Below are 57,671 nucleotides of genomic sequence, written 5' to 3' on the forward strand. Positions count from 1 at the left end.
TTGATGAGTTTTAGCGACTACATCGTGGCCCATTGCGAGGCCGATTAAAAGTGGATGGGTCCATTCCATTATCCATGTTTTAGAAGGTCACTGGTGCAACAATGCCAATCTAACTAACCCTTGAGTTGTTAGTTCAGCTAAACAGCTTTTGCCCCTCGTGATACCTAAAAATCACAATGTTCAGATAGACAATTAAAAGTTATCGGTTAAGTGATTTACTTCCCACTTACATTATCACAAATATCTTTATTTAATTTAGACACCAGAGCCCAATACTTGTTTAATCCAACATTAGCAAGTTGCTCAACTTTTAACTGACAATTTGTTTTGATGGGCTGCTTCTCTGCAGGTATTGAGTAATAGGGGAATCTTGGTCTATCTATTCTTAATGATTTATCAGCGTTTATGGTGATTGTTTTACCAATAAGATTTCCAACACTACTATTTTCGGCCTCAACAATATTCATTTGAAGAGCACTTTCTGCATTTGAGTAATGCCCTAAATATAACCATCCTGCATTTTCATCAATATTTACTTCAGACTCAGGTAGTTTATAACCAAGCACACTTGGCTTTAATACAATATCTTCATCGGAATAGAGTAGTATCTGTATTTTTTGTAAGCCGTCTAAAGCTTGAGCTAATGACTCAGGAGACAGTTCTTTACTCACTCCCGGAAAAATTAACTCTGTTACTTTCCCATTGATTCCAATTCTATTAAAACTGATAGTTCCTCGAGATTCAGACGCTTTTAATTGAAATGCTAAAGCTGGTAAGTTTGTTAAATCTAAACCGGTTGAGACATTGTATATTTTTGCAACAATATTAACCCCTATACCGATTTTATATATTGAATTATCTTTTATATTGAGGTCTTGCTGTGCATCTAGTTTTTCTGGCTCTACAATCCAAGTATGCTTCGACCACTGCATTGATATTTCATAATTTCGCCCTTCATTTTTGCTTGATACAATTGGAGCTTGAACATCTGCACTTGCATTTAAATCTCTATAAAACATCTCCGTATCACTGTCAGTTAAAATGCTTAAATAGCATTTTGTGGACTGCACGTAATCCACCCCTCCAACACTCTGTTTTCCAGCCACAACCTTACTACAGAGATTTATGTCATCAATAAGCTTTTTCGCACCTTCAGCACCTTGCCATGCTGTTGTAACATGCATTGGAGTATCATTTTCAGAGTACCAAGACTTCTGATTATCTTGCTTTGTCGGTTTTACCGAATAAGTTGAACCACACGCTGAACAAATTAAAATTAGGGTAAATATAACTATCTTGTTCATATCTCATCCTTGAATAAACAATTTATTAACAAGAAAAGATACTAGCCTATAAATGGTGGTTTGTATATTTAGATCAAAAGACGATCAAAACTTTAAATAGGAAATCAAGCCACCCATTTTAAATCGTGTAGTTTAGGATCCTCTACTAGACTCTGTAAAAGTGTTGATGTGGAGGAGTGACTATGCCGCGGCCTAGTAGAACTCAGATTAGTGTTGAAGACACTCCCTATTACCATTGCTGTAGCCGTGTCGTTCGACGTGCTTTTTGTGTGGCGATGATGATTACTCAGGTAAAAACTATGACCATCGCCGCGCTTGGGTAGAGTCGCTACTGTTTGAACTCGAAGCCGTTTTTGCAATAGATGTGACGGCCTTTGCGGTGATGTCCAATCATCTACATGTGGTTTTACGTATTGATATAGAGACAGCAAACCGCTGGAGCGACAGGGAGGTGCTTGAGCAATGGCATAAGCTATTTAAAGGCGATGAATTAACACAAAAATTCGCCAAAGGTGAGTTAGTTGAAACGCATGAGGTTCACAGATTAAAGCATTCAATCGCCATTTATCGCAGCCGTTTATGTGATATCAGTTGCCAGTGTTTTCAAAAGAGTGCGCTGCCTCAACGAACCCATCGCAAGGCAAGCAAATCAAGAAGATAACTGCACAGGCCGATTTTGGGAAGGTCGTTTTAAGTCACAGGTTCTACTTGATGAAGCCGCAGTGTTAGCCTGTATGGCCTATGTTGATTACTCTTTATTGGCAAAAGTCCATTCGAGCCAAGGTGGCCGATACGCCAGAACAATCCGACCATACCGGTATCCAGCTGCGGATTCGTGCTGCATTAAAAGGTGAACAGCCTAAAAGTCTACTGCCTTTCATCGGCAATGAACGTGATAACCAACCCAATGGCATTGCCTTTTCCTTAACCGATTACCTCGAATTGGTTGATGATACCGGTCGAATCATCCGCAATGATAAACGTGGAAGCATCAGTAAAAATAGCGCCAAGTTACTGACAATATTAAATATATCCCAAGACAATTGGCTTAAATTGACCACAGAGTTTGGCAAGTTATTTCATGGCCCAGTAGGTACGCTGCAAGAGCTGACCGATTACTGCGAACACTTAGAAAAGCGACGACGGCACTTTGCGGCAAACTGCCAGCACTTTCACAGCAATTAACTGTAATCCTGCTTAACCAAACCAATCACTGCCCATTTGTTTTATTGGGTGAGTTAGCATGTCTTAAATACACCAATTTTTAATGAGTTAGCTCATTTTTATGCCTCAGCTTTAGCCCTATAACTTTTGATGACTCTAGTTTAAGCAATTTTAGCTCGTACAAATTGTAGACAAACCCAAAGTGCATTATGTTGATCTAAAATGGGTGGCTAGATTTTATTATACACATAATATCCAGAAAGGATGGAGAGAAGACCCTGTGAATACAATGAAACAGATTTTTGGGGTACCGGTGATTAAATTATGAAAACTTTTTTCTTTGACGACTTTCTAATTGGTGGGTGGGCGTACGCAAGACGTCATGGTACGTCAGACGATCGTGCTTGTAGTCTTGCTGTCGCTCAAGTTGAGCTATTTATCTTATTTCCTCTCATGCCTTGGTTAGTTCTGTTACTAAAATATTTAAAGTTCGAAAGTTCCAATATTATGTACGTGATAATTGGTTCTGCAATCATGTTGGGCATTATTTTTGAATTATATGTCAGTAAGAAAGGTCTGTTTAGAGATATAGATTTCCACAGTGAAGAAGTAAGCAAAAAGATCAAAAAGTGTACATATTTTTTTGTTTTTCTATTTTTCTATATGCCACTATCAACCTACATTACGTGGCCCATTATGAGGCAGCTCTAATTTCTATTAGCACCATTTTATTGGGGCTTTTTCTTGCCTGAAACTGGGCAATTCAACCAGCAGACTGGGCAGCCGTTGCCGGTAGAAGTGGTCACGGTCTGCCAGCAGGGCGGGCAGTTTAGTGCAGCGCCACCAAATTAATTGGTGCAGCAATAGATCGCTTCTGCTGTCTATGAGTGATCTCTTCTACTGTTTTGAGCTTCTCAGTCTGCTGCGGGTTTTGACCAAATGAGCTTTTGGAGATCATTCGCTTAAGTTCATGCAAAGAAAATGGATAGCTTGTTTATCGGTTTTAATACTAACTTTCAATAATTGCCTTACAAATATTAATCCGAAACCAATGAATTAGAGTCAAAAATCTAGCAAGGTTTTGTCCCAAAACGAGTCACATATCTACTTTAAAACAAACAGGCTACACCGATGTTAAACAGGTGGGCCATGGTGATTTGCGAGACGACCGTCCGCCCCATGGCCGCTTTTTGGCATCCATGCCATCGCGGCATTTGTGAATCCTTTCACATCAGATGGGGCGGTCGAGCATCCAAGGATGGACTAGCTGCGTGTCGGTGAGCGAATGCTATGGCAAGCCTATCGCACTGATTAAATAAGTAATTTATTTAAAATCACTTTCAATTGAGCATAGTTGAGTCAATGAGCCTAATAAATAGCAAACTGTACTCCTCTCTCACATAAAGCGGAAACCACTGTTCCACCCCGCAATCTTTATAACGTGACCCAATCACCAGCCCGATTGTCTATCGCGATAGGGTTTATCGGGATCTTTTAACTGCCGCACCGCGGCAATAGTGCGATTTTTACCCAGTAACAGCTTAATCTGGCTTAAGGATTCACGGCTTAACAGGCTACGTAGCGAGGCGGTCCAACTCGAGTTAGTGCTCTGCTTGATCGCCGCTGCCGCATCGGGGGAGGTCTTACAGAGCTGTGCGGCTAATTGTTTGGCAGCCACCATAGGCTGTTCACTTAATTGAGTCACGAGTCCAAGGGATAAGGCCTCTTCACCGCCCATCACTTTAGCCGTCAGGGTCAACAACATGGCCTGATCCTTGGGCATAATTTGCCTCAGTGTCACCAATCCCGCCATATCGGGTACCAGCCCCCACTTGGCCTCCATGATTGATAACTGACTGTCACGGTTGGCAATACGTATATCTGCGCCGAGGGCGATTTGCATTCCGCCACCAAAACAGCAACCATCGAGCACAGCAATGACAGGCACAGGTAAACGCTGCCAGCCGAGGGAGACACGCTGTGCAAGATTGGCATTGCCTGGTAACCACTTAAAAAGCAGTTTTACCGCTTGCATCGGCGCCGACATCACACTTTTAACATCCAGCCCAGAGCTAAAATTGCCGCCAGCACCCGAAAGAATAACCGCACGAATTCGGCGATTTTTTTTAATGTTTTTAATTGCCCTATCCAACTGACTAAACATTAAATAATTAATTGCATTCATCTTCTCTGGACGATTAAGCAGCACATAGGCAATGCCATCGTCAATTGTCACTTGCACACATTGGTCACTCATGAAATATTCCATTACTGGTCAGTCCAGATTAAATGTTAACACATTTGGCATAATTCACTAAAAGATATAACATAGGCGCAATTTTTGACTTTGGTCAAAATATTGTCATTACAACCAAATATTGCTGGACAACTATGTTAGGCTGTAACGATTAAGTTTGAGAACGTTAATAGCTCTTTCAGCAAGATAGGCCATTCGAGTTCAAATATTGGTGAAACAACGTGAGTTCCATAACACCAAACCCAGATAGTATCTGCAAGGAATTTAGCACATCAAAATCTGCAGCTTACACGTAGAAGATATAAATTAGACTTGCCCGAAGCTCACAATTCGTCAGTCAAACTTAAAAAATTAGTGTTATCTTCAATGAATGGGCAAATTAAGGATCACCAGTCAGCATGACAATATCTGTACTCATCTGTGACGATTCCGCCATGGCGCGCAAGCAAATGGCCCGCACCCTGCCCAAAGAGTGGGATGTCGAAATTACCTACGCTACCAATGGTGCCGAAGGATTAGATGCCATTCGCGCGGGTAAAGGTGAAGTGGTGTTTCTCGATCTTAATATGCCCGTGATGGACGGTTATGAAGTGCTGCAAACTGTGCAACAAAACGACCTGCCCGCACTGATAATAGTGGTTTCAGGCGATATTCAAATCAAGGCCCATGAACGCGTCAAAGCATTAGGTGCCTTAGATTTTATCCAAAAGCCCGTCAGTGCCGACGCCATCAGCAATATTTTGCAGGAATACGGCATCCTCACCCTAGCGCAAAAAGATCTGGCCGATGAAGTGCCGATGATCAAAGTCGATATGCGCGATGCCTGCCAGGAAATAGCCAACGTTGCCATGGGGCGAGCAGCCGATTTATTGGCAAAGTTACTCGATGTCTTTGTCCTGCTTCCCATTCCTAATGTGAATGTGCTTGAGGTCAGTGAGTTGACTATGGCGCTCAAAGCCACAGAGGAAAGCTCGACGGTTTCCGCACTTTGCCAAGGTTTTATTGGTGCAGGGATCGCGGGTGAAGCCTTGCTGCTATTCCATGACTCTAGCTTTCAAGATATGGCCAAACTCATGGGGCTCGCCAATCCTGAAGATAAAAACACCGAGATAGAAGTGCTTATCGATACAGGCAATGTATTGATTGGCGCTTTCCTCAATGGAATATCCGAACAGCTCGATATGAAATTCAGCCAAGCCCATCCCGTGGTACTTGGCCGTCATTGCACTGTCAACGATCTTATCCATGATAACTCAGAGAAGTGGAACCGAACTTTGGCGATGGAGATCAACTATCGGATTGAAAATCATAATATTCAATGTGATCTATTATTGCTTTTTACCGAGGATTCCATCCCCACTCTGAGCTATAAGCTCGGCTATTTACTCAATTAACCCGTTGGATTTTACTTTATGTCAAATGACCAAAGCGCAATGAACGAACTACATTGGCTTATCGATATGGTGCAAACCATAGAGGTGGGATTAGTCGTGTTAGATCGTCATTACAATATCCAACTGTGGAACGGTTTTATGGAAAACCATAGCGGTGTTTCCCCGAATTCGATCAAAGGCCAAAATCTGTTTACTCGCTTCCCCGAGCTGCCCGCCTCTTGGTTAAAGCAGAAAATGGAGTCGGTTTTTATGCTTAAAAATCGGGCCTTTATCAGTTGGGAACAAAGGCCCTATGTGTTCCAATTCAAAAACTACCGCCCTATCACTGGTCGCGCCGATTTCATGTATCAAAACGTGACTCTGCTACCGCTAGCCTCCCTAACTGGGCAAATAACCCATATCAGCGTCATTGTGTATGACGTTACCGATATTGCGGTCAACAAGTTGCAGCTTAAGGCGGCTAACGAACAACTTGAGCATCTCAGCCAAACCGATGGCTTAACCCAGCTACATAATCGACGTCACTGGCAACAATGCTTAGAGCATGAATTTGATTTGTATGCCCGTTATTCGGGAGTGGCTAGTTTAGTGATGATAGACATAGACCACTTTAAAAATATCAATGATACCTATGGTCATCTCGCCGGGGATAAAGTGATTCAACATATCGCCCATCTTCTCAGCCAGTCCCTACGGGAAACCGATTGTGTCGGCCGTTATGGTGGTGAAGAATTTGCTGTGGTCATGCCCAAAACGACTGGAGTAGATGCCCTTCACTTTACCGAGCGTTTGCGGGAAAAAATTGCCGACTCAACCATAGTTTACGATGGGCTCAACATCAAAGTAACGGTCAGCTTAGGCGTTTGTGAGATAGGTAAACATATCAGCAGTAGTTCAGGCTGGATTTCCTGCTCGGATAGGGCTTTATATGAAGCTAAGCAAAAAGGGCGAAATTGTAGCGTGTTACACAGTGCACAGAGTGAGTAATTTATACCCCTAAAAAGATAAAACCCACTGATGTGGGTTTTATTTTTACAGACAAGGGCAAATTAATGCGGGAATCCGTCATCCTCGTCGTCTTCATCCTCATCTTCGTCGTCCATGTCATCACCAACGAAGTAGGTTCCCCAACCGTCATAATCCACTTTTTGTTTTGCGGCCAGTTGCAGTAATTGCTCTGCGGCTTTATCCAATAGTGCAACATCCAGTTTATGGTGAGCAATCGCATCGAAACAGAAGATCACTGAGCCATCTTCGAGCTCCATTTCCTCTGCATCATTGACTTCGAAGCCGAGTTTAAACGCATCCACCGCCGCTTTTTCGAGACGGTCAAAATTGGTAGATGAAAAATGATGCTCAATAATGTATTCCGCATCTGGCTCTGAGCCATCATCAAGCAGGGCTTGCACTATGTCACGATTCTCGGCAAGTTGGGCTTTTAACTGACTTTCAATAGACATGGATTTGTCTCCGTTAAGGTAAATCTGGCTCAAATTGAGGGTATTATACGTCATCATCCGTAAGAGTTTTACCCATTAATGTTGCCGCTTCTCGATTTATCTCAGCGAACTTTGTCGACATGCTGGCATAGATTTGCGCCGAAAATGCCTTAACATCGGCCTTATCTAATCCAGCCGTAGGTACTGGCGCCATCATCTCAATGATAACGACCCCATTATCCCAACGGTTTAAATTAATATGGCTCTGACAGGATGCCAGCACAGGGACCACGGGGACCCCAGCCGCAAGCGCAGTATGGAAGGCGCCCGCTTTAAAGGGTAATAATCCTCGCCCACGTGAACGCGTGCCTTCGGGGAAAATCCACACAGATAAACTGTTTTGCTTAATTTTTTCGACCGTCTTAGCCATAGTTTCGAAGGCGCTATGGCGATTTTTACGATCGATTAAAATATTGCCCGACAACCAATAAATTTGGCCAAACAATGGCATCCACGCCAAACTCTTCTTACCTAAACTGACGGTTCCCTTAGGTACAGCCTTAGTATGGGTAAAAAGATCGAAGTTATTTTGATGATTTGCTAGGAAAATATAAGGTCCATCCTGTATGTCTTTATGGCGACGTACTATGACTTTAATCCCTAGGATCGGGGAGACTGATGAGAAGATCTTGGCGAACATATGTACATTGTCACGGTGACGAGGCCTCAACAAGCAAACTAAGCCACCAAAAATAAAGGCAAGCAACAATGACACCGCCAACAACATAGATCTGACGATTAACAGCACGGCATACTCCGACGATATAAGTGGCGACAGTATAGCCACCATGGCCTAGGGACTCAATATATTGTTTACATCTGTAAGCTGACTGACTAACACAACCAACTAAATGTTCAAACACAACAAATAAAAAGCCCACCGATATGCTAAACCTCCAGCTTATCGATGGGCTTTTATTTCCGTTTAGACGTGCTGTTTAGGCAAGACGTTAGTCTCCACAGCCAGGGGGGATACTCGGCTTAACACCAAGCGGAAAACTAAGGCGCTCACGGCCAACGTTGCGACAATCGCCGCTCCGCTTGGCAGGTCTAACGTCGCCGACAGGATTAGCCCTAAAACATAACCAAGCAAACCGACGAGGTAAGCGTACAATAACCGACCTTTACCGCGATACTTGTTCAGTGCTAAAGCAGGCAATATCAAGGTACTGAACACCAGATAAACACCCACTAATTCAACCGACAGGGTGATAACCAACGCAAATAGCAGATAGAACCCTGCCCCCGCCAAAATTTGGGGACGCAGAAATATCGCTAATAGCACGGCCGAATACACTAGTGTAGACAACACCAACTGTGACCAACTCACCCAGAGGATCTGGCCCGACATCAATTGCTTTAACAACTCGGCTCCGTGTGGGTCATTTGCCAATAGCAACATAGCTGCCACCGCCGACAACACATAAAAGCAGCCGATCATTGCCTCTAACTCACCCGCCATTCGCTTAGATAACCAAGCGATAAACCCCGCCCCCCCAAGGGCAAACAGGGCTGGCATCCACACATGGGAAAATGGCATCTCCTCTAATCTGTGGTCCATATGGGCGACGATGGCGCCTAGGGCGGCAACCTGCGCTATGGCCAAATCGATAAAGATAATGCCACGCTTAAGCACTTGCCTACCTAATACAATATGTGTCGACAACACTAAGATCCCCGCCGCCAGTGCAGGCAAGAGAATCGACATCAGCTCCAGATCAAACATAGGCCTTATTTCACTCCATTTAAGAGGGAAATGACGCTGTCGTATAGGCTAAAGAGATCTTGGCTGCTGTCATTACCCCCTACGGACATAGGCAAGATCACCACAGGTAAGTTCGCTTTTTCACCGAGCCATTTGGCACCGCGCTCATCCTGATAGGAGGCGACGATAACCGCCAAAATATCGCCCTGTTCGGCGCGGCTCAACAAACTCGCCAAATGCCCACTGGTGGGAGCAAGTCCTGGTTTAGGTTCTAAATCTGCTACTTGTTCAATACCAATCCAATTGAATAGATATTTAAAACTAGAATGATAGGCGATCACTTTTTTGCCCTGTAACCCTTTGGCTTGCTCCTCCCAACGGGGAATTGCCGCTTGCCAACGGGCGCTAAAGTCAGCTAATGACTTTTGATAATCGGCCGCGCCCGCAGGGTCAAGCTGAACCATCTTAGCCGTTAAGGCTGTTGCGACATTGAGTAGTCGGGTCGGATCGAAATGAAGATGCGGATTGCCCTTAGCATGCACATCACCCATGCTGCGATCGACACTGGCTAATTTGTCTAGGGTTTCGATTTGATCGGCGGCAAAAAATAAGCCCTGCTCGGTCGAGCGCACGTTAGCATTCGCCGACTTCATCTGCAGCATAGGCAGCCAACCTATCTCTAGGTCGGCGCCAGCGCAGACCACTAGGTCCGCCTGACGCATTTTGGCAATCAAGCTTGGTCGCGCCTGCACTTGATGCGGGTCCTGCAATGCCGTTGTTGCCGAATAGATGTTCGCGCTAGGAGCAAGCTCCTTAGCCAACGCCGCATATTCAGGTTCACAGGCAAATACATTGAGTTCGGCATGGGCCAAACCAGTGTAAGTGACAGATAAGGCCACTGCGGCCAATTTAGCTAAATTAGAATTGATGCGCACCGTGGGCCCCCAGAGACATAATGTATTGGATAGTAAAGATGTTATCGTCTTCAATACCGTCAAAATTCGTACCTTTTTGATGAGTATACTGGAAACGAACCGTCGAGAAATGACTAGAATGCCACGCCAGAGTAGCCTCTGATTCCTTCAACTTTTGCCCATGGAAATGATCATCATGGAGCTCCTGGGTATCGACCTCACCGTAACGCACCCCCGCAGACCAACTCGGGGTAAATTGATACACACTGCTCAAATACCAACCTTGGTGGTAATCTTTACTCGGCGCATCCTCGGGATGTAATTCAGCGGGAGTAAAATCGTTAACGCGGAAATATTCACCGCTCAAGGTTAAATTTTGATACTTGTAGTTACCATTGGGTGCCCACTTGTAAACAAAATCGGCACCATAGGTATTCTTACCCGTATAAGATGCTGCGTGGCTATGGCCTTCCTCCGTGACTTCCTCTCCCAGATCTTCACCCTCTTCATGGGCCGTTACTTGGCCATTTTCGTTACGTAGGTAACTTAGGCCCGCCTGCCATGAACTGTTATCGCCGATATCGCCACCGATTTTTGAATATAAGGTATAGACTCCAACCTTCTCAAATTCACGCTCGCCATGTTCATCGGCCGCACGCAAACTGTCGCCCTTAAAGGCTTCGACACCCATAGTCCAATACAAGTCTGTCGGAGCTACGTAGTTGAAACGCACCCCATCATCAAAGTAATGGCCCCCTAGAAACGCACGGTAAACGATGGGACGATCGGTAAAGGAATCGGTATGTAAATGTTGGTTATTGAGGTAACCAATATCCGATAGGAAACGGCCGCCACGGATCGAAAAACCCGCCGGCATCGCCATAGTTTGAATAAAGGCTTCCTCAAGATTCAGCTCGGTCTCACCGTCATGGCTCTCAAGCACGGCTGTCACTTTGCCATAGAACATATCGTCAATGTTGGCGCTCATCGCCAGTTCTGTTTCACCTAAACCAAAACCATCGGTGGTCTCGGCCAAGGGACGCTCGCCCGTTTGATAATAGCCATTTAAAACGGCACTGATCGCAGGATTAGTCAGGCTCGAATCTTCCGCTAAGAGTGTCGGCGAAACTAAAGCGCACGCCAAAGCCACCAAAGAAATTCGGGTATTTAACACAGTCATGATATCTCCAAAATACAACTAGCACTCGATGGCTGATATAAAGTCATCAAGAAATACAATAAGTTAAAATGTTTTAGTTGATTTAGAGACTAAAAGGAGGCGCACGACTGCGGTAAACACTAACGTGCTTTGAAATGAAGGGGAGTAAATCAAATTCGACCACATCGAAATGCTGCACAGCTAAATTGAGCGTCAGCGGTTGGGTCAATAAAATCTTGTTGAGCTGGTGCTGATGGAAGCACAGGGTACAGTGGGTTTTCGCCCCATCGTCAAGATGGGTCACACTATGGGCGGAGGCGGCAAAAGACAGCAATACCAATACGGCAGCAAGCCATATTGAAATTGTGCGTCTTATGTGACGTTGAAGTCTCACCTAGTCGTCCCCATAGTAAAAAAGTGACACAAGTTTATGTCAGGCCCATGGTAAGTTGCAATAAGGTAATGGTTCTGCAATAAGTTACAAGATATTTACCTTTAAATGCAGTTATAGATAAAACAGATGAAAAACAAGGCGTAGACTAGCAAAATACGGTATTTAAGATTAGCTTAAGTCAGGATAACTATAGTGTATTGAGTCTTTATGCAGGCGAAAACCCACAAGGTTCGCTTGGCATTATTCCTCCGTCCATCTATCAAAAGGCAACCCAAATGCTAGCATTTTTTCGTGACAACTTAGGGCTAATCTTAGGCATAGTGATTTTCGGCGCATTGATTTTGGGCGGAATTTATTACGTTGAACATTCATTAGAGAGCCAAGAGCAAGTCGTTCAATAACGACACGATGGCCTTTCCCCAGAGCCCATTTCTTTGGGCTCTCGATGCCATATTGTGATTAACGGTATTTTTGCCGCTGCTCACTATCATCGGGCTTTTCCGGTGCTTCTATCGTAATCACTTGATCCATAAAATGACTTACAAACAACAGCATTAAAGAAAAAATCATCACAGGAATTAAAAAGTGCCTGACCGATGCATCAAAGTAACAGTAAAGCCCAGTGAAGAGGCTCAAATAAAATCCGAGTAATTTAAGTTTGGCAAGCGTTGGACTACGCCCAAGCCAGGCAGCACAATGGGGACATTGAACTTGCGCATGGAAACCCTTTCCCCGCTGATGGCTGATTTCACTCACTTTAATATACTGGTTGCAATGGGAGCACAACATAACACTAGGATTCCTAAATAAGGGGCCCTAAGTCTACCAGATCCAGCCCAACCCTAGTGTTCAAATTGATCTCAAAAATAAAAAGACCATAAACTAGCTCAATATATCGACCTGCGCACAGCGATAACCCTTTCAGGGGATAAATTTTACAGCTAGCGGGTGAACTCCTATGATATAGCTACCGTTTTTTATTAAAGATAAAACCTATGCGCCGCTCAATTAGTTTGCTACTCGCACTCAGTGTTTCCCTATCTAGCATGAGTACCTACGCCTTAGCCGCGGACTCCCCCTCCGCTGCCACCGAGTCAATAACAACATCCAGCGCCATACAGGCCGAATTAAACGCCCTGCAATGGGCGATCAATACCGATGTTAATCACCTTAAACAAGCCAAAGGTGAACTCAAAGCCATTGCTGAATACCGAATTAAAAACAAGGTATTGCTCATAAGAAATAAGATTCAATCCCTGCTCGATGCATCGCCATTAGACACAGCATTTCTATTGCCACTTATCCAAGATCAATTGCAATACATTCAAAGGATAGATGCTTATCTTGACCACAACATTGAAAGCCTGTCCCAACAATTAGGTTCAAGCAACGACGATCCCATTTTGCTCGAGATCTCTATGCGCGAGCTGGAAAAAGATGAGTACTACAAACAACAACTCGAAACACTCAACTGGTTAACTCAAGTAGGCCAGGACGTTGCTACCGAAAAAACAGCGCTAATCCAGACTTTGCAGCGCCGAGCAGACACCTTTGAGAGTCTGGTGACTTACACCCAACAACAACTGCAAGCGGCGATAAATGCTGCGACAAACGCGGGCAAAGATGTGACTTCGGTTCAGACTAGCCGGATACAATCCCTAAAGGACCGCCTAGCGAAAAACAGTCAGAGCTTAAATATTGAAATTGATTTACTCGACACCCTAGGACAGGATACCGCCGTCCTCAAAAAGACGTTATTCAGTATTTCAGGGGATATTACTCAAGATGTTTTAAGCTTTGACGTTGCCTCAAGCTTAGTAGAACAATGGCTCGACACCGCAAAAGTGCAATCGATTGACCATGGTCCCACCCTGATATTTAAGTTATTTGTGTTCTGCTTAATTCTGTTCATTGCCAGCCTTGCAGGAAAACTCGCCAAAAAAATAGTGAAGAATACTGTCAATAATTCCAAGTTAAATTTCAGTAAGTTACTGCAAGATTTCTTTACCTCACTCTCTGGCAAAGCGGTATTCACTATCGGTGTACTTATCGCGCTGTCACAACTTGGGATCGAACTAGGCCCCTTATTAGCAGGCTTTGGTATCGCCGGTGTGATTATTGGTTTCGCCCTGCAAGATACGCTATCGAATTTCGCCTCGGGCATGATGATACTGATCTATCGCCCCTACGATGTGGGGGATTTAATCAACGCGGCTGGGGTCACAGGGCGTGTTAGCCATATGAGTTTGGTATCAACAACCATTAAGACATTGGATAACCAACGGTTGATCATTCCCAATAACAAGATTTGGGGCGATACCATCAACAACATCACAGTTGAGCATCAACGCCGAGTGGACATGACCTTTGGGATCGGCTACAGCGATAATATAGCGCATGCCGAAGCCATTCTAAAATCCATAGTAGAAGCCCATCCTAAGGTTCAAGCTATGCCAGCCCCAATGATTAAATTGCATCAGTTGGGTGAATCCTCGGTCGACTTTATTGTTCGTCCCTGGGCGAAACCTGAGGATTACTGGGACGTGTATTGGGATATTACCCGTGAAGTCAAACTGCGCTTCGATGCCGAGGGCATTAGCATTCCGTTCCCACAGCGCGATATACATATCCATCAAGCGGTAAAATAGTATTAGGGCAGGATAGCGCCGCTATCCTGCCCTACCTTTAAGCTTAACGGCAATGTCAGTAAAGGCATTAACCTAATCCAATGATCTCACCGTCTTCATCGATATCGATCTGTAAATAACCCGGCTTGATCCCAAGCCCAGGCATAGTCATCACATTGCCCACCAGTGCCGTAATAAATCCCGCCCCCGCATTCAAGCTTAAGGCTCGAATGGGCACGACAAAACCCTTAGGCACCCCCTTTTGCATAGGATCATGGCTTATCGACAGTGGTGTTTTGGCAATGCAGACAGGTAAATGCCCATAACCGAGTGCATTCAGTTGCTGCACCTGTTGCTTAGCCTCAATGGAGAGACTGACGCCCAATGCGCCATAGCCGACCTCGGCTAAGGTGGATAACTTAGCCTCTAATGAGGCTTGCTCTGAATACAACGGCTTGAACTGACTTTCAGTTTCAGCGGCTCGGACCACAGTTTGCGCTAGGGCAATCGCGCCGGCCTCGCCCTTGGCAAAGGCATCGCTTATCTCACAACCAAAGGCTAGGGTACGGCTGACGGCCTCAGTCAACCACTGCAGCTCGGCATCGGTATCGGTAGCAAAACGGTTAATGGCAACCACCACCGGGACACCATATCGAGCCACATTGTTGATATGCCAGTTTAAATTAGCAAACCCCGCCTCGAGACGAATTTGATCGGGCGCATTGATATCCGCATCAGACTCCAAACCGCTGTTGGCTTTCAGAGCCTTTAGGGTGGTGACTAACACTGCCGCACTCGGCACCTGCCCCGATTGGCGAACTTTGATATTGCAGAACTTCTCAAAGCCCATATCGGAACCGAACCCACCTTCGGTGACCACAAAATCGGCCAGTTTTAAGGCGATATCATCGGCAATAATCGATGAATTACCGTGGGCAATATTGGCAAATGGTCCCGCATGGATAAGGCATGGCGCCCCATTGAGGGTCTGCATTAAGGTGGGTTTAATGGCATCGGCCATAATCGCCGCCATAGCACCTGCAACACCTAAATCATCGGCGCTGATCACCTCCCCCTGCCGATTGAGCGCCAATACTAAACGCCCGATACGAGCACGCATATCCACTAAGTCTCGACTGAGGGCCAGAATGGCCATCAACTCGGAGGCGGCGCTAATGTCAAAGCGCGATAGATATTCGGGCCCATTGTTTTCCCCCAATCCAACCTGGATTTGTCGCAGACAACGATCGTTATGGTCAATAACCCTGTGCCAGCGGATCTCATTGGGATCTATATCCAAAAATGCCAGCCCAGACTGTGCCTCAAACTCGGTTTTGCCTAAGCGTGATTCGTGAAAAAGCCGCGCGCCAATGGCCGCAGCACCTAAATTGTGGGCACTACCTACGGCATGAATGTCCCCGGTGAGGTGCAAATTCAGCTCCTGCATAGGCACCACTTGTGCATAACCACCACCGGCTGCACCGCCTTTTACCCCAAATACCGGCCCCATACTCGGCTGGCGAATACAGGCGCATGCCCTTTTGCCTATGGCCTTGAGAGATTGAGTTAGACCAATACTGGTCACAGTTTTACCTTCACCATAGGGTGTGGGAGTGACGGCCGTGACGATAATCAGTTTACCCGTACGCTGACCGGCTAATCGCCGCTGTACACATAAATCGACCTTAGCTTTTGTGTTGCCAAATAAGGTCATTTCTTCGGGTAATAACCCAAACTCGATACCCAGTTCTGCGATGTTTTTTAAACTTGCACGGCCTGAAATAGCCATATCGGTCAGCATGGGTGATTTCTCCCTCGAAGGTATTATGGGTTAGTATGAATGTTCAATATCAACATAAGCTGATTGAATACCACAGATATTAGATGATGATAAAGCAATCGAAAGGGTTAATGAGCGATTCCTTAATCTGCATCAAACAAATCGGCTTGCAGCATTTACACTGCAAAAAACACCTTCCCAAAAGAGGAACAACATGTACGAGTCCCATTTAACTTTTTCTGAATTTGTTGCTGGATTTTGGCGAATGGCAAGCTGGGAGATGACGCCGATACAACGCCTTAAGCTGATTGAGCAATACCTAGATTTGGGCGTAACGACTATGGACCACGCCGATATTTATGGCCAATACCAGTGTGAGACCTTATTTGGCGAAGCCTTAGCCCTTAAGCCTGCACTACGAGAGCAAATGCAAATCGTCAGTAAATGCGGTATCAAACCCGCCTTTGATTGTCGACCGACGCGTTACGTCAACCACTATGACACCTCTCACGCGCATATTATTGCCAGCGTTGAACAATCCTTAACGCAACTGAATACCGATTATCTCGATCTGCTACTGATCCATAGACCCGATCCATTGATGGATGCGGATGTGGTCGCAGAGGCCTTTTCAAACTTAAAACAGGCTGGCAAAGTGCGTCACTTTGGGGTGTCTAACTTTACTGTGTCACAATTTTCATTGTTGCAATCGAGGCTAGACGCTCCTTTAGTGACCAATCAAGTGGAAATATCACCGTTGGAAATGAGCCACTTGCTCGATGGCACCTTAGATCTGTGCCAAGAGCGACGTATCAGACCTATGGCTTGGTCATGTCTGGGCGGGGGAGACATTTTTAAGAATACCAATCCACAGGCCGTGCGCTTGCATCAAACATTAGCCGTCATTGCCGACGAAGTGAATGCCCAAGACATTAGCCAAGTGATCTATGCTTGGGTGCGTATGTTGCCAAGTAAGCCTGTGCCCATCATAGGCAGTGGTAATATTGAACGGATTAAGAGCGCCGTCGCATCAAGCCATATTAAACTCGATCGCCAGCAGTGGTTTAGCATCTGGCAGGCTTCCACGGGTCACAGCGTACCTTAATAGGGTTTCCATGGGATTGGATTAAAGCGGCGGGGGAACAATTACGTCGTTCGAGGCGCCGTGATTGTTATCCCCAATAATCCTCAAGTGTCAGATCCAGCAGAAATTTAAAACTGTACATCACCACTTAAATGAGGGCGGCGGCCTTTACTGTCTCGCAGTTCAAATACCCAGCGTTCGGCGTTCTTTTCATAGGCAAATCCCACTTCAGCCGGCATTAAAAGTGGTAACTTAAAAGCCACATCCACAACAAATGGACGCTCACCAATCTCGGGCATTAATTCAGCCAAGCAGCGGGCCTTAGACCACATGCCATGGGCCAGCACGCGATCGAAACCAAAGCGCTTAGAGAGCACTGGGTGTAGATGGATCAGGTTATAGTCACCGGAGGCTTTGGCATATCGACGGCCAAGATCTTCACTGAGTTCCCAGCACTGCGGTGCATCCCAAGCCATTTCTAGAGCCTTAGGAGGGCGCACTCTGCGACCCGCGGTTTCGATACGATATAAATAGGTCGAGAGCGATTCCCACACTAACTCTTCTCCCACAAACACCTTAGAAACAAACTCAAATTCCAAACCTGAGTCTGTCTCACGGCTCGTTGTGAGTGCGCATTCTAAGGAAAACTTCTCGTCCACGGTCGTAGGTCGATACACTTGGATGCGGTTTTTAAGGTGGATCATGCCCAGTAAGGGAAAGGTAATGCCATCATGGGTAAAAATGACCGCATGTAGACGAAAGGCCATGATATAAAGATAAGTCGGCGGCAGGACCTTACCATTAAACTGAAAGCCGCAAACTTGGGCATATTGACTGACACTCGCTTCAGACACTGTCACATTAGGCGCAGTGACTTTAATATGGGGCAGAGGCTGTTGGTCCCAACCTGGTTTGCGTCCAAAGAAGATCTTGCGATAAAGAGAAAACAGCGATGGCATCGCGTTCAATTCAACACAATATGCATTATTCAAGTCTGAGTACCTTTTAATTAACTATCCCTCGACGCAGATAGCCAGAAATACCCCGTGCAGATGACTAATATCCGATAAATCAAACTGATCACGAGTATAAAACAGGCAAAACTGCGTCTTAAAAAGGGCTGATGCTGACTCATCGAATGGGTAGCTAAAGAGTCAGGTTTGTCGAAAACGGCAAGATTATACCCCAGAGCACTCAGTTCTGTGTATCCCTAAGTTAAGCTGGATTATTTACTAACAATAAAATCAGTTAGTTATAATTTTATGATGCAAAGATACTGAAATTACTTTTGGGATACCCCCTACAAATGTGCGAAAATTTTACGCCTGTGCCACACTATCGCCCCACACTCTTTAACTTAGTTCACACGTGCAAGATAAGAATTTTGATAAGCTCGCGCAAAAATTCGCGAAAAATATATACGGTACTCCGAAGGGGGAAATCCGTGCCGCCGTATTATGGCGCGATCTCACCCCCGCCTTAGCCCAATTGGGTGATAGAAAGCTGCGTATTTTAGATGCGGGTGGCGGCTTTGGTTACTTTAGCCAAAAGCTGGCACGCCTTGGCCATGAAGTCGTACTGTGTGATATCTCTGCAGAAATGCTTGCGCAGGCACAAGAGCAAATCTCAGCCTCAAACCTTCCCTTGAATATCACCCTAGTCCATGCCCCGATCCAAGATTTATCCGTGGAACAACATGGGATATTCGACCTTATCCTCTGTCATGCCGTTGTCGAATGGCTTGCCGATGCTAAAACCACAATGGAAGGTCTATTGGCAATGCTCAAGCCCAATGGTTTGTTCTCATTGATGTTTTACAATAAGGAAGCCATGCGTTTTCACGCCTTAGTCTCGGGGAATTTTGATTATGTGGCCGCCGATCTCAAAGTGAAGAAAAAAGTACGCCTGACCCCCACTCATCCCCTTTATATCCATGAAGTCAAACAATGGTTTAGCGAATGGGATATGACGCTAGTGACTCAATCTGGGGTGCGAGTGATCCACGACTATTTGAAAAAGAACCAGGCGGCGGATTTTGACTATCGAAAGCTACTCACGATGGAACTCCAATACTCCCAGTCCGAGCCCTATATTTCACTAGGCCGCTACGTACACTTTTTAGGGCAAGGCCCAGCAACAAAAGCGCCTATGGCTAATCCTCTACCTCAAATGGAGCCAGACACACCCCCACTGACCTAGGTACAATCAAGGTGTATTAATTTACTAAGTTGCCTGTGGGTCTAACTTACTGGCACACCTCACGCCAACAGGCGGTGACTTTCACTCCCGCCTGCTTGAGTCGCTGTACCACACTCTTATCGCCCACCACATGGCCCGCGCCAATCACCACAAATAAGGGTGCGGGTGATTCATCGGCATTCATAAGCTTGATAATCCCCTCGGCCATAGTCCGGTTGCGCAGCCAGAGGATCTTCTCCAACATTTGAGTCTCCCCTTCGCCCCCCATCTGTTCCTGCATCAGCGTATCGAGGGCGGCCTCATCCCCCGTGCGCCAAGCCGTAATGAGTGACAATAATTCGGCGTCGGGAACACTAATGGCTTCACGCAACATGGCCCATTGGCTCTGGCTATCGAATGAGGCCAATAATTGAAACTGCGACTCCGCCGTTTCCAACTCAAACACAGCTCGTCTTGCCCTACGCCCAAGTAGTTGCATATCCACGCCATAATCTGTGCTATAGCCTAAGCCATTATAACGAAGAAGATTAAGTTGAGACGCCTGCAACCATGGAGCAAATGGTTGAATAGACTGACATAAGTCCGCTTTAGCCTCACAGTAAGGCACCATGGCGGTGACCGTTTGCTGATCACGGCTCTGCCAATCTAACTCCCGTGCTTTATCTGCCATGCCATATTTTTGTAGTAGGGCGCGACTATCGACTTTATTCATATCGACTTCGACCACTAACGCCTTAGAACGGTCGAACGCCGCTTCAATTTGGCTCGGCAAAGGATAAAAATCGGCACTGCCAATATGGATTGAACCCAGTAAGTAGGCATTCTTACCCTGCCACTCTAGCTGGTAAAATGGCGGTTTATCATTCTGAGCAGCCCAACCTGTGGCGCTACCAAACACTGCGGCACAACAGATTAAGACTATTAGTCGCCATTGACTTGTTGCCATATCCTTTGCCCCTTATAATTCCTGCAAATTTTGCAATGAGACGCTGTTATGCCACACACTAAGGTTATAGAGCAACTGAAAGAAAACCTTCAAACCGCCTATCGCCAAGCCATAGATGCAGACGCTAAGTTAGATGAATTGAAGAAAGCGGGCCATGGAAAATTCACTAGCATATTCACAGTCGAACAAGGCTTTATCGTTTCAAGCAATCGCTTTTTGCCCTATGTGCAAGAACTCGTTGATGATTTAACGAAACTACAAGATCAGGCAAGCCTAGATCCCGTTGCGCTTGAAACCTATGTGCGCCAACTCGCAACCTTACTAAAAACCCTGCAAGCCTTTAAGAAGCAAAGCTGATCTGCCTCAATGCTGAAGTGAATAATATTTCAGCGTTTATTCCCCTTAATGGCACCGCGTTTCCCCCTTTCGGCCAACAATAAATTGTCATCATTTTGTCATTTCTAAGTCATAGACTCCGCAAACATCGATGAAGGGGCTGAAGTAATGACAAGTTTAGATCTGGCAAAAGAGCTTGATAAAATAATTTCTAAAGGGGCGATAAACCCACTTTTTCAGCCTATTTTCAACATATTAGAACATAAAATTCATGGTTTTGAAGCCTTAAGCCGTGGCCCAGAACACAGCCCTCTCTATTCGCCCGTCCCCCTCTTCCAGACTGCAGAACACCAAGGAAAATTGAGCGAACTCGAAACCCTGTGTAGGCGCATCTCATTAGAGCAATTTAAACTGCGGCAATTTCAGGGCAGGCTGTTTATCAATATCTCACCTAAGGCATTATTAGATCCCGCACACCCAAAGGGGATGACACTACAGTTATTACAACAACTCGGGATCTCCCCCTCCCAGGTGGTCATTGAGCTGTCGGAGCAATATCCTGCGGATGATATAGACCTGCTAAAATCCTGTTTAAATCACTATCGTAGCCAAGGATTTATGACAGCGATAGACGACTTAGGTGCTGGTTATTCGGGTCTAAGGCTCTGGTCAGAATTGGCCCCGGACTATGTCAAAATTGATCGCCACTTTATTCACCAAATTGATTCAACCCCAGTGAAACAAGAGTTTGTGCGCTCGATTGTCGAACTCTGCCAAAGCCTAACCTGTAAAGTGATTGCCGAAGGTATTGAAACCCAAGAAGAACTCGCAGTACTCAAACAACTCGGTATCGTTTATTGTCAGGGTTACTTACTCGGCCGACCAGAAGCACAACCCTGCCGAGTGATGAAAGCGACCTTAGTCCCCAATAATACCCAGGTTCAGCCAAGGTATAGCGAATCGGCAGAGAGCCTTTGCACAAATGCCATCACAGTGGCGCCCACACTTAAACTCAAATTTTTAAGCGATACCTTTAGCTCGCAACCCGCACTGCAGGCGGTTGTGGTAGTCGATAATCAGTTGCCGCTGGGAATTATCAGCCGCGCGACCTTACTCGAACTCTTCAGTACGCCCTATGGTCGTGCCTTGCATGAGAATCATGCCGTTAGTGAAGTGATGGATCCACAGGTTATCCAAATTGAAGCCAACGAACCACTCTCCACTGTGAGCCAATTGCTGACCTCAGAGACCGCCAATACGGTCGCGCAACAGTTCATCATACTTCGTCGAGGTAAACTGCTCGGAATAGGTCACACCAAGGATTTACTGCAACGGATTACAGAGCACAGAATTAAGATGGCCCGCCATGCGAATCCTCTGACAGACTTGCCGGGCAATGTCCCCATTCAAGAGGAATTAAAACGCCTTAAAATCCAAAAGAAACACTTTTATCTGGCCTATTTTGATTTGTGTAACTTTAAGCCCTATAACGATATTTATGGTTTCTGTCGCGGCGATGAAGTGATCTGTGAAGTTGCTAATTTATTACTGAAATATAAAAGTGATAACTGTTTTATTGGCCATGTCGGCGGCGATGACTTTGTGATTATCAGCACCTGTGAACATATGATCAGCCGTTGCCAACGAATTCTAGCGGACTTTGAAACCCATAAACATTTGTTCTACAGCGCCGAGCATTGGCAAGCACAGGAGATGCTCGCCGATGATAGACAAGGCGAAGCCTGTTACCATCACTTGATCAGTCTGTGTGTGGGCATATTGCCACCAGCACTGACTTTTAATACCAATGAACACAGCCTGTCGACCTTAAGTGCTAAGGCAAAAAAACAGGCAAAATCCGCAAATAACGGATTTTACCTGTTAGAAAATCACCTTGTTATCGAAACCCATGCGCTCAGTGCTTAAGTCCTGAGCCCTGATTGAACGATTAAAGCTGTGGGGCAATCGTCTTCTTTAACCAATCAGTCAACATTTTGGTTTCGTAAATAAAAGGTTTATCGGTTAAAGGTTTAATCCCATCCATAAAACCCATATCCAACAGTTTTTCATCACCCGCCATAATCACTTTATCGTTATCTAAAACTTGATAAGAAAAAGTCAGACGCGGTGGATAAATGTCTTTAATAATGCGTAAATCATTGGCGGTCGCACCAAAGGTTGGACGCATATCACCCGCCAGATCAACATCGGTAATGGTCATTTCAAGCTTTTGATTTGGCTTTAAAATCTTCGCGGCTTCTTTATTGATATTTTCTGTTAACGTCTCAAATAAGCGCTTCTCATAACGGGATTGGATTTCCCCCGATGATTCAATATCGCGAAAATCTTTAGGACTTTGCCAAACAATTTTAACCACGCCATCTTCGGTGACGGGATTCACTGGCGCTTCATCGGCCGCCCAAGCCGCACTGCAACTTAATACGCCTGCGAGTAAAAGGAATTGAACTTTCATACTTGCCTCCTAGGCCTAACCATTTCTACGATATACCGTACAAAATCTAACCTGAACTAAAGCTTAATGCAAAACTGAAATAAGTACAGCTAAACTAAGGTAAGCTTCTGTATAAAAAGGTAAATATCCACAACAATTTCAACCCAAACGAATCATTTTGTATCAATGAGCTATAAAGTAAGCACTGAGTTATTAATTTGTGATCATTTAGCGCGCATCTCGATTGAAAACGCGTTATTCTTCGCCCAATGTTTTACGACTACGAAAAAAAAATGAAATTCCCCGTTGTACCTGTGTTCGTTTTAATCCTATTAACTTGTTTTGTTAGTGCGATTTGGTTCATTTCCCCCAATGATAAAAAAAATCAGCCAGAAACTTGGTCTGCTTTTATTTATACCCATGGCTATGACTCTGGAAAATATAAGAAAACAGACAATTTTAGTCACTATGAATCCTGCAGAGACTTTGCCCGAGAACAATCCTCTTTCTACGATGATGTACCGTGGGAATGTGGCTTAAGCTGTGCATTTGATACTCGTAAGCAAGGTTTCCAATGCAAAGAAATGAAAAATGAGCACTAACTAACCGTTCAGCATAGGTTCAATATTTATACAATAAGCTAAGCCCCTCACAGCGCAACTCGTTTTCTTTACCGTCTAAGGATGCACGATTTAGAACTGACGTGTTAAACGTAATTCTTAATTTGGAGCCTACCTATGAACCTAAAAACAGCTAACTTATCAAATTTTTACTCACGTAAAATCGCTTTATTGGCCCTGCTAACAATCGGAACTAGCATAAGTATTTCAAGCCATGCGGCGCCATTGACCGAGAGTCAACAACAGGCGGTTAACACTCATTTTAGCAAATTGGATCAGGCGCAACATGCGGCAGAAAACCAAATAGCTGAGCAACTTAAGCAAGATTTTACTCAGCAATTAACCGCACAAGAACATGAGTTTATGAATGATATCTGCCCTAAATACGGCATGACATTCGATGTGACAACCAATGCCTGCTTACGCTCATAAGCGATTGCAAGATTAAAAGGGGAAACGTGCGCTAAGCCCTGGATATTGTTGCTTTAATTCCTTGGGTTTAGTGCTAAATTTCTTGCCAATAGGTGTCGCCTTGCCCGATGGCATAAAGGGCAACTCTTCACCCGTTCTATCTTCGTATAATTGCCCAGCAATCAAATCATACTCGTCCACAAATGGATAGGCATAACCGTCCTTTTCTGGCCATGCAGACAATTGCGCTAGGCTATCTGGATGGGTGATAACCGCTTCATAAGTTGCTTTGCCAAGGGAGATGAGAAAACATCTAAACTCCGCAAATGCATACTCAGAGTCACAACCGGTAATGATATAAGCCGCGCCCCAAACCGACCATAGATAACTGCGGCGCATCTGTTGGCCAAAGATTTTGTCGAAGGCCTTCAATTCATCATTACTCAATTCAGTCAGCTGTTGCTTTAGTGACTGCACGAGAGACTCCTGTGATTGCGTCGCTTCTGTACGTGTCACTAAGCCCCAAAATTCAACTTCTGTCATAACGTAAACCTATTCATTGTGCCTAAGCAAAGGCAATATTCTACACGATATTCAGGTTATGCTGGACTCAGATCAGGGCTTTTCCTACACTTGCTCATCGCCCACATAACCCAATTAGAATCATATCTATGCCTAAACGTCTTATCCTATTGGTCGTACTCTATTGCCTCATCAGCATCGCCGCATTATGGCGCGCTATAGCAACTCAATCCTTTGATTTATTTACCTTAGGAGTACTGCCTGTACTGGCGGGGATCATTATGCGTGCACCTTGGTCTAGCCTAGTGCTGAAAATTTATCTTGGTATGCAAACCCTAGGCTTTTCGGCGCTTGGAATCACAGCCATTATCGCTTATCGCATTACACCGGAGGACGTTAACGTCGTCTTTGCTGGCCATAACATTCCTATGCTACCCCTTATCATCGGTATTATGAGCCTTTTATTAGTACAATATTGGATCGCGTTTTCGAAGGTGACTTATCACTATTTAATTGGGAAAACACAGCCATAGCCGATTTGTTGCTAAGCTGTTACTTATAGCGTAGCTTAACGACCCCATAAAATACCCACAGCCAATACTGACAGAGATTATGAGCCATTTATCGCCCAGTGAACTTTCCATCCTACTAGTGGAACCTTCAGAAACCCAACGCAGGATCATTATCCAGCGTTTGCAACAAGAAGGGATTGTCAGCATCCAAACAGCGGCAAATCTTGCAGATTCAAAAGAGGTTATTACACGGCATAAACCTGATCTGATCGTCAGTGCCATGCACTTTGACGATGGCACTGCAACCGAGTTGCTCAGTTATTTACGTAATAATAGCGACTGCCGAGACATTCAATTTATGTTGGTTTCCAGTGAATGCCGCCGTGAGCAATTAGAAATATTTCGCCAATCGGGTGTGGTCGCCATATTACCTAAACCCTTTAATGCCGAGCACTTAGGTAAAGCCCTCAATGCTACCATCGACTTATTGAGCCATGATGAACTCGATCTGAGTCATTTTGATGTGCACGATGTGCGGGTATTAGTGGTCGATGATAGCCGAATGGCCAGAAACGTCATTAAACGTACCATAGGCAATTTGGGAATAAAATTGATCACCGAAGCCGAAGATGGCGCCCAAGCGATTGAGTTAATGCGACATCATATGTTCGATCTGGTGATCACCGATTACAACATGCCGAGTGTCGATGGGCTCGCTTTAACACAATTTATTCGTAATGAGAGCCAGCAATCCCACATCCCAATTCTTATGGTTTCCTCCGAAGCCAATGATACCCACTTGAGCAATGTGTCACAGGCCGGCGTAAACGCGCTGTGCGATAAGCCATTTGAACCTAAACTGGTCAAACAACTCCTTTACCAGTTATTGGAAGAATAAAACCTAAGTCACGAACCGCACAAATATTCCTCAATTCTGTCACTTTGATTGGGGAAGCTTGCAGCAAAAGACTTTCCAACGGTTAAACCTTATGGCATGTTAGGCACGCTTACTTAATAAATCTATGGAAAGAAGAGACAACAAAGATGAATAAAACTGAACTTATCGCCAAGATTGCTGAAAATGCCGATCTAACAAAAGTTGAAGCAGCACGCGCATTAAAATCTTTCGAAGCGGCTATTACCGAATCAATGAAAAACGGTGACAAAATTTCCATCGTCGGATTTGGCTCTTTTGAAACCACGACTCGTGCAGCACGTACGGGACGTAACCCACAAACAGGTAAAGAGATCCAAATTGCCGAGGCAACTGTGCCTAAATTTAAAGCCGGTAAGACTCTGCGTGATAGCGTAAACTAAGTCACTGCTAAACCGAATTTTGATAAAACGCCTCCAGTGTGGGGCGTTTTTTTTGCTTAATGCTAAACCAAAAAAGGCTGTTTTTTTGCACAACAACGGTGCGTCACTGCTCTATTTTCTAGCAACTACAAACAAATTGTTAACATTGGTAATTATAACTAACTGTTTTTTAAAAGATTGAAATAATGGCATGTGATTAGCAATTCCCTCTTCAGAAAAAACCAAGATGCACCAATGTCACCACCCCAAATGGGGACATGTGTGAATCGATAAATAAGTCAATCGAGGGGATGAACATGAAAAAATCACTGTACAGCGTTTTGGCATTATCGACGGGATTGTTACTGACATCCAATGCCTTTGCGGCCGTGTCGGGCAATATTGGTGGTACTTCAAACTACCTATGGCGTGGCGTTACCCAAACTAACGATGCCGTAGCAATCCAAGGTGGTATCGACTATAGCCACGATTCTGGATTCTATGCGGGCACGTGGGCATCGAATGTGGACTTTGGTGATGATACCAGTTATGAGCTTGATCTCTATGCGGGTTATGGTGGCAGCATTACCGAGGATATCAGTTATGACCTAGGTTACCTCTACTATGCTTATCCCGACGCCGAAGGCAGTATCGACTTTGGTGAACTCCATGGTGCAATCACTTGGAAATGGCTTGAAGTTAGCTACTCCCAAGTCGTCAATGCTGGGGATGACGTCGCCGCAGACCCTTTAGATAATAAAGACCTAAGCTACCTTGCCGCAACCGTCTCCGTCCCTCTCACAGAGAAACTCAACTTATCTGTGCACTATGGTTACTCAAGTGGTGACGTGGTGCAATCTTGGTTTGGCGAAGATAACTACGCCGACTATAACGTCACACTCAGCGCCGATACCAGCATGGGCACAGTCTCTTTTATGGTGTCAGATACAGATTTAACCCAAGATGATGCCAAAATTGCTTTAGGTTATTCCTACAGCTTTGACCTCTAATAGCCCTCTGCAGTACCCGTAAAAACGCCACTCTATGTGGCGATTTTTCTTTAAATTCAGGACTATTTCTTTAAGCTCAAGACTAGGCAATAATCGGGCGATTCGATTTGCGCGCCGCAACCATTTTCTCAATATATTCAACGATAGGCTCAGTGACTGAAATCCCCGTCGTTTGTTCAATTCCCTCAATGCCAGGCGCAGAATTCACCTCAAGGATCAATGGACCACGATGGGAGCGCAATATATCCACTCCAGCCACAACAAGCCCCATCGCCTTAACGGCAGCGACCGCCATTTTACGTTCTTCTGGGGTAATTTTGATTTTTTCACCACAGCCACCCAAATGCAGGTTAGAGCGAAAAATCCCCCTCTGGGCCTTGGCGCTTCATTGAGGCGACGACTTTATCGCCCACCACAAAACAACGGATATCGCTGCCATTGGATTCTTTAATATATTCTTGGACTAAAATATTGGCCTTGAGCCCTAAAAAGGCCTCGATAACACTCTCGGCAGCCGTTTTCGTCTCGGCTAATACCACGCCAATACCTTGTGTCCCCTCAAGCAGCTTAATCACTAAAGGGGCACCGCCGACCATATTGATAAGATCCGGAATATCGTTAGGCTTATTGGCAAATCCCGTGATAGGCATACCAATCCCTTTACGCGACAATAGTTGCAGTGCACGCAATTTATCCCGCGAGCGAGCGATGGAAATGGAATCATTTGCCACAAATACGCCCATCATTTCAAATTGACGCACAACCGCACAGCCGTAAAAAGTCACACTCGCATGGATCCGCGGAATGATCGCATCAAACCCCACCAACTCCTCACCCTCATAATGAATACTGGGTTTAATGGAATTGATATTCATATAACAGTTTAAGGTATTGATCACGACCGCTTCATGGCCACGCGCCTCACAGGCGGCAACGAGACGTTGTGTCGAATACAACTGGGGAAACTGAGATAAGATACCTATTTTCATTACGAACTGACCAAATTAAGCACTGTGAATGGGAATTCTGAGGTAAAAAAGCACACCAGAGAAGGGAGGGCAGATATTTGTCTATTGCTCAGTGTAAAGCAAGAAAAAACTCCTCACCAGATGAAATCCACTGTCTGTAATGAGCGTAAGATAATGTTCACAATTGTGCGAGTAAAGGGGTAATGTATTTTGTTTCAAAGTCACTCGCCGCTAAAGGACGAGAGAACAGATATCCCTGTAGTACATTGCAGTTTCGCGTGGTACAAAACTCGGCCTGCTCAAGGGTTTCGACCCCTTCAGCCACAGATATCACATTGAAACCGTAAGCAAAGTTTAATAGGGCTGCAAGCAATCGAGCATCTTTCACATCCTTATCGTAGGAGGCCACAAAGCTTTTATCGATCTTCAGCACACTGATGGGAAATAGTTTTATGTGTTCTAATGAGGAAAAGCCAGTTCCAAAATCATCGAGTGCAAAACGTACCCCTAAAGCGGCGATTTGATCTAGTACTTTTGCATGTTCGTGGGGTTCTTCAATTAAGCAATTTTCGGTAATTTCCAACTCAAGCGCCGTTGCAGGTAAATGGGTCAACTCCAATGCATTAACAATTTTCTGATATAAATCGATATGGCCTATTTGTGCTGCCGATAGATTCACGGCAATCGTGAACTGATACCCTAGTGGCTGTAGCCGAGTTAACCATTCCTGCGCCTGTCTACAAGCCTCAGTCAATACCCAGTCTCCAATGTCCTCCATTAAGCCGATCTCTTCGGCAATAGGCAGAAACTGCTCAGGCGAAATCAAACCATCGACAGGATGCAACCAGCGGATGAGCGCTTCCATCCCCACCATCTGATGGGTTTGGGAGTCCACCTGGACTTGATAATAGACTTTAAATTCATTCTGTCTGAGGGCGCTCCTAAGACTGGATTCAATATGATTACGATAGCGAACCTCCCTATCTAAGGCTTCGGAATAAAACTGGATCTGATTGCGCCCCATTTTCTTCGCTCGGTACATGGCAATATCGGCACATTTCATCAACTCAGAGCTATTCGATGCGGCCTCGTTATAAAAAGCGACCCCAATGCTGGCGCCGATCAATACATCGTTATCCCCAAGACAAAACACTTCTTCAAATGCCTTAAGTAAACGGTTGGCAACTATCATGGGAAAATATTTGTAGTCATTGTCTGTCACTAAAACAACAAACTCATCCCCACCTAACCGGGCAATAACGTCCCCATCGCGTAATACGGTGCTTAAGCGTGAAGCGACTTGCACCAATAGAATGTCACCTGTCTGGTGGCCTAACGTGTCATTTATAGCTTTAAAATCATCAAGATCGAGTAAAATTACCGCAAGAAAATCGTTGCTTCTCTTCGCCCTGGCAATGGCTCGATTAAGGCAAAGTTCAAAGCCATAACGGTTAACCAGTTTAGTGAGAGAATCATGCTCGGCGAGCTCTTTAAGCTTTTGATGACTATTTCTTAGGGCCAAGGCCATGGAGGATCTTTGCTTGGCATAACGAATCGCACGGCTCAGAATGCGTGAATTAACTTCATCTTTAAGCAAAAAATCCTGAGCACCTAACTCAATGCAACGTTGGGCAAGTTTTTCATCTTCGTAGCGACTCAGCATCACCACTACGGTTTGCTCTTGAGTCATAGAATTGAGTTTAATTAACACTTCTAAGCCATTGGCGTCTGGCAATAAATAATCCAATAATATGCCATCGAAATGGCGCTCGAGGGCGAGATTCAACCCATCGAAAGCACAATTAGCCTCGATGACATTAAACGCCAACTTTGATTGTTTCAGCGCTCGGATGATTGCCGTTCTATCCACTTCATCATCATCAATCAGCAGTAAGTCCATATACACACCTTATACGGTTGGAAGCTCGACAATACGCCAATAGCCTTCCAACATATTAAAAATGTTATTAAAACCGTCTTTAATATCCGTTTTCACCATATATCCAGCGACATGATGACGATAGGCTATCATCCTATCTTCGTCGGTGCTTGAGGTGGTGAGCATAAAAACCACAGATGAAGATAAGGTAGGATCAGAGCGAATATGTTCGAGAAACTCAAAGCCATTCATCCTAGGCATATTCAGATCGAGCAGTATAAGATAGGGTCCTTTAATCGTTTCTGGATCCGTGAGAATATTCAACGCCTCCAATCCATCTCGAGCCCGTATCAGGGGGTTCAATAGACGCAGTTGCCTCATCGCCCTTTGTACCGCCATATAATCCACATCATCATCATCGACGAGTAAAATCATCACCTGATTGTAACTATCGCAGCTGCTCATAAAACCTCCTTGTCAACAATTCGCATAGGCCAACTAAACTGGAAGCAGCAACCCCGCCCTTCAGATTTTAGCAGGACCTGCCCCCCGAGACTCTCTACGGTTTTTTTCACTAGGGATAGGCCTAAACCGCTGCCTTCCACTTCATCTCGAGGTCTAAGTGTTTGAAACATTTCAAACACTTTCCCATGATAAGCATTAGAAATACCTGGGCCATCGTCAATCACGCTAAACCAATACTGCTCATCCTTCTGCTCACATAGCACTCTTATGACACCCTGCTCCTTATCGTGGTGTTTAATGGCATTACTCATCAGATTCCTTACGACTAATTCCAACAAGGTTTTGACCGTTTTAAATTGAGGAAAACCGCCTTCGAGTACTAATTCAAATCCCTGTGGCGGCGCAACTAATGCAAACATATCTTCCATCAGTTGCTGAGTATTCACCTCAACCATCTCGGTATCTACCCGACCAATACGGGAAAACATTAACAAACCGTCGAGTAATAACACCATTCGATGAATGCGGCTCTGGATCAAACCTAAATACTTTTGAACATTTTCATTGGTATTATCTGCAAGATCTTCCGATAACCAACTCGTCAATTGTTCTATTCCCCTAAGGGGAGATTTCAAATCGTGGGACGCAATGTAAGCGAAGCGGTCTAACTCTTGATTGATACGTTCCAGCTCCTTTGTATGCTCAGCCCGCTGAATTTCAATACGTTTACGCTCGGACACATTATTAATCGTCGCCAGAATAGAAACCCCATTACTGAAATGGATGGGGGTTAGCCCCACTTCGATGGCCAAACGCGTACCATCTTTACAGCAACCAAACAGGTCGTCCCGCATCGACATATTTTTGGCAATAGGTTGCACGAGATAATTACTCATATGCTGTTGATGGGCGCCCCGTAAAGCTTCAGGCAATAACATATTGATGGATCGCCCAAGCAATTCGTCCCTCGCATAGCCAAAGAGGCGTTCGGCATGGGTGTTGACTAAGGTAATAAAACCAGACTTATCCACCATAAACAATGCGCTGGGAGAGGCTTCAATCACCAGACGGAAGCGCTTTTCGTTTGCGATCAACTCTGCGGTAAGCATCGATTCTTGATAGCGATTACGCGCCATCACAACGACCGAATAAAACAAGGCCAACACAAAACCACTGCCAATCACCTGCAACCAAATGCTTTGCACCTGCTCTGAACTCGAAATAAAACGTGACTGGGAAGAAATATCCAAACGCCAAGCCTGGCCTTCTATCATCTCCGTTTGTGATTTATAAAAAATGTCCTGGGTCGATGGCAGCTTTTTACTGCTGGAGAACATCAAATTGGCACTATTGGCACTGTCACCATCATAAATGGCGAGTTTCAAACCAGAAAAACGATTGCCCATGATCCCCTGCATTAAGTCATTCATTCGAAATGCCGCATAGATTAAGCCAATGGCTTGCTGTTTTCGCTCAGCCTCCGTCGTTGCTAAGCCTCGATACAGAGGCAAATACATTAAGAATCCCGCCTGAGCATCGTCGGCGGTTTCCTGCACTAAGGTGACTTTTCCCGAAATCGTTGGCATACCCGAAGCTATCGCGCTCAAGATCGCGGCGCGGCGAATGGGCTCGGAACACATATCGTAACCAAAGGCGCGTTGATTACGCCAATCGAAGGGTTCTAAATAGTTAATAGCACAGTAGAGTTCCCGCTCTCCTTCTGGATATATCTTATATTCATTAAACCCTTCAGCTTGGATTTGCTTAACATGCTCCTCTACATTCACAGATGTTAGCAATTCAGCATACCCAATCCCTTGAATACCTGGGTAATACTCGCCTAAGCGGGCGTTAGTAATATAAATTTGCCATTCTTGGCGTGTTACACCATTTGTGGAAAGAAAAAGCCCAATGCCCCCCCGTAGCACTTGTTCATAGGCAACCATCCGATGGTTTACGGCTTCAGTCAGCTCTTGCACACTGTTGTTGAAACGCTCTTCACCACGGTCCCTAAAATATTCCTCGAGGGCATACCAGGAAATTCCCATGAAGAAAAACATGGCAAGCACCATCAGCCAGCTTGAGCTGAGTACACGAAAATACTTTTTCTTAGGGGAATCGAAAGATTCAGGAAAACCATCCTTGTGCATATACGCCCATTCCCTAGCTAAGGAGAATAATAATTACCTCTTCAAGTGTTGTTCTAACCTTTGCTAAATTCAAGTTTTCCTACTGTTTAAGTAGGAATTAATACAGGAACAAAATGACAGAGTTATGCGCTTAATCACAAAATAAGACTAAACTAAATTAAGCGCACATGCTCCATTATTGCTCCGTCGCTATCTGGCCCGCAGGTCTTCACAACGGGAAGAAAATTTTACGCTGATTCACAAAATTTTTTGCTTTTCTAGCACACTCTTTTTAGATAGAAAGTCGGTAGGAACAACAAGAGGAATTCGTTATGGCTCATATTACTGAAGTCGTGCCCAACGATACTGAACTTGAGGCAATGACCACACCGAGAAACAGCAAAGCCGCTGAGGCAATGCAACATAGACGTGAAGTCAAAAAACGTTTAGAAGACTACCTCGAACGGGCGGAGTTAAAGCGTGCATTAGGAGATGACGATTTTTTCTAGCCGATTCTATCTCGCTATTTAGTGGGCAAGATTATGGTGATGCTGCGTTAAATCGCCGAGTATTCGCCTAGAACTCAAAAAGTTCGTGTCCACTCAGGCCTAATATCTCACCCAGCCCTCAGTGCTGGGTGTGACTTTGCTTAACCCTCTTAATGCCCATCTTTAAAGCCGCATCATCCTTGTTATTTTTTACCACTTTTATAGGCTTGAGTTTTAATCAGCAACCATTCGGCCTTAGCGCCTAAGTAAACGTAAGCACCTAATCCTACGAGTAAACCGACTACGGCTAACATCATCCAGATAGCGGGTTCAATATATTGTTTCTCACCGAGTGACGCCTTGAACATAGTCAATAAGGCTTCAATAGAAATGGCAATGAGGATGGTAGAAACAAACCGCGTAATGGTTCGCCGCGTTGAGCTGTGGCGAAAGATATCCTTATGCATTAGGACTTCTTCTTCGAGAATCGTTTTCCCGAGATCGAAAATCGCTAAAGCCAGCGTCATAAAAATAATGATCCCAAAGGGTTGCAGCGGATCTTGACCAATTCGCTCGACAGTAAAGAGTCCGTAAATATCCCGCAATGCGGTCCAGAGCAATACCGTGACCAATACAAATAATCCAGTGACTATCACGCCATAAACCGCTTTAAACGCAGGAGTCACTCGCCGCCGCGCACTGTCCCCCATCATAAATTCAATCAAGCGGGTCAAGTCCACATCGACTACTAAATAGCCCAGTTTTTGCTCCTGTTGATAAATTGCCAAGGATGCTGAGAGGCATAAGTTGCCACTAGCATTAGATAAATAGGGACGTGTAATGTTCACACCATCGGACTCATCACGATTGATAAAATAGGGTCGTTGGCTGCGATCGCGATTGCCACCTAACGGAATTAACTCGATCTGATGATCTACCACCGCAATATTCTGGCTTATCTGCAAGCCTTGGCTATCGAGTAAATACATTAGTTCGACAAAGGGATAGCTCTTCGCTATTCCTTTCATCGCTTTGACATCGACCTTAGGTTGTTTAAATAACTCGGCGTCGGCAATCCCAGTAAGAATCGATTCCATCAGTTCATGCACTGTTGCTTCGTATTCGTGATACCGCTCGATCACACTCAAATAACTCATCGCTGCCATGTTTAGCTCCAATCAGCCTATTTCTAAGTCTTGAACAAAGCAGCTTTGATGCCATATCAATAAAATATTGATAAACAAATAGTTACTAATTTATAGCCCATAAGCACAGCGCTAAAATAGTCACAAGTGCACCAAAATGATTCACAAAACCGATAACAGTCAATTTATGTAATCGGTATATTTTCTCAGCTAGCCTGTGAATCAATATGAATAAATAAGGTTTAAGGCTATGATTAGCCACATCTCTCTCGCTGAAATTACCTGCAGGATATACGGGAATGTCTGAGTCGTTAGCCCAATATCAACAAGATCTACGTCGTTTTTCCGATGAATTAATTCGCATCCAAACGCCAATAAAAATCTTAGATGCCATCAAATGGCCGCGGGAAATGGAGGAACGCTTTCTTTCTAATAAGGGCACAGTACTGCCGGCTATTAAGCAAGATTTCTATCAAAACATTGCCTTGCCTTTCGATCCCGTAAAAACTCAAGCAGAGCTCGCCTCCCTTAAACAAGACATTAACCGTGGCTTAGGTAAGAGAGACAAACTCGGCAAGATATTAATCGCTAACGTCGATCAATATCGCCTCGTTGTAGATATGTTGAGGCATAGGGGTACCCCGACATTTGGCAAACTTAGCCAAGAATTATACGGAAGTGCTAACCACAAATTGCATGGAGATCGCCATACCCTGCGTCAATTGGGCGATAAACTCAGTTATATTTTCTCGTTGCCCGCTGCACGGCATATGAATAAACACCATCCGAAAATTATTACCGCTCCAGAAGCGGTGCACGTGCTTAGCCAACGTTTAGAGAAATACTTCCATAGCGATGATATGCGCGTGCGCCTCAGTGACGGTATTGTCTCGGATGCCGCAGTGGGAGGAGATACGGTAAAACTCAATAGTAAAGCCATGTTTAGCGAGTCGGATCTTAATGTATATGAGGTTCATGAAGGTTGGGTTCATGTCGGCACAACCCTCAATGGCCGAGCACAACCCCATGCCACTTGGCTCAGTGTCGGCTCACCCCGCGTAGCCGCGACTCAAGAGGGGTTAGCTGTTTTACTGGAAATGCTGACCCTAAGCTCAAATCCTGGCCGAGCCCGTCGCATCAGCGATCGCGTTGCCGCCGTCGATATGGCAGAAAATGGTGCGGATTTTATCGACGTTTTTAACTATTTCAGAGGATTAAATTTAAGTGCAAAGGATAGTTACCGTGTGACTCAGCGGGTCTTCCGAGGTGGCATGGTTGAAGGAGGCAGTTTTTTCACGAAAGATATCTCCTACGTGCGTGGCTATGTGGAAAACATAAACTTCATTCGTAGTGCGATCACATCGGGCCTACCTGAGCTCATCCCTATGTTATTTTTAGGGAAATTAGCGATAGAAGACATCCCTGTACTATATCAAGCCTGCCAAGAAGGCATTATTACCACGCCTAAATATTTACCACCCATGTTCGATAACTTTAGCGGACTATATGCATGGTTTGGCTTCGCTTCTGGCTTGGCGGGAATAGACTTAAAAGGGGTGCAACGTCACTTTACTCGCTTATTTAAAGACGTGCCTAATGTCGCCCCCGCCTTCGAATTACTTGATGATACTGAGTTTGATAATAACTCGGACTAATACTCTGCCCTTAATTGCACAATAAGAAAGCTCACAGCATTGTGAGCTTTAAATAAAGTTACATATCAATAGCGAAACCTTCACCATTACATTCAAAATATTGGTTACAGCCAGGATAACTGACCCTACCACATGTGTAATATATGATGGCGTTTCCTCCTAACTTTTGAACTTGGAGTTTCAAGTCCTTTTTCAAATCATCGACACTTACATGCTCTACAGGATCGACATCAGTACGACAATAGGTGCTAGAAACCTCACCTAACCCTATGTATTTATACCTAGATAGTTCTGCTAGGGTGTAAACCTCAACTGTGCTAGCTACGGCATTATTTAATGCAACTGAACCGATATTTGTCCGCAGTGTTGCCCCACTACACGCTGTCAGCAATAAGCACAACATCACTGTATATCCATTTTTATTAATCATATGCTCCCTTTCATTGATGGTTTTTATCCTACACTCACTCCGACTTTAATAAAGCAGTTTCCTATTTAGTCAAAGACCCCAAATGGGGAAGAGGAAGTCTATCCCTAAGATAAGTCTCGACTTAAAATACAAGAAATACCCAACAAGTTAAACACTGGCTGAGTTTAACGGACAGAAAGAACTAGAGTGTTGATTTCTCTTTGAAAGTAACATGCTCCGCATTCTAGGTGAAGAGCATGTTACGGCTAGACTTAAGTGGGTTTCCATACCAATTTCGGCAATGCATTTAAATCCAGTCGATCACCTAGGGTGGCGATCGCTATGGCCTTGGGTTGGGTTTTAGGATCTTGCTTGAGCACTTCGACTAAGCCATGTTGCGCCTCGGGTTCACCATGGACCAAAATCAGCGGAGGTTGGTTTTCAAAATGTCGATACCAATTTAACAACTCGGCTTGATCCGCATGGGCAGAAAGCCCACCAACAGTGTGCAACTTAGCGGCGGCTTTTATGCTATTGCCATGGATAGTCAGCTCTTCGGCTCCATCGACTAAGGCGCGCCCAGGGGTACCAAGGGCTTGATAACCACAGATAATCACATCACATTCCGGACGCCATAGATTATGTTCAAAGTGACTGCGAATGCGTCCACCGTTACACATCCCGCTTCCTGCAATAATAATCAACCCCTTATGAACGTCATTCAGCGCGATAGATTCTTCAGTCGTTTGAATAAACTCAACATTTGATAGTAATGGATGTTGTCCCGGATGCTGGCGGGTGAAACGCTTAAAATCCTCATCCATCAAGGGATAATTGTTAACGTAAACCCGGGTCGCCTCAATGGCCATAGGGCTGTCTAAGCAGATCCTCCAGCGGGAAAGCTCCCACTCTTTGGCGTATAAGTGAAACAGATATAACAACTCCTGCGCCCGCCCAACGGAGAATGCTGGTAGTAAAATATTCCCATGACTTTCGCTAACCGCCTTAGCAAAAATCTCCTTTAACTCAACGAGAGTGTCCGCCCAGCTACGGTGAAAACGATTGCCATAGGTGCTTTCCATTAACACTAAATCCGCCGTATCCACTAAGGTCGGATTATGCAAGATAGGCATGCCCGCACGCCCCAAATCACCACTGAAGACAATTTTCTTCTGTGCCTCCCCCTCCCCTAACCAAAGTTCGACTAAGGCCGACCCTAAAATATGCCCCGCATCCGATAGACAAATATCCACATGGGGAATGACCTGAGTCACTTGGCCATACTCCAGAGGCACAAACTGCTTAATGACTTGCTCGGCATCTTCGACGGTAAATAAGGGTTCTAGGGGGTCAAGATCATGCTTTGCACGCTTTTTATTGACTCTTTCGGTGTCTCTGGTCTGTAGCATGGCCGCATCTTTCAGCATGATAGCGCAGAGCTCAGTCGTGGCCTTATGAGTATAAATAGGGCCATCAAAACCCGATTTGACTAACAGGGGCAAGCGCCCAGAATGGTCTATATGAGCATGGCTGAGTACCACAGCGGAAATAGACTCGGGATCGAAGGCGAAGGGATCATGATTACGCAGTTCATCCGCCTTACCACCTTGGATCAATCCACAATCGAGCAATAAGTGTTCATGATCGACCGAGAGCAAATGGCACGACCCCGTCACTTCCTCTGTCGCCCCTAAAAACTGCAGTGTCATCCGCATGGTATCCCTCCAATATGTTCATCTCATATATATTGGTTATTTTTAACTTAGCCCACTAGGTCTACAAATAACCGTCTTGCCTAAAGTGCGTTACATTTCCGCTGAATCCTGCATCTTCAGGTTGTTTGGGTATAAATATAGACTATGCCCTTATTCCTCAAAGAAAAAGAATTAATTAATCCAGCGCAAACAATGCCAATTTTAGTGCTAACACTTAACCATCAATACCCTAGTAAAGGGTATAACTTCCCTTGACGCACGGTTTTATCGGCATTAGCCACTGTGCCATCATGCAGCCATTGCTCAACCAAGGTTTGCAGGGGCTGCTTGGCTTCATCGGCCGTCATTCCAACACTGATACTTGGACTGTAAAGCAACTTAAGCAAAATAAAATCGAGTCCTGTCAGCAAATCCTGTGGAGTTTTATCGTTAAAGATGGAGGGAAATACTTTCTCGGAATCATTGGGTAAACCTAACACTTGGGTTATTTCTTCCACCACACAGGCCACTAACTTGCCGTGCATTTTGGCTTGATCGACGGGAATAATGATCCAAGCACGTGCAATTTCGTGCTGTGCATTAAGGGCAAATGTCCCGATACACACTGAACCATGGAGATTTTGAGTTGCACTCTGCCCCATTAAGCGTTCAACTTCGCTCGCCCACTGGGATTGACGGGTAAAAACTAAATGTATATTTGCTTCAGGTAAGGTATTCGTCTGTTGAATATCGTGACCCGTAATGTCGGCTAATTGCGCTAAGTGCATCTGCACTAATTGGGTGTGCAGCGCACTATCGCCCACTTGATGCTCGATAAATACTCGTATCGGCACACGCCACTTACGCACACCATGTTTGGCATTGTCATACTCGTTGTTAAGGGCTACTTCACCAAATGCTTGAATAATATAGGCGGCATTTTTCCAATCCCTTTCGGCTTTTAGTGACTGGCTCGGCCCAGGGGACATCTGCGCAGCCAATAGAGGTAAGGCCATAAGCACTAAACTTACTAACCCAACATACATTAATATATTCAGCCACTTAAGCATTGGTCTTGATCCTATTATCCATTGAGGTGGTTTAATCATCATCCCAGTGAACCCGATAACAGCCACCGAGATCCATAGACAAGCCCCTCTTTTAGATAAAACTCAATATTGACCTTGAATGGGCTCTTACTCGAGCAATTTCACAATTAATCCCGCAGCCACTCTTCAATATCACCGCGGCTCGGCACAGAGCCGCTATGCACTAACTCACCATCGATGACCACGGCTGGGGTCTTCATCACTTTAAATTTTAATAGGGTTTGAGGATCTGTGTCCTTTTTCACAATCGCATCCACGCCCATTTCTTCTGATATGTCCGCAATCATCTCAGCGGTTTTACTACATTTAGCGCAACCACTACCTAATACTTTGACTTGTTTCATGTTATTTCCTTAGGGATAGAACAATAAGGGATACTTACCATAGACTTAACTGCTCGCTATGACCGAAAAATCGGCACAGCGACACAATTTAAGATAGTCCCCCTATGATGCGCCCTAAAGCAGTATTTACTTAGCTAAATCGACTTAAATTGACCTAGCCATATACGACTAAAGTCCATGCTATACGGCTAAAGCCCGCGCTGCCATTCTTGTCTTAGGGGAATGCTGCGCGGCGCATTGATGGCGAGTGCAATCTGTGCCAGTAATTTCGCCTTGTCCTTTCCTAATACGCCCTTGAGCACTAAGTAATTGGAGGCATGGTCGGATCTAAATATCGTCTGCTCTAATTCCAAATGATCCAATAAAGTATGCATTTCTTGGAATAAACCCAGCTGATCCGGTAACTGAAACTGACCATCAAACACGGCATCCATCCGCTCTGTGCCTAAGGGTAAAGTCACCACTAAGGTGGAGAGATAATCCGGCTGGGCGGCATTCATCAATTTGGCCGAGTTGATGGCATGTTGCTGCGATAGCGCCACGCCACCTAAGCCATTGAGGATCATCACAGAAGACTTCATCCCCGCTGCGCGAATTTTTTGTAATGCCGCCAGCGATGATTCGAAGGTTTCGCCCTTTTGAATTTTGGTGAGCACTTCGTCATCACCACTTTCACAGCCAACATAGAGTAAAGACAACCCGAGTTCACGCAGACGTGCGAGCTGTTCTGGAGTTTTATTATTCAGATTGCGCGGCAAACAATAACTGCTGATGCGCGTCACCTGCGGCAAATGAGTATGGATTAACTCACAAATCGCTTCGAGGCGGGCAAAGGGTAAGCTCATCGCATCGCCATCGGCCAAAAATACCCGCGAGACTGGGGCGCCAGACTGCGCAACGGCCAGAATATCCTGCTCAACCTTGTCGAGTTTTTGTGCCCGAAAGGCTTTTTGCGGCTGGGTATACATGTCGCAAAAGCTACATTGGTTCCAACTGCAGCCATTAGTCACTTGCAGTATCAATGACTTCCATTCGGATGGTGGTCTAAATACTGGCTCAATATAGTTAATCAGCACTGCAAGCTCCTAATGATTTTATCTTTTGGTTAAACAATCACTTGGTGATAGGTTTCCACATGGAACGACTCAACCAACTCCGGCATCACTTGGTGGAAATAATGTTGAATCGCGTCTTTAGCGCAGTGCTCATCGAAGGCGGCGATATCGACAAACTTCTCTACAAACGTCACCCGGCGTGGTTCATCACGGCTGACATTTAGCTCATAACGGATGCAGCCCGCTTCACGACGCGTGTCAGGGATAAGGCTCGCGAGCGCAGCGATCAACGCTTCGGTTTTGCCCTCTTTAGCCAGAAAACTCGCCACACAGGCAATTTGTTGTTGATTGATTTTATAGTCCGTAACTGTAGTCATTTAATTTCCTTAATATGGTGTGAATTCAAACACTAACTACCTGTTCATTCAGGTTGGTAGCGCATATCTAAATGGGGAATACCATCTTCTAAATACATCTCAGAGCAAGCTTTAAACCCAAGCTTTTGATAGAAGGCTTTAAGGTAATCTTGGGCGCCAATTTGGATCCCCGCAGTGGGCCACGTCGTTAAGGCCGACTCAATAGCGCGCTGCATTAACGGTGTGGCAATACCCTGGCCTCGTCCCGCAGGAGCCACTACCACCCGGCCAATACTCGCCTCTGGATAACTCAATCCCGGCGGTAAAACTCGGGCATAGGCGAGGAGTTCTCCCTCGGCGGATAGGGCGATCAAATGTTGGGTCTCTGGGTGCCTATCCTTATCGTCGAGCTCAGGATAAGCACAGGCCTGCTCGACAACAAACACATCGACTCTTAGCTTCAATATGTCGTATAGGGTATTAGCATTTAATTGATTAAATGTAAGATTTTGCCACTGCAAACGATTATCCCTCTGCAAATCATCGAAAAGAGTCTTGAGTCTACCACAGCATAAAGACCATAAAAAAGCGCCTTAATCCGCGAGGACTAAGGCGCAAAACAATAGCTTTTGGGAAATCTAGAGCGACAACAGGGTAACGAAAAACGTTGTTATTCGACCATGGTATCGTGGGACACAGTCCCCGTCGGTTTACGGATCAGCAGCACGGCAACGACAGCGATTAATAACAGCGCACCCATAATGTAGAACACATCGTTATAGGCTTGAATATAGGCTTGCTGGCCCATAGTTTTGCCCAGCAGGGCTTTGGCCTGCATGGCCGCTGTATAGGGATCTGAACCTCCCGCCTGCAACATACTTGCGCTCTGGGTTAAATAATCCTGCGCTTGGGTGCTCACTGCGGGTAAAGATTCCTTAATATGGGCCAAATGTCCCCGTGCCAGCGTGTCTGATAGTGTTGCCACCAGCGCAATACCAAAGGCACCGCCTAAGTTACGCATTACGTTCAGCACCGTCGATGCCGGGGCGTTTTCATGGGGTTTTAAATGCGCTGTCGCCAACATACCAATCGGCACTAAGATAAATGGCTGACCTAGGGCACGCACCACTTGGGAGGCTATCATCTGCTGCCCCGCATAATCAGCCGTCATCTGGCTGTTCATATAGTAGCTAATGGCGAACATTAAGAAGCCAAAGGCGGCGAGGTAGCGACCATCGAAACGCTCCATTAATTTTGGCACTAAGGGCAAGACTAATAACTGCGGAAATCCCATCCACATAATCACGCCACCAATTTCTAAGGGGGTGTAATCATGGACTTGCGATAGATAAAGTGGGATCAAATAGATAGCACCAAAGAGTGCCATCCCCAGTAAAAAGTACGCCACGGTTGAGAGCACAAAATCCCGCTTACCGAGCAAGCGCAGATTCACTAGCGGCTCTTTACGCCTTAGTTGGATCCAGACAAACAACACTAAATTGACTGCGGCAATGATGGCCAGATTACGAATGAGTTCCGAGCCAAACCAGTCCTTGCGGTTACCTTCTTCGAGCACCACTTCAAGGCAACCCATGCCTAGCGCCATAGTAATAATGCCCGCCAGATCCATATTTTTCAATTTGTCCCAAACAACGGGGCGCTTCTCAAGGCCATAGGCCAACATAAACATTACCAACAGCCCCGGCGGCACGTTGATATAAAACAGATAATGCCAGCTAAATTGCTCAGTCAACCAACCGCCTAAGGTCGGGCCGATTGAAGGTGCAAAGGTCGCCGTCACGCCAAATAACGCCATGCCGACGGCACGTTTGTTATCGGGTAAAAACTCAAGAATAAGCCTAAAGGCCAGCGGGATCAGCGCGCCACCAAAGAAGCCCTGTAGCGCCCGAAAGGCGATCATGGCCTCTAAGTTCCACGCCATAGAGCAAAGTACAGAAGCAAAGATAAAGGCAGCCGTGGTCCAGAGCAGATAACGCCTGACCGACAATCCCGTACTGAGCCAGCCAGAGAGCGGGATCGCGATCATCTCAGCCACCAGATACGCGGTTGAAATCCAGCTGCCTTCTTCGAGCGTTGCCCCAAGGCTACCTTGAATCTCCTTCATCGATGCGTTGGTGATTTGAATATCGAGGATCGCCATAAAGGCGCCGATCAAGCCACCAAATACCGCAATCCATGAGCGGCGACTGCCACGCTCATAATCGCTAGGCTTTTTAGGGACACCGATACCCTGCGCCTCCATATCGGCAGACGCAGTGATTGAGCCAGTTGCGCTCATACTAACGACCCATATTTGCAGCGATTGTCGATGTTAAAGGACCCGACGCCGTATCCACCTTCACTACTGCACTTAAGCCCGGTACGACTCGCGCTTCTTCTTGGGATAAATCTAAGCGAATACGCACGGGAATACGTTGGACGATTTTAGTGAAGTTACCCGTGGCATTTTCCGCTGGCAGTAGACTAAATTTGGCTCCGGACGCCGGTGACAGACTATCGATAACACCATTAAAGGTTTTGTCGGGAAACGCATCGAGACTGACCTGCACCGATTGTCCAGATTGCATATGTTGGATCTGGGTCTCTTTAAAGTTCGCCGTGATCCACACAGCCCCATCCGGAACCAAACTGTAAAGCGCTTGGCCAGGTTGCACATATTGCCCCACCATAGCGCCGCGTTTACCTATCACCCCAGAAAAAGGTGCGGTCACACGGGTATCATTGAGTTGAATTTTCGCCAATTCTAAGGTCGCATCGGCCTGCTCTACCACAGAATCCGCCTGATCTAATTGGGCATTAAAAACCGCTAACTCACGCTCCTTCGCGACTAATAACGCTTGGGCTTCATCCAGACGCGCCGCAGCCGAGTCGGATCCCGCCTGCAGTTGGTCCACATCGTCCTGGGAACTGTAATTACTGACCTTCAGTTTTTTAGCGCGGCTTAATTGTTGCTCGGCACGAATGTTATCGGCCTGCGCCGCCACTACACCAGCACTCGCCTGAGCGATCAATGCACGCTGCAGTTCCACCTTAGCGGCCAAAGTCTGCAGATCCGCCTTCGCGCTCGCAAGTGATGCTTCGGCTTGGCTCACTTTGGCGCTAAATTGATTATCTTCGAGCTGAGCCAATAACTCGCCCTTTTGCACATGCTGGTTATCGGTCACATCGCTTAACACCACATAACCGGGCACTTTAACGCTGATATGGGAAATATCGGCCTCAACATAAGCGTTATCCGTGGTTTCGATAAAACGTACCTGTGTCCACCAGTAATAACCGCCAGCCGCAACGGCGGCGAGTAATAATGGTGCGGCGATAATCAGTTTACTTTTGGACATGAATGACTCCTTGATTAGTGATATCTAGTGTACTACTGTCTCACTAAGTTTATTAGTCAGTAAAAAATCAACCCACTGTTTCACAGGTGTAACAATGATGGATCTCAATCGCGTGCAAATTTTCGCTCAAGTGGTCGAGCAAGGCAGCTTTACTGGTGCCGCCAAGGCCCTTGGGCTCACTAAGGCGACCGTTAGTCGAAAGATTGCCGAGTTAGAAGCCGATACTGGGGCTCAACTGCTGTTTCGCACCACCAGAGCACTAAAACTCACCGAGGCAGGGTCCAGCTATTACAACCGGATTAATAAGATCTTAAGCGATCTGCAGAGTGCCGAAAATCAACTCAGTGCCCACCAGCAATTGATTAAAGGCAATCTAAAAATCGTTTGCCCGATTGAACTAGGCCAATTGTTTCTAGGGCCAATTTTGGCTGAATTTTTAACACGTTACCCAGAAATAACCTTAGACGCAGAGCTGACCAACCGTAAGGTCGACGTGATAGAGGAAGGCGTCGACATACTATTTCAAATAGCCGATTCGGGTGACACGCGCCTACAAAGCTATGCCCTCGTTAACGCCCATAAATCCCTAATGGCAAGCCCAGCTTATTTAGCCGAGTACGGCACCCCAAAAGTACCGCAGGATTTAGCCAAACATAAAGCCATCCGTTTACAATCGGCGCATATCGAAGGGGCGTGGCGGTTATTCGATGGCAAGACATGGATTGTCGCCGAGCCTGTAGCTCAATTAACGGTAAACAATGTCACCCTCGCCAGAGAAGCGGCAATAGCAGGGCTAGGCATTACCGCAGTGCCATCCATCATTGCCCAAAAAGCTCTCGAAAAAGGGTATTTAATCCCACTGCTTGACGATTACCCTATGATCCAAACTAAGGTGGTACTCAGCTATCCACAGCGGGCCTATTTGCCGCGAAAATACCGCGTCTTTATCGAGTTTATCTATGCTGCACTATTTAAACGTTGGGGAGCGCAGGTATTGGAAGTCCCCGAATTTATCGGCAAAGGCAGCCAAGGTGAGTAAAAAAACGTCACTCTGCCGTAACAATTGTCACTATGCCAGCCTTTAATTACATACGAAGGAATAAATCCTTAATGTCATAATTGCCTTAATCTATAAGCCTCTATAAGCTTGGCAAGGTAACAGGCAGCAAAAGACCTTAGGTTTTCCTGATACAGTTAGCATAATAAAATTTAACATTTAATCTTAATTTTGGAGGAAACCTAATGAGCTTACTTAAAGAGTTCAAGGCTTTTGCATCCCGTGGCAATGTGATCGATATGGCAGTGGGTATTATCATTGGTGCCGCGTTTGGTAAAATTGTGTCGTCCTTTGTGGCCGATATCATTATGCCACCCATAGGCATTATTTTAGGTGGCGTGAATTTTAGCGATCTGAGCGTTGTGCTGCTTGCCGCCCAAGGCGATGCGCCTGCGGTTGTGATTGCCTATGGTAAGTTTATTCAAACCATTATCGATTTTACCATTATCGCCTTCGCCATTTTCATGGGCTTAAAAGCGATCAACAGCCTAAAACGTAAACAGGAAGAAGCGCCTAAGGCACCGGCGGCACCGACAAAAGATCAAGAATTACTGTCAGAAATCCGCGATCTGCTAAAAAGCCAGCAAGAAAAGTAATCTCACTTTATTCCATAAAAAACCCATCGAGTCGATGGGTTTTGTTTTTTATCAAAGCGAGAACTCAGTTATTCGGCGACTCCACCAAAATTCATCATTAAGCTTATTCAAACAGCGCCGGTTGCCTATCGTTTCGATATAACCAGCGATATAAGGTCGGTAACACTAGCAAGGTCAGCGCCGTCGAGCTAAACAGCCCACCGATAATCACCACTGCCAGCGGCTTTTGGATCTCACTGCCAACCCCCGATGAAATTAGGATCGGGATCAAGCCTAAGGCCGAGGTCAATGCCGTCATCAACACAGGGCGTAAACGCCCAACCGCGCCCTCATAAACACAATCATAGAGTGCTTCGCCACTTTGCCTGCGCTGATTAGTCGAATCCACCAGCACCACGCCGTTGAGTACCGCCACCCCAAAGAGGGTGATAAAACCGATGGAGCTAGGCACGGACAAATAAGTGCCGCTGACATACAGGGCCACTATGCCGCCAATTAAGGCTAAGGGCACATTCGCCATGATCAGCAAGACTTGCTTGAATGAACCAAAGGAGAAGTACAACAGCAAGGCAATCAAGGCGATAGAAATCGGCACTACTAGCATCAGCTTTTGCTGCGCCCGCTGCTGGTTCTCATACTGGCCACCCACTATTACAGTATATCCCGCGGGTAAATCGGCCTGTGGCACTAGGTCGTAGATATCCTTCACCACAGATCCCATATCGCGGCCTGCCACGTTAGCCTGCACCACCACTCGGCGCTGCACATCGTCACGGCGAATATTCGGCGGCGCCATTTCCACTTCGACGCTGGCGACCTCCCCTAAGCGCACAGTGGCGCCATTGGTGCCGCTGAGTAGCAAGTCCTTAATCGCATCAGGGCTTTGTCTAAACTCGGTGGCGAGGCGCACATTAATGTCGTATCTGGCGTTGCCATCGATCACTTGGCCAGCGCTGGCGCCACCAATACCTTGGCTGACGAGGCTCATCACCTCATCGACACTAATGCCGTAGCGCGCCAATAGCTCACGCTTTGGCCGCACAACTAATTGCGCCTCGCCGCTCACTTGCTCAAGCGACACATCCACGGCGCCGGGGATTTTCGCAACGAGATCGGTAAGTGCTTGGCCTTTCTGTGACAATACCGCTAAATCGGGGCCGAAGATTTTGATCGCCAGTTGGGCTTTTACCCCCGAGAGCAATTCATCGACCCGAGTCGCAATCGGCTGCGAGAAGGTCAGCAAGAGTCCGGGGAACACACTGAGTTTTTCCTCCATCAGGCGCTGCAGCTCTAAGCGCGAGCTTGCCGATTGCCATTCAGATATTGGCTTAAGTCCAATATAAACCTCGATATTACTCACAGGCTCAGGATCGCCACCAAGCTCAGGCGCACCAATGCGGCTCAGGGCATATTCCACCTCGGGAAATTCCAGCAAGATGGCCTCAAGCTTGGGCGCGACCACCAAAGACGTTCCCAAACTCGCCGTTGGTGCCAGCGTGACCCTGAGGTTAATCGTGCCTTCCTCAAGCTCGGGCACAAATTCGGTGCCCAGCCTTGGCAGCAACAATAGGCTTAAAGCAAACATAAATAAGGCGCTGAGCATCACCACCTTAGGCCTAGCAAGGGTTGCCGTCAGTAGCTTGCGATAAGCGGCATCCAGCGGCGCTAAGACCACGCTTTGTTTGAGCACCACACCGCGCTTAAACAGATACACAGCAAGGGCTGGCACGGCAATCAAGGCCACCAGCAGCGCCGACATCATCGCCAAAATGATACTGACCGCCATAGGTTGGAACAGCTTGCCTTCCACGCCTTCGAGGGCAAACAGCGGTGCAAATACCACTATGATAATCGCCGTCGCAAAGAAGATTGGGCTGCACACCTCTTTGGCCGCGAGCATGATGCGGATAGCCATATTCGATTCAACGCCGTTTTTACCACCGTCCTCATCACTGTGGAAGGGATCGATCTCGCCATCGGCTCTATCCCTCGCCTCGGGTAAATGGCGACGATCGGGCTGAGTTAAGTGTTTGAAAATATTCTCCACCATCACCACAGATCCATCGACTAACATGCCAATCGCCACGGCTAGACCGCCCAGCGACATCAGATTTGCCGACAACCCATAGTAGGACATCACCATGAGTGCGAGCCCAATAGACACTGGGATAGACAGGAGCACCAACAAGGTCGCGTGGATATTGACGAGGAACAATGCCAGGATAGCCACGATAAATACAAAGGCCATCAGCAGCGCATCCCGCACTGTGGTCACGGCTTTTTCAACCAAATCCGCTTGGTCGTAAAACACCTCAAAGGACACACCCTCGGGCAAGGCCTGCTCAATAAGGTTTACCCGCGCGCCGATATCGTCGATCGTGGCCTTAGTGTTAGCGCCCATGCGTTTAAGCACGACGCCAGCGACCACTTCGCCGAGGTTTTGCACTTTGCCCGCCTCATCGCGGCGGGTCATAGTGACAGCTCCAACACGGATTTCGCTGCCAAAATCGACGGTAGCAATGTCGCTAACCCTGACGGGGGTGCCTTTATCCTCAGTAAGCGGGATCTGCGCGATCGCCGCTAAGCCAGCGTCCCCCGAGGGCAACATACCATAGCCACGCACCACAAGTTGCTCTTGGCCTTGGTCCATAAACCAACCGCCAGCGTTGCGGTTATTGCTCTCTAATGCCTCGGTAACTTGCGCCATCGACAAGCCATAGGCGCGCAATTTATTCGGGTCGACCTGTACCTGGTATTGGCGCACGTCTCCGCCAAAGGACAGCACGTCTGTCACCCCACCTACGGGCATCAAGATAAGCTTCACAAGATAATCATTCAAACTGCGCAGCTCGGCGGCATCGATACCTGAGCTAGGCTCGGCGCGCAGAATATACTGATAAATCTGCCCTAATCCCGAGGTATTAGGGCCTATTTCTGGCACACCGACGCCGCTTGGGATCATCTCCCGCGCCGCCTGTAACTGCTCAAACACTTGCTGGCGGGCGAAGTAAATATCTGTCCCTTCGGCAAACACCACAGTCACAATCGACAAACCCGTTCGTGATAAGGAGCGCACCTCGGTCACCGCTGGCAGGGCGTACATGGCCGACTCCACCGGATAACTGATAAGCTTTTCTACCTCTTCGGCGGCTAAACCTTCGGCCGCAGTATTGATGGTCACTTGCACGTTGGTGACATCGGGAAAGGCATCGAGATTCAATTTAGGCAGCATGGCCACGCAGCCCACAATCACGGCGAGTAGAGCCAATACCACTAATAGCCGATTTTTAATCGCGGCTTCGATTATTTTTTGCAACATAGCAAATCTCCAAAACGAGGGCTCGTATTAGTGGGCATGAATATCAAAGCCCGCTTTCGCCTGCTCGGATGCCAAGAAAAATGCGCCAGAAACCACGACCTTAAGCTGCGCCTGCTTAGCCTTTTCAAGCTCAGGCCCACGCACTAAACTCAGGCCGCGTTGACGCTGCACCACTTCAACTTCGATGGCTTCGAAGCCATCCTCATCTTGAATAAAGATCTGCCAATCGCCGTCACCACCACGGGTCAGCGCCGCATCGGGCAGCACTATGCCACCGCCAGTCTTATCGACAGAGTTGACACTAGCGTTGGCGAAGTACAGTTCAACGAATTGCCCCGCATGCAGTACGTGCCCGGGATTGGGCAGACTCACCAGCACTTGTTCGGTGCGGGTCACGCTATCGAGTTCATGGGAACGACCGATTATCTTACCCGCCAAGGTTTTATCCCCCACTTGCACTAAGGCCGGACCACCGACAGTGATATGCGCGGTTTGGGTTGGTGTTAACTGTGCTTCGACCCATAAATAAGACTCATCGGTCAGCTGCATTAAGGGGGTCCCCGCGGTGAGCACTTGTCCGAGCATGGCGATATCCTGCTGTACTCGGCCATCTATCGGCGCAAGGAGTTGATAACTGCCTATGGTTTCTGGCGTCGATTCCAGTGCGCGAATTTGCGCGCCCGTCATCCTAATCGCCTCTAAAATCGCCCGTTTAAGCTCGGCATCTACCTGCGCCTGCATACGGCGGCTGACGCTGACGGCATCTTTACTCATACGTTTCACTCGGCTCCATTCGGCGGCGGCATTGATATAATCCGCCTGTGCCTGCGCAACAGCAGCACCGCCCAAGGTAAGTAAAGGCTCACCTTTTTTAACTTCTTGCCCCGGCACTACATGGCGTGCGAGCACCCGCACATCGAGCTGCGGTGCCAGAGTCGCAGTTCTATCGCGATCCACGACTAAGGTCGCCGTCGCCCTGATATCCAGATTTAAGTTGGCGATATTCAAACTGTCGCCCATGAGTGACTGCAAACTAATCCCCGCTAAAGCTTGCTGTGCCTCGGTGAACCTTAATGCCTGTTCACTATGCTCATCCGCTTGTTCTGCTGGGGCTGTGGCACCGCGTGCGGCTGGGCTCTCAGGAGCATGCTCGCCACTCGCCCATACTGGTTGGGTAAATATCAGCAAAACCAGTATCGATAATGCAAAGGCGAGTCTTGAACGCGTGAGCTGCCCCGCGGTTGGCGCTGCGACTGTCGTAGGCAAAAGGGTATTAACTTGGTGGGTATTTGAATTCATTAGTATTACCTCATTCATTGGCAGTACCTGCGGCGGCATTCGGCGTTATCGAAGGCGCAGAATGATCCTGTTTGTGCATTCCGGGGGATGAAATGATCTGCTCGATAAAGGGCATAAGTTGGCCGCTTTCCCCCATCCAAGTTAACCAAGTCTGATAAATAGCGGTTTCAAGGTTTAAGCCGACTAAATAACTGGCGGCTAACTGACGCCGACTCTGTAAGTACTCGCTGGTACTCACATCACCCGCCTGCCATTGTTGGCTTAGGGATTTAGCGGCCTTAGCACCTGAGGTTTGCACTAATTCACGCCAATCTTGATAACGGGCGAGTAAGCGCGGCAGGGCATGCTCGATTTGTTTCTGCTTGGTGGTTAGCACTCGCTCACGGGCCAGGAACAGTTGTTCTGCGATGGCGGTATCTTTCTCGGCGATCGCCTGTAACTCGCTGTAATTATTGCGAACCTGTAGTGGGACTGACACACCTATGCCCAGTTTATTGTCTGTCCCCTCTTTCTCGGCGGCGATGCTGATGGTGGGATCCGCCGCCGTATCGGCCTTGACCTGCATAGCATTGGCCCTCGCTAACAGCACTTGCTGGTAGGCAATCGTCAGCGCGGGTAATCTTGGCTCAGTCCCCGAGGCCTTGCTGAACTGTGTGAATGTTCCATCAATACTCTCGATAAACTCACTAAACGCAAACTGATCATTGCCAAGTAATTCAACCACTTTACCATCGGCCACTAGTGCTGCCTGTTCGGCCAAGGCATAATCCGCCGAATTACTGGCGAGTTCGAGCTGCATCAGTTGCAGCTCCACATCGGACAAGTCCCCCGCTGCCAATCGCTGCTCGGCAATATTGAGCTGTGCCCTAGTAAACCTCAGCTGCTGTGCGGCAAAGGTTAGCGCCTTGCTTGCCTGTGCCTGTTCTGCGAGTGCTAACAATCGCTCGGCAAACATTTGACCACGCTCTAACCCTATGTCAGCGAACAAAATTTGAGCTTCGAGCTGGGCACGACGGGTCGCCACGCCCCGCTTGTCGCCCCAATCTAAGGTTTGACTCAGGCCTAAACTGTAGGTATCAGTGTCGGCATTTTGATAGTTAAGCCCAAGTTCAGGGTTATAGACGGCGCGATCCGCCGCCTTAATCGCAAGCTCGGCCTGCTGCTGGCGGACTAGCTGAGCCTGCACTTCAGGTAACTGGTTAAATTTATTCACTAACTCCGGCAGCCATTTGCCAAAGGACACGCTGACTAAATCGGCGTCCTTGGAGAGTAAATCCGTTGAGCCAGCCTCGATAACTTTTGTTTCAACCTCGATAATCTTGGCTTCAAGGAGGGGTTCAGCGGCTAAGGCGGCTGAAAGCGGCAAAGCGGAGAGGAGTACACCGCCGCTTAACAGACCGAATATGGTGCGGGCGATAATCGTTTTCTTCATCGCAAATCCTAACAATATCGAATAGGGATCGACCACCGTCCCCCATTGGAGGGATGCAGATTGGCGCCGATCGGATCACCCCCTTAAAAAAATTCACGGCTCAAACCCATAGCATTTCGCATGCTAGTCATAGGGGATAAGTCGCATCTTTTTTGGGGATAAACTTAGAGACTTTAAACTGAATGGCTTACCACGCGGCGCGGTGTAATAGACTGGCCGTGGATAAGCAGGATTGCAGAATTAAGCAATGGGAGGACGATATTTAGGGAGATTATCAGGGGAGAAATAGGTTAAATCGTGAGCCATATAAACGCTTTCAATCATAGGCACAGACTGGCTAACCACTTGGGTTAACAGCGCCACATGGCCGCCATGGCATTGGCAGTCGAGGCACAGGTCAAAATCTTGGATTTCTGTGGTTTTCACTAAGTGCGAGTGAAATCCATTAGTCTGGCTGGCTTGTTGCTCCTCAACGGGAGTCAAGATCTGTGCTAAATACTCGGTAAAGCCGGTACCGCCAAATCCCAGCGTTTGCTCATTTGGGCAAACACAATCGAGGCATTGGGCCAGAGTGGTCACTTGAGCACTAAATTGCAGATGGGGGTGATTCTCAGATTCCTCTACGCTATTACCCGCATGTAACTGATGCGCACCCAGATTAGCGCCCGCAAATTGCAGCACTATGATGGCTATCAGGAACGTCGCCATTCTGATAAAGAAAGGCTTAACGGTAGAAATCAAATATCACCTATATGCAAATAATGGATAACGGAACTTCTGACCCGCATTTTTAGCATAAGTTCACAGCCCGCAAGCAAAAACCGCCAAGCTGTGATCTATGACCACTAACCTTACTTAAATACACAATGCTTAGCGTAATCGGCGGCTTCGTTTGCAGTCCAGTCGCCAGAAGGCTTTTCTTTCATCTGCTTACACCAAGCGTCGCTACCCACTTCGGGGGCGCAAGCACTCAGTCCTGCGGTAAAAGCGAGTACGAGGGCTATTGCACTTACTTTGGTAACAGTGGTTTTAGCAGTAAAAGATTTCAACAATGACATAATTAATTCCTTATAAAAATTAAACCCATCTTGGGTATTAGATGGCCGAACGCTTAGTGATCCACGCAATCGCTTTGGCTTTTTGTTCGAGGGGAAACCATGCCACTTCGCCTTGCATAAAGGGGCCGAGTAAGCGCACCGCATTACCCACCCAATCCGGGCCTCCGACAAATACAAGAGCTTCAAAATTAGGCAATTGAACTTCACCACTGCCTGTGAGTGATTCAAACTCCCAACCTTCGAGTAACACGTCCGCCTCAATATACAGGCAAACTTGGCCCCAATCCTTACGGTAACTCTTAATCGCTGGTTGCAGGCGAGTCCGATAATCGGTTGAGGATAATCGGCCGCTGGCGAAAAGACTGATCACACCCTTAGCAATATCGGGGATTTGGCATAACATAGAGGCACTCCGAATCGAGAACACTAAACTTTTGCTGGCAAGGCCCTAACCTACGCCGTGGCAAAGAATGCGCCCGATGATAACAAATCTATTGAAAAGCCATAAGTCATTATTGATAGCTTCTCAATCTATGCTGAAAAATGCCTAAGTGTGCCATGATAAAAATTTCAAACCGTGTGGAGCTTCAGGAAAATGAAATCGAGTGGCAATTTATCCGCTCGAGTGGCGCGGGCGGCCAACATATCAATAAAGTGTCTACCGCGGCGCAGCTTATTTTCGATATAAGAAGTTCCTCACTCCCCGAGTTTTATCAGGAACGCTTGCTCAACAAGGCCGATCACCGCATCACTAAAAGCGGCAAAATCATCATTAAGTGCCAAGCGAGTCGCAGCCAAGATGCTAACCGTCAGAGCGCGCTGGAACAGTTTATTGAATTAGTCGCCAGTGTGGGTGAAGTGCAGAAAAAACGCATTCCTACCCGCGCCACTAAGGGTAGCCAAACGCGGCGACTCGACGCCAAAAAACAGCGGGGGGCGACTAAAGCCATGCGCCAACAGAAGAGCCATGACTAGCCGAGTTACAGTAAGAGAAACCCTTGGTTAGGGTTTACACAGGCTGACCATAGTGTAGGATTTCAACGGCATAATAGGTTCGTGGCTAATGCAAAATCAATTTGAACAGGTTAAGTTAGTGGCCTATCTACAACACTAAAAAATGCATCCCAGTTTAAATCCCAAAGCATTTGGTAAAGGAAAGCGTAATGAGTCACAAAATTTTGCTCCTCAATGGCCCAAATCTCAACCTGTTAGGCCGACGCGAGCCTAGTGTTTACGGTCATCAAACCTTAGCCGATATAGTGGCCGTGCTCAACGAGCAGGCACAAGCGGCGGGAGTGACACTGACACACCTGCAATCGAATGCCGAATTTGAGCTGATCAACGCGATCCACGCCACCGATGCCCAAATGATCATTATCAATCCGGCGGCTTTTACCCATACCAGCGTTGCCCTACGTGATGCACTGCTTGGGGTCGATATCCCCTTCTTTGAAGTGCATTTATCCAATGTGCACGCCCGTGAGCCCTTTCGCCATCATTCCTATTTATCCGATAAAGCCATTGGAGTGATTTGCGGCTTTGGTGCACAGGGCTATGAATTTGCGCTTGCGGCGGCAATAAGACGTCTTAAGCAAACCGCTTAGATTTTACCACGTTATCGTGTTTTTCGAGGGCTAGGATAGATGGCAATGGATCTTCGTAAAATTAAAAAACTCATTGAATTAGTGAATGAATCAGGTATTGCGGAACTCGCCATTAGCGAAGGAAGTGACACTATCCGCATCACCCGCTATAGCCCTATGCCGCAGGAGCACGTCCCCGCAAGCGTCCATGCTACCCCCTTAAGTACAGCATCCCACCCTAGGGCAGAATTACCACAGACAGTTGAAGGTACAGTGCAAATCTCCCCTATGGTTGGCACCTTTTACGCCGCCGCAGATGTAGAGGACGCCCCCCTCGTCAAGATAGGTCAGAAGGTGAGCCAAGGTGAGGTAATTTGCATTATCGAAGCCATGGGCATGACAAACCCCATAGAAGCTGAACGAGATGGTGTCATTTGTGCCATTTGGGTAAAAGACGGCGATGAAGTCGCATTCAATCAGCCGCTGTTTACCATCAACTCACTGGCTAGCAGCGCAGCCCACAGCTCAACTTAGGCATTGAACACTGGGGATAAACAGAAAAACACTCACGAGGTCAATATGATACTGATTACTGGCGCGAGCAGCGGATTAGGCGCCGCATTAGCCGCACGCTATGCCAAAGAAAACACCCCACTGACACTCACGGGCCGCGATAGCAAACGCCTACAAACAGTAGCAAATGCCTTAACCCCCTTTTCAAACCAAGGTATAGCCGCGATCACTGCGGATCTCGCCAGCGAACAGAGCATTGCAGCTCTCTTCGATGGCTTAACCGAAACCCCAAACACTGTGATCCACTGCGCTGGCAGCGGCTACTTTGGCGCGATTGAGACCCAAGGGGCGAGTGATATCCAAAGCTTGCTCAATAACAATGTCACCTCGACGATCCTGTTAGTGCGCGAGTTAGTGAAACGCTATAAAGAGAGTGCGGTGACTGTGGTGATTGTGATGTCCACCGCCGCACTTGCCGCCAAGGCGGGTGAATCCACCTACTGCGCGGCCAAATGGGCGGTAAGAGGCTTTGTCGAATCGGTGCGTTTAGAACTAAAAAATAGCCCAATGAAGTTAATTGCCGTGTATCCCGGCGGCATGGATACCGGTTTTTGGCCCAGTAGCGGTAAAACGCTAGATACCACAGACTTTATGTCCGCCGATGAGGCGGCAGGCATGCTCAAACAAGCCCTTATCGCCACAGAGCATGGCTATATTGCCGATATCACCATACAAAGGGGCTGAATATAGAGTCTGACAAGCGGCTTATAATTAAAAACCGACCAATAAATTGGAGCCCACTGTGGGGCTCCGATTTTTCAAAAAATGACACTATGTGTTCCTATTTAACGAGCTGTTCTTGGTAGGTTTGGCTGTTCCAGTCGAAGGCATAAAGCGTACCCTGCCACTCATAAAGTGTACGGCCATCCTGCTGCACGACTCTGGCATTGCTCGGCAAACTCGACACACTACGAGCCCGCTGGACCTTAGGTGCAAGTGCCCCCGTCGCATTTGCCCTTTGGCCATTTGCGCTATTAGGCATGCTCGACACCATACGACCTTCATTCGGCGCATACTGCATACTGGTCGTCACCCGCACTGGGGCCGAAACGGCAACGGGTTCTTCTTCATAGGCCATTGGAATCGATAGGCCGATACTAGAGTAAGGTGCATCCCAATAGCCACGGGAACCCCAACCATAGCCAAGATTCCAACCCGAATACCACCGCCCCCACCCTGGATAGTACGGACGATAATAAGGCCGATAGGCACTATGACGATGGGCATTGTTGTAGTGGTTATTGTGTTGATAAGAACTATTATGTTCTGGATACCCACGCTGACTGGCCAAAGTTGTCGTTGGCGCCCCCAAAATAACTATCCCCAGAGTAGAGGATAAAACTAAGCCCTTTAGCTGCCGCTTATAGGCAGCATACGCTTGAGTTTGGACGCATTTTTGTTGAACAAACAGCGGGGAGATATGCATATAAACCTCGAGATACAGGGCGTAAGCGAGATAAACCGCGGCCTACTGCTGCTCATTTTACGCTTCAAAAGCTTGAAGATCACTGAATAGGTTAACCCTAAAACAGAAAAATGCTATAGTGCGCGCCACATGGATTTTCACTGCAGAGGCTATTTCCACATGAGTTTTAAGGATTTACGCAGCTTTATTGATCACTTAGAAGCCAATGGCGAACTCAAACGCATTAGCTACCCAGTTGATCCTCATTTAGAAATGACAGAGATCGCCGATCGCGTCCTGCGCGCTAAAGGCCCTGCACTCTTGTTTGAAAATCCCAAAAATCATTCTATGCCCGTGTTGGCAAATCTCTTCGGCACACCAAAACGTGTGGCCATGGCGCTGGGTAAAGACGATCCTTTAGCCCTGCGTGAAGTGGGTGAACTGCTGGCCTTTTTAAAGGAACCCGAGCCACCACGGGGCTTTAAAGACGCAATAGCTAAGATCCCTATGTTCAAGCAAGCCTTGAATATGCCTCCCAAAACCGTGCGTAATCCCCCTTGCCAACAAATCGTCAAAACCGGCGATGAAGTGGATTTAACCCAATTGCCTATTCAGCATTGCTGGCCGGGCGATGTCGCGCCACTGGTGACCTGGGGCTTAACCATCACCAAAGGCCCGCGCAAGAGTCGTCAGAATTTAGGCATTTATC

At 46.6% G+C, this 57,671-nt stretch carries 57 protein-coding genes and 2 pseudogenes (1 of these 59 running past the window's edge); 24 read left to right on the plus strand and 35 right to left on the minus strand.

The features are described from left to right. Positions 1–215: 215 nt before the first annotated feature. Positions 216–1,304 (minus strand): hypothetical protein, encoded by a 1,089-nt coding sequence (locus SOHN41_RS15510; protein WP_007650800.1) that lies wholly within the window; start codon positions 1,302–1,304, stop codon positions 216–218. Between the two features lie 182 nt (positions 1,305–1,486). Here SOHN41_RS15510 and SOHN41_RS15515 point away from each other — a divergent pair. Then, positions 1,487–2,489, plus strand: a pseudogene (locus SOHN41_RS15515) (transposase). A gap of 1,429 nt (positions 2,490–3,918) precedes the next feature. On the opposite strand, the gene SOHN41_RS15525 reads toward SOHN41_RS15515, so the two are convergent. Then, the gene (locus SOHN41_RS15525; protein WP_007650813.1) at positions 3,919–4,725 is read right to left on the minus strand and encodes a crotonase/enoyl-CoA hydratase family protein; all 807 of its coding nucleotides are present in this window, start codon (positions 4,723–4,725) and stop codon (positions 3,919–3,921) included. A 398-nt stretch (positions 4,726–5,123) separates the two neighbouring features. On the opposite strand from SOHN41_RS15525, the gene SOHN41_RS15530 reads away from it, so the two are divergent. Together SOHN41_RS15530 and SOHN41_RS15535 are read left to right on the plus strand one after the other, a co-directional pair. Beyond that, positions 5,124–6,119, plus strand: a complete 996-nt coding sequence (locus SOHN41_RS15530) for a response regulator (protein WP_007650814.1) — start codon at positions 5,124–5,126, stop codon at positions 6,117–6,119. 18 nt (positions 6,120–6,137) lie between these two features. Continuing rightward, positions 6,138–7,106, plus strand: coding sequence for a sensor domain-containing diguanylate cyclase (locus tag SOHN41_RS15535; RefSeq protein WP_007650815.1), 969 nt, complete (start codon positions 6,138–6,140; stop codon positions 7,104–7,106). A gap of 62 nt (positions 7,107–7,168) precedes the next feature. On the opposite strand, the gene rraB is transcribed toward SOHN41_RS15535, so the two are convergent. From rraB to SOHN41_RS15565, 6 genes are all read right to left on the minus strand, one after another. Next, on the minus strand, positions 7,169–7,579 hold the full coding sequence (rraB, locus tag SOHN41_RS15540; protein WP_007650816.1) for a ribonuclease E inhibitor RraB: 411 nt from the start codon (positions 7,577–7,579) through the stop codon (positions 7,169–7,171). Between the two features lie 43 nt (positions 7,580–7,622). Continuing rightward, a complete protein-coding gene (locus tag SOHN41_RS15545) occupies positions 7,623–8,366 on the minus strand; it encodes a 1-acylglycerol-3-phosphate O-acyltransferase (RefSeq protein WP_007650817.1) in 744 nt (247 codons plus the stop codon). A gap of 177 nt (positions 8,367–8,543) precedes the next feature. Then, positions 8,544–9,344 carry a metal ABC transporter permease gene (locus tag SOHN41_RS15550; RefSeq protein WP_007650818.1) on the minus strand — a complete coding sequence of 267 codons (801 nt, stop codon included), beginning with the start codon at positions 9,342–9,344 and terminating at the stop codon, positions 8,544–8,546. Between the two features lie 5 nt (positions 9,345–9,349). Further along, positions 9,350–10,258 carry a metal ABC transporter solute-binding protein, Zn/Mn family gene (locus SOHN41_RS15555; protein WP_007650819.1) on the minus strand — a complete coding sequence of 303 codons (909 nt, stop codon included), beginning with the start codon at positions 10,256–10,258 and terminating at the stop codon, positions 9,350–9,352. Next, positions 10,242–11,417: a hypothetical protein gene (locus tag SOHN41_RS15560; RefSeq protein ID WP_007650820.1), complete on the minus strand. Its 1,176-nt coding sequence runs from the start codon at positions 11,415–11,417 to the stop codon at positions 10,242–10,244. The genes SOHN41_RS15555 and SOHN41_RS15560 overlap by 17 nt, the downstream gene beginning before the upstream one ends. A gap of 82 nt (positions 11,418–11,499) precedes the next feature. Next, a complete protein-coding gene (locus SOHN41_RS15565; RefSeq protein WP_037459368.1) occupies positions 11,500–11,790 on the minus strand; it encodes a hypothetical protein in 291 nt (96 codons plus the stop codon). A 275-nt stretch (positions 11,791–12,065) separates the two neighbouring features. On the opposite strand from SOHN41_RS15565, the gene SOHN41_RS20540 reads away from it, so the two are divergent. Beyond that, positions 12,066–12,191 (plus strand): hypothetical protein, encoded by a 126-nt coding sequence (locus SOHN41_RS20540; RefSeq protein ID WP_007650823.1) that lies wholly within the window; start codon positions 12,066–12,068, stop codon positions 12,189–12,191. 58 nt (positions 12,192–12,249) lie between these two features. On the opposite strand, the gene SOHN41_RS15575 is transcribed toward SOHN41_RS20540, so the two are convergent. Then, a complete protein-coding gene (locus SOHN41_RS15575; RefSeq protein WP_007650824.1) occupies positions 12,250–12,579 on the minus strand; it encodes a hypothetical protein in 330 nt (109 codons plus the stop codon). 206 nt (positions 12,580–12,785) lie between these two features. Here SOHN41_RS15575 and SOHN41_RS15580 point away from each other — a divergent pair, with 206 nt between their 5' ends. Beyond that, the gene (locus SOHN41_RS15580) at positions 12,786–14,438 is read left to right on the plus strand and encodes a mechanosensitive ion channel family protein (protein ID WP_007650825.1); all 1,653 of its coding nucleotides are present in this window, start codon (positions 12,786–12,788) and stop codon (positions 14,436–14,438) included. A 67-nt stretch (positions 14,439–14,505) separates the two neighbouring features. Here the strand turns inward: SOHN41_RS15580 and SOHN41_RS15585 are convergent, their stop codons facing one another. Further along, positions 14,506–16,218: a formate--tetrahydrofolate ligase gene (locus SOHN41_RS15585; RefSeq protein ID WP_007650826.1), complete on the minus strand. Its 1,713-nt coding sequence runs from the start codon at positions 16,216–16,218 to the stop codon at positions 14,506–14,508. Between the two features lie 193 nt (positions 16,219–16,411). Between SOHN41_RS15585 and SOHN41_RS15590 the strand changes: the two genes are divergently transcribed. Then, positions 16,412–17,302 (plus strand): aldo/keto reductase, encoded by an 891-nt coding sequence (locus SOHN41_RS15590; protein WP_007650828.1) that lies wholly within the window; start codon positions 16,412–16,414, stop codon positions 17,300–17,302. Positions 17,303–17,409: 107 nt separating this feature from the next. Here SOHN41_RS15590 and SOHN41_RS15595 read toward each other — a convergent pair whose 3' ends face one another. Continuing rightward, positions 17,410–18,240 carry a MaoC/PaaZ C-terminal domain-containing protein gene (locus SOHN41_RS15595; protein WP_007650830.1) on the minus strand — a complete coding sequence of 277 codons (831 nt, stop codon included), beginning with the start codon at positions 18,238–18,240 and terminating at the stop codon, positions 17,410–17,412. Positions 18,241–18,649: 409 nt separating this feature from the next. Here SOHN41_RS15595 and SOHN41_RS15600 point away from each other — a divergent pair, with 409 nt between their 5' ends. Further along, positions 18,650–19,480: a methyltransferase domain-containing protein gene (locus SOHN41_RS15600; protein ID WP_007650832.1), complete on the plus strand. Its 831-nt coding sequence runs from the start codon at positions 18,650–18,652 to the stop codon at positions 19,478–19,480. Between the two features lie 46 nt (positions 19,481–19,526). Here the strand turns inward: SOHN41_RS15600 and SOHN41_RS15605 are convergent, their stop codons facing one another. Beyond that, positions 19,527–20,426: a TraB/GumN family protein gene (locus SOHN41_RS15605; RefSeq protein WP_037459370.1), complete on the minus strand. Its 900-nt coding sequence runs from the start codon at positions 20,424–20,426 to the stop codon at positions 19,527–19,529. A 48-nt stretch (positions 20,427–20,474) separates the two neighbouring features. Between SOHN41_RS15605 and SOHN41_RS15610 the strand changes: the two genes are divergently transcribed. Together SOHN41_RS15610 and SOHN41_RS15615 are read left to right on the plus strand one after the other, a co-directional pair. Further along, the gene (locus tag SOHN41_RS15610; protein ID WP_007650836.1) at positions 20,475–20,783 is read left to right on the plus strand and encodes a hypothetical protein; all 309 of its coding nucleotides are present in this window, start codon (positions 20,475–20,477) and stop codon (positions 20,781–20,783) included. A 147-nt stretch (positions 20,784–20,930) separates the two neighbouring features. Then, complete coding sequence (locus tag SOHN41_RS15615; RefSeq protein ID WP_007650838.1) at positions 20,931–22,688, plus strand: GGDEF domain-containing protein; 1,758 nt, start codon at positions 20,931–20,933, stop codon at positions 22,686–22,688. Between the two features lie 22 nt (positions 22,689–22,710). On the opposite strand, the gene SOHN41_RS15620 is transcribed toward SOHN41_RS15615, so the two are convergent. Next, complete coding sequence (locus SOHN41_RS15620) at positions 22,711–23,235, minus strand: DUF3016 domain-containing protein (RefSeq protein WP_007650841.1); 525 nt, start codon at positions 23,233–23,235, stop codon at positions 22,711–22,713. A gap of 272 nt (positions 23,236–23,507) precedes the next feature. On the opposite strand from SOHN41_RS15620, the gene SOHN41_RS15625 reads away from it, so the two are divergent. Next, on the plus strand, positions 23,508–23,816 hold the full coding sequence (locus tag SOHN41_RS15625) for a hypothetical protein (RefSeq protein WP_007650843.1): 309 nt from the start codon (positions 23,508–23,510) through the stop codon (positions 23,814–23,816). 135 nt (positions 23,817–23,951) lie between these two features. Beyond that, positions 23,952–24,266 (plus strand): hypothetical protein, encoded by a 315-nt coding sequence (locus SOHN41_RS15630; protein WP_007650845.1) that lies wholly within the window; start codon positions 23,952–23,954, stop codon positions 24,264–24,266. Between the two features lie 12 nt (positions 24,267–24,278). On the opposite strand, the gene SOHN41_RS15635 is transcribed toward SOHN41_RS15630, so the two are convergent. Then, positions 24,279–24,788: a DUF4240 domain-containing protein gene (locus SOHN41_RS15635; RefSeq protein ID WP_007650848.1), complete on the minus strand. Its 510-nt coding sequence runs from the start codon at positions 24,786–24,788 to the stop codon at positions 24,279–24,281. Positions 24,789–24,916: 128 nt separating this feature from the next. Between SOHN41_RS15635 and SOHN41_RS15640 the strand changes: the two genes are divergently transcribed. The 4 genes from SOHN41_RS15640 to SOHN41_RS15655 all read left to right on the plus strand — a co-directional run bounded on the left by SOHN41_RS15640 (position 24,917) and on the right by SOHN41_RS15655 (position 27,585). Then, positions 24,917–25,300 carry a hypothetical protein gene (locus tag SOHN41_RS15640; protein WP_007650850.1) on the plus strand — a complete coding sequence of 128 codons (384 nt, stop codon included), beginning with the start codon at positions 24,917–24,919 and terminating at the stop codon, positions 25,298–25,300. A 79-nt stretch (positions 25,301–25,379) separates the two neighbouring features. After that, positions 25,380–26,177, plus strand: coding sequence for a response regulator (locus SOHN41_RS15645; RefSeq protein ID WP_007650852.1), 798 nt, complete (start codon positions 25,380–25,382; stop codon positions 26,175–26,177). Positions 26,178–26,323: 146 nt separating this feature from the next. Next, positions 26,324–26,596 (plus strand): HU family DNA-binding protein, encoded by a 273-nt coding sequence (locus tag SOHN41_RS15650; protein ID WP_007650853.1) that lies wholly within the window; start codon positions 26,324–26,326, stop codon positions 26,594–26,596. 296 nt (positions 26,597–26,892) lie between these two features. Then, on the plus strand, positions 26,893–27,585 hold the full coding sequence (locus tag SOHN41_RS15655; RefSeq protein WP_007650855.1) for a TorF family putative porin: 693 nt from the start codon (positions 26,893–26,895) through the stop codon (positions 27,583–27,585). A gap of 82 nt (positions 27,586–27,667) precedes the next feature. Here SOHN41_RS15655 and rimK read toward each other — a convergent pair. The 4 genes and pseudogenes from rimK to SOHN41_RS15675 all read right to left on the minus strand — a co-directional run bounded on the left by rimK (position 27,668) and on the right by SOHN41_RS15675 (position 33,047). Further along, positions 27,668–28,574: pseudogene (gene rimK / locus SOHN41_RS15660) on the minus strand (30S ribosomal protein S6--L-glutamate ligase). A 157-nt stretch (positions 28,575–28,731) separates the two neighbouring features. Next, positions 28,732–30,453, minus strand: a complete 1,722-nt coding sequence (locus SOHN41_RS15665) for a putative bifunctional diguanylate cyclase/phosphodiesterase (RefSeq protein ID WP_007650861.1) — start codon at positions 30,451–30,453, stop codon at positions 28,732–28,734. A 9-nt stretch (positions 30,454–30,462) separates the two neighbouring features. Further along, entirely contained in the window at positions 30,463–30,897 is a 435-nt protein-coding gene (locus SOHN41_RS15670) for a response regulator (RefSeq protein ID WP_007650863.1), read from the minus strand. Continuing rightward, positions 30,894–33,047, minus strand: coding sequence for a CHASE domain-containing protein (locus tag SOHN41_RS15675; RefSeq protein WP_007650864.1), 2,154 nt, complete (start codon positions 33,045–33,047; stop codon positions 30,894–30,896). The genes SOHN41_RS15670 and SOHN41_RS15675 overlap by 4 nt, the downstream gene beginning before the upstream one ends. Positions 33,048–33,358: 311 nt before the next feature. On the opposite strand from SOHN41_RS15675, the gene SOHN41_RS15680 reads away from it, so the two are divergent. After that, on the plus strand, positions 33,359–33,535 hold the full coding sequence (locus SOHN41_RS15680) for a PA3496 family putative envelope integrity protein (protein ID WP_006079984.1): 177 nt from the start codon (positions 33,359–33,361) through the stop codon (positions 33,533–33,535). Between the two features lie 182 nt (positions 33,536–33,717). Here SOHN41_RS15680 and SOHN41_RS15685 read toward each other — a convergent pair whose 3' ends face one another. Continuing rightward, positions 33,718–34,680 (minus strand): PDC sensor domain-containing protein, encoded by a 963-nt coding sequence (locus SOHN41_RS15685; RefSeq protein WP_007650866.1) that lies wholly within the window; start codon positions 34,678–34,680, stop codon positions 33,718–33,720. A 278-nt stretch (positions 34,681–34,958) separates the two neighbouring features. Here SOHN41_RS15685 and SOHN41_RS15690 point away from each other — a divergent pair, with 278 nt between their 5' ends. Next, positions 34,959–36,314, plus strand: coding sequence for a flavohemoglobin expression-modulating QEGLA motif protein (locus SOHN41_RS15690; RefSeq protein ID WP_007650868.1), 1,356 nt, complete (start codon positions 34,959–34,961; stop codon positions 36,312–36,314). 58 nt (positions 36,315–36,372) lie between these two features. On the opposite strand, the gene SOHN41_RS15695 is transcribed toward SOHN41_RS15690, so the two are convergent. The 9 genes from SOHN41_RS15695 to SOHN41_RS15735 form a co-directional block, all read right to left on the minus strand. Then, positions 36,373–36,744, minus strand: a complete 372-nt coding sequence (locus tag SOHN41_RS15695) for a hypothetical protein (protein WP_037459371.1) — start codon at positions 36,742–36,744, stop codon at positions 36,373–36,375. Between the two features lie 251 nt (positions 36,745–36,995). Continuing rightward, positions 36,996–38,438: an MBL fold metallo-hydrolase RNA specificity domain-containing protein gene (locus tag SOHN41_RS15700; RefSeq protein WP_037459377.1), complete on the minus strand. Its 1,443-nt coding sequence runs from the start codon at positions 38,436–38,438 to the stop codon at positions 36,996–36,998. 221 nt (positions 38,439–38,659) lie between these two features. Then, a complete protein-coding gene (locus tag SOHN41_RS15705) occupies positions 38,660–39,487 on the minus strand; it encodes a DUF2927 domain-containing protein (protein WP_007650872.1) in 828 nt (275 codons plus the stop codon). A gap of 146 nt (positions 39,488–39,633) precedes the next feature. Further along, positions 39,634–39,870 (minus strand): thioredoxin family protein, encoded by a 237-nt coding sequence (locus tag SOHN41_RS15710; protein WP_007650874.1) that lies wholly within the window; start codon positions 39,868–39,870, stop codon positions 39,634–39,636. A 188-nt stretch (positions 39,871–40,058) separates the two neighbouring features. Then, entirely contained in the window at positions 40,059–40,946 is an 888-nt protein-coding gene (locus tag SOHN41_RS15715) for a radical SAM protein (protein ID WP_007650876.1), read from the minus strand. Positions 40,947–40,975: 29 nt separating this feature from the next. Then, a complete protein-coding gene (locus tag SOHN41_RS15720; RefSeq protein WP_007650878.1) occupies positions 40,976–41,302 on the minus strand; it encodes a putative quinol monooxygenase in 327 nt (108 codons plus the stop codon). A 44-nt stretch (positions 41,303–41,346) separates the two neighbouring features. Further along, positions 41,347–41,802: a GNAT family N-acetyltransferase gene (locus tag SOHN41_RS15725; RefSeq protein WP_007650880.1), complete on the minus strand. Its 456-nt coding sequence runs from the start codon at positions 41,800–41,802 to the stop codon at positions 41,347–41,349. A gap of 149 nt (positions 41,803–41,951) precedes the next feature. Continuing rightward, on the minus strand, positions 41,952–43,580 hold the full coding sequence (locus SOHN41_RS15730) for a DHA2 family efflux MFS transporter permease subunit (RefSeq protein ID WP_007650882.1): 1,629 nt from the start codon (positions 43,578–43,580) through the stop codon (positions 41,952–41,954). 1 nt (position 43,581) lies between these two features. Then, positions 43,582–44,640 (minus strand): HlyD family secretion protein, encoded by a 1,059-nt coding sequence (locus SOHN41_RS15735; protein ID WP_007650884.1) that lies wholly within the window; start codon positions 44,638–44,640, stop codon positions 43,582–43,584. 97 nt (positions 44,641–44,737) lie between these two features. Here SOHN41_RS15735 and SOHN41_RS15740 point away from each other — a divergent pair, with 97 nt between their 5' ends. Next, positions 44,738–45,679 (plus strand): LysR family transcriptional regulator, encoded by a 942-nt coding sequence (locus tag SOHN41_RS15740; protein WP_083820797.1) that lies wholly within the window; start codon positions 44,738–44,740, stop codon positions 45,677–45,679. A gap of 203 nt (positions 45,680–45,882) precedes the next feature. Next, entirely contained in the window at positions 45,883–46,293 is a 411-nt protein-coding gene (mscL, locus tag SOHN41_RS15745; protein WP_007650889.1) for a large-conductance mechanosensitive channel protein MscL, read from the plus strand. A 103-nt stretch (positions 46,294–46,396) separates the two neighbouring features. On the opposite strand, the gene SOHN41_RS15750 is transcribed toward mscL, so the two are convergent. The 6 genes from SOHN41_RS15750 to SOHN41_RS15775 all read right to left on the minus strand — a co-directional run bounded on the left by SOHN41_RS15750 (position 46,397) and on the right by SOHN41_RS15775 (position 53,804). Further along, the gene (locus SOHN41_RS15750) at positions 46,397–49,612 is read right to left on the minus strand and encodes an efflux RND transporter permease subunit (RefSeq protein WP_007650891.1); all 3,216 of its coding nucleotides are present in this window, start codon (positions 49,610–49,612) and stop codon (positions 46,397–46,399) included. 27 nt (positions 49,613–49,639) lie between these two features. Further along, positions 49,640–50,911: an efflux RND transporter periplasmic adaptor subunit gene (locus SOHN41_RS15755; protein WP_007650893.1), complete on the minus strand. Its 1,272-nt coding sequence runs from the start codon at positions 50,909–50,911 to the stop codon at positions 49,640–49,642. A gap of 10 nt (positions 50,912–50,921) precedes the next feature. Further along, complete coding sequence (locus SOHN41_RS15760) at positions 50,922–52,343, minus strand: TolC family protein (protein WP_007650896.1); 1,422 nt, start codon at positions 52,341–52,343, stop codon at positions 50,922–50,924. A 240-nt stretch (positions 52,344–52,583) separates the two neighbouring features. Beyond that, positions 52,584–53,051: a hypothetical protein gene (locus tag SOHN41_RS15765; RefSeq protein ID WP_037459378.1), complete on the minus strand. Its 468-nt coding sequence runs from the start codon at positions 53,049–53,051 to the stop codon at positions 52,584–52,586. Between the two features lie 143 nt (positions 53,052–53,194). Beyond that, positions 53,195–53,401 (minus strand): DUF3012 domain-containing protein, encoded by a 207-nt coding sequence (locus SOHN41_RS15770; RefSeq protein ID WP_007650901.1) that lies wholly within the window; start codon positions 53,399–53,401, stop codon positions 53,195–53,197. A 37-nt stretch (positions 53,402–53,438) separates the two neighbouring features. Next, the gene (locus SOHN41_RS15775; RefSeq protein ID WP_007650902.1) at positions 53,439–53,804 is read right to left on the minus strand and encodes an STAS/SEC14 domain-containing protein; all 366 of its coding nucleotides are present in this window, start codon (positions 53,802–53,804) and stop codon (positions 53,439–53,441) included. A gap of 140 nt (positions 53,805–53,944) precedes the next feature. On the opposite strand from SOHN41_RS15775, the gene arfB reads away from it, so the two are divergent. The 4 genes from arfB (at position 53,945) to SOHN41_RS15795 (ending at position 56,241) form a co-directional block, all read left to right on the plus strand. Beyond that, positions 53,945–54,376 carry an alternative ribosome rescue aminoacyl-tRNA hydrolase ArfB gene (gene arfB / locus SOHN41_RS15780; RefSeq protein ID WP_007650904.1) on the plus strand — a complete coding sequence of 144 codons (432 nt, stop codon included), beginning with the start codon at positions 53,945–53,947 and terminating at the stop codon, positions 54,374–54,376. A gap of 188 nt (positions 54,377–54,564) precedes the next feature. Further along, complete coding sequence (aroQ, locus tag SOHN41_RS15785) at positions 54,565–55,005, plus strand: type II 3-dehydroquinate dehydratase (protein ID WP_007650907.1); 441 nt, start codon at positions 54,565–54,567, stop codon at positions 55,003–55,005. A gap of 39 nt (positions 55,006–55,044) precedes the next feature. Next, positions 55,045–55,518, plus strand: coding sequence for an acetyl-CoA carboxylase biotin carboxyl carrier protein (gene accB, locus SOHN41_RS15790; protein ID WP_037459379.1), 474 nt, complete (start codon positions 55,045–55,047; stop codon positions 55,516–55,518). A 45-nt stretch (positions 55,519–55,563) separates the two neighbouring features. Then, positions 55,564–56,241 carry an SDR family NAD(P)-dependent oxidoreductase gene (locus tag SOHN41_RS15795; protein WP_007650911.1) on the plus strand — a complete coding sequence of 226 codons (678 nt, stop codon included), beginning with the start codon at positions 55,564–55,566 and terminating at the stop codon, positions 56,239–56,241. Positions 56,242–56,338: 97 nt separating this feature from the next. Here the strand turns inward: SOHN41_RS15795 and SOHN41_RS15800 are convergent, their stop codons facing one another. After that, on the minus strand, positions 56,339–56,983 hold the full coding sequence (locus SOHN41_RS15800; RefSeq protein ID WP_007650915.1) for a hypothetical protein: 645 nt from the start codon (positions 56,981–56,983) through the stop codon (positions 56,339–56,341). 159 nt (positions 56,984–57,142) lie between these two features. Here SOHN41_RS15800 and ubiD point away from each other — a divergent pair, with 159 nt between their 5' ends. After that, positions 57,143–57,671 carry the 5' portion of a 4-hydroxy-3-polyprenylbenzoate decarboxylase gene (gene ubiD, locus SOHN41_RS15805; RefSeq protein WP_007650916.1) on the plus strand. It continues 953 nt past the right edge of the window, so only the first 529 of its 1,482 coding nucleotides appear in the window; its start codon is at positions 57,143–57,145; its stop codon lies beyond the right edge, outside the window.

Origin of the sequence: Shewanella sp. HN-41, from assembly GCF_000217915.1 — a bacterium.
Taxonomy (GTDB): domain Bacteria; phylum Pseudomonadota; class Gammaproteobacteria; order Enterobacterales; family Shewanellaceae; genus Shewanella.

Coding starts and splice junctions, on each gene's coding strand:
- SOHN41_RS15510 (WP_007650800.1), bottom strand. CDS start 1,304: ATGAACAAGATAGTTATATTTACCCTAATTTTAATTTGTTCAGCGTGT.
- SOHN41_RS15525 (WP_007650813.1), bottom strand. CDS start 4,725: ATGAGTGACCAATGTGTGCAAGTGACAATTGACGATGGCATTGCCTAT.
- SOHN41_RS15530 (WP_007650814.1), top strand. CDS start 5,124: ATGACAATATCTGTACTCATCTGTGACGATTCCGCCATGGCGCGCAAG.
- SOHN41_RS15535 (WP_007650815.1), top strand. CDS start 6,138: ATGTCAAATGACCAAAGCGCAATGAACGAACTACATTGGCTTATCGAT.
- rraB (WP_007650816.1), bottom strand. CDS start 7,579: ATGTCTATTGAAAGTCAGTTAAAAGCCCAACTTGCCGAGAATCGTGAC.
- SOHN41_RS15550 (WP_007650818.1), bottom strand. CDS start 9,344: ATGTTTGATCTGGAGCTGATGTCGATTCTCTTGCCTGCACTGGCGGCG.
- SOHN41_RS15560 (WP_007650820.1), bottom strand. CDS start 11,417: ATGACTGTGTTAAATACCCGAATTTCTTTGGTGGCTTTGGCGTGCGCT.
- SOHN41_RS20540 (WP_007650823.1), top strand. CDS start 12,066: ATGCTAGCATTTTTTCGTGACAACTTAGGGCTAATCTTAGGCATAGTG.
- SOHN41_RS15575 (WP_007650824.1), bottom strand. CDS start 12,579: ATGTTGTGCTCCCATTGCAACCAGTATATTAAAGTGAGTGAAATCAGC.
- SOHN41_RS15580 (WP_007650825.1), top strand. CDS start 12,786: ATGCGCCGCTCAATTAGTTTGCTACTCGCACTCAGTGTTTCCCTATCT.
- SOHN41_RS15585 (WP_007650826.1), bottom strand. CDS start 16,218: ATGCTGACCGATATGGCTATTTCAGGCCGTGCAAGTTTAAAAAACATC.
- SOHN41_RS15590 (WP_007650828.1), top strand. CDS start 16,412: ATGTACGAGTCCCATTTAACTTTTTCTGAATTTGTTGCTGGATTTTGG.
- SOHN41_RS15595 (WP_007650830.1), bottom strand. CDS start 18,240: ATGCCATCGCTGTTTTCTCTTTATCGCAAGATCTTCTTTGGACGCAAA.
- SOHN41_RS15605 (WP_037459370.1), bottom strand. CDS start 20,426: ATGGCAACAAGTCAATGGCGACTAATAGTCTTAATCTGTTGTGCCGCA.
- SOHN41_RS15610 (WP_007650836.1), top strand. CDS start 20,475: ATGCCACACACTAAGGTTATAGAGCAACTGAAAGAAAACCTTCAAACC.
- SOHN41_RS15615 (WP_007650838.1), top strand. CDS start 20,931: ATGACAAGTTTAGATCTGGCAAAAGAGCTTGATAAAATAATTTCTAAA.
- SOHN41_RS15620 (WP_007650841.1), bottom strand. CDS start 23,235: ATGAAAGTTCAATTCCTTTTACTCGCAGGCGTATTAAGTTGCAGTGCG.
- SOHN41_RS15625 (WP_007650843.1), top strand. CDS start 23,508: ATGAAATTCCCCGTTGTACCTGTGTTCGTTTTAATCCTATTAACTTGT.
- SOHN41_RS15630 (WP_007650845.1), top strand. CDS start 23,952: ATGAACCTAAAAACAGCTAACTTATCAAATTTTTACTCACGTAAAATC.
- SOHN41_RS15635 (WP_007650848.1), bottom strand. CDS start 24,788: ATGACAGAAGTTGAATTTTGGGGCTTAGTGACACGTACAGAAGCGACG.
- SOHN41_RS15640 (WP_007650850.1), top strand. CDS start 24,917: ATGCCTAAACGTCTTATCCTATTGGTCGTACTCTATTGCCTCATCAGC.
- SOHN41_RS15645 (WP_007650852.1), top strand. CDS start 25,380: ATGAGCCATTTATCGCCCAGTGAACTTTCCATCCTACTAGTGGAACCT.
- SOHN41_RS15650 (WP_007650853.1), top strand. CDS start 26,324: ATGAATAAAACTGAACTTATCGCCAAGATTGCTGAAAATGCCGATCTA.
- SOHN41_RS15655 (WP_007650855.1), top strand. CDS start 26,893: ATGAAAAAATCACTGTACAGCGTTTTGGCATTATCGACGGGATTGTTA.
- SOHN41_RS15665 (WP_007650861.1), bottom strand. CDS start 30,453: ATGGACTTACTGCTGATTGATGATGATGAAGTGGATAGAACGGCAATC.
- SOHN41_RS15670 (WP_007650863.1), bottom strand. CDS start 30,897: ATGAGCAGCTGCGATAGTTACAATCAGGTGATGATTTTACTCGTCGAT.
- SOHN41_RS15675 (WP_007650864.1), bottom strand. CDS start 33,047: ATGCACAAGGATGGTTTTCCTGAATCTTTCGATTCCCCTAAGAAAAAG.
- SOHN41_RS15680 (WP_006079984.1), top strand. CDS start 33,359: ATGGCTCATATTACTGAAGTCGTGCCCAACGATACTGAACTTGAGGCA.
- SOHN41_RS15685 (WP_007650866.1), bottom strand. CDS start 34,680: ATGGCAGCGATGAGTTATTTGAGTGTGATCGAGCGGTATCACGAATAC.
- SOHN41_RS15690 (WP_007650868.1), top strand. CDS start 34,959: ATGTCTGAGTCGTTAGCCCAATATCAACAAGATCTACGTCGTTTTTCC.
- SOHN41_RS15695 (WP_037459371.1), bottom strand. CDS start 36,744: ATGATTAATAAAAATGGATATACAGTGATGTTGTGCTTATTGCTGACA.
- SOHN41_RS15700 (WP_037459377.1), bottom strand. CDS start 38,438: ATGCGGATGACACTGCAGTTTTTAGGGGCGACAGAGGAAGTGACGGGG.
- SOHN41_RS15705 (WP_007650872.1), bottom strand. CDS start 39,487: ATGCTTAAGTGGCTGAATATATTAATGTATGTTGGGTTAGTAAGTTTA.
- SOHN41_RS15710 (WP_007650874.1), bottom strand. CDS start 39,870: ATGAAACAAGTCAAAGTATTAGGTAGTGGTTGCGCTAAATGTAGTAAA.
- SOHN41_RS15720 (WP_007650878.1), bottom strand. CDS start 41,302: ATGACTACAGTTACGGACTATAAAATCAATCAACAACAAATTGCCTGT.
- SOHN41_RS15730 (WP_007650882.1), bottom strand. CDS start 43,580: ATGAGCGCAACTGGCTCAATCACTGCGTCTGCCGATATGGAGGCGCAG.
- SOHN41_RS15735 (WP_007650884.1), bottom strand. CDS start 44,640: ATGTCCAAAAGTAAACTGATTATCGCCGCACCATTATTACTCGCCGCC.
- SOHN41_RS15740 (WP_083820797.1), top strand. CDS start 44,738: ATGGATCTCAATCGCGTGCAAATTTTCGCTCAAGTGGTCGAGCAAGGC.
- mscL (WP_007650889.1), top strand. CDS start 45,883: ATGAGCTTACTTAAAGAGTTCAAGGCTTTTGCATCCCGTGGCAATGTG.
- SOHN41_RS15750 (WP_007650891.1), bottom strand. CDS start 49,612: ATGTTGCAAAAAATAATCGAAGCCGCGATTAAAAATCGGCTATTAGTG.
- SOHN41_RS15755 (WP_007650893.1), bottom strand. CDS start 50,911: ATGAATTCAAATACCCACCAAGTTAATACCCTTTTGCCTACGACAGTC.
- SOHN41_RS15760 (WP_007650896.1), bottom strand. CDS start 52,343: ATGAAGAAAACGATTATCGCCCGCACCATATTCGGTCTGTTAAGCGGC.
- SOHN41_RS15765 (WP_037459378.1), bottom strand. CDS start 53,051: ATGGCGACGTTCCTGATAGCCATCATAGTGCTGCAATTTGCGGGCGCT.
- SOHN41_RS15770 (WP_007650901.1), bottom strand. CDS start 53,401: ATGTCATTGTTGAAATCTTTTACTGCTAAAACCACTGTTACCAAAGTA.
- SOHN41_RS15775 (WP_007650902.1), bottom strand. CDS start 53,804: ATGTTATGCCAAATCCCCGATATTGCTAAGGGTGTGATCAGTCTTTTC.
- arfB (WP_007650904.1), top strand. CDS start 53,945: ATGCCTAAGTGTGCCATGATAAAAATTTCAAACCGTGTGGAGCTTCAG.
- aroQ (WP_007650907.1), top strand. CDS start 54,565: ATGAGTCACAAAATTTTGCTCCTCAATGGCCCAAATCTCAACCTGTTA.
- accB (WP_037459379.1), top strand. CDS start 55,045: ATGGCAATGGATCTTCGTAAAATTAAAAAACTCATTGAATTAGTGAAT.
- SOHN41_RS15795 (WP_007650911.1), top strand. CDS start 55,564: ATGATACTGATTACTGGCGCGAGCAGCGGATTAGGCGCCGCATTAGCC.
- SOHN41_RS15800 (WP_007650915.1), bottom strand. CDS start 56,983: ATGCATATCTCCCCGCTGTTTGTTCAACAAAAATGCGTCCAAACTCAA.